The following is a 54,880-nucleotide window of genomic DNA, read 5'->3' as shown; positions in this document are numbered from 1 at the left end:
GGTGGCCGATCCCCCTGCGGCGAACTAACCTTCATCCGCAATCGCGACACGGCCTATCGGCGCGACCAGTTCGATTGCAAGAGAATTGCTGCACAATTTTGTCCTTCGACCGATACGGTCCCGGGAATTATGCAGTAAAAAATTCCGGTAGGCCGCAGGAGCGTCGAATATCGATTCGGTGGACTGATTCGGCGGCTTGCCGGCGGCATGTTTGAATGGCAGCGGATATGGACGAATTTTGGGTCTTTGGCTACGGCTCGTTGATGTGGAATCCGGGCTTTCGCTTCGAGGAGAAGCTGACGGCGCGCGCTTTCGGCTACCGCCGCTCGCTCTGCGTGCGTTCCTGGGTTCACCGCGGGACTGAACGGCACCCCGGCCTGGTACTCGGGCTCGACTATGGCGGCTCCTGCATCGGGACGGCATTCCGCGTGGCGCCTGCGCAAAAGGCGGAGGTGATCGACTATCTGCGCGAACGCGAGCTGGTCACCCACGTCTATAAGGAACGAACCATGCCGGTACAACTTTCCAGCGGACAGCGCGTGCCCGCGCTGACCTATGTGATCGATCGCTCACATGTCCAGTATGCCGGTGCGCTGAGCGCGGAGGAGGCGGCCGCGACGGTCGCCGTCGCCACCGGCAAGTCCGGGCCGAACAGCGAATACGTTCTCAATACGCTCGAACATCTTCGCGAAATGGGTATCCGCGACCATTGGCTGGAGGAGGTTGCCGCGAAGCTGACGGCCGGCGGAGCTGAGTCGCTCCGGGCCTGAAGGGGGAGGCTACCGAGCCCCGAGTTCGCGCAGCCGCTGTTCGGCGGTGGGCGGCAGCGGCAGGTGCGGATTTGCCCGCACGGTTTCGATGAGGAGGTCGTCGCTCGCAGCCTCCGTAACTTCCACCAGCTTCGCCAGAAATGCGTCCGGATCCAGCCCGGCCTCGATCGGCGGGAGGACACGCACCTTGAAGTGGCCAGGGAAACGGAGGAACTTGCGCCGCGGCCAAAACAGCCCCGGATGCATCGCGACGGGAACCACCGGCACCTGGAGATCCCGATAGAGCCGGGCGATGCCGTATTTGTACTCCGGCGGTGCGCCGGGCGGGCGGCGGGTCCCCTCGGGGTAGATGATCAACTGACGCCCCGTCGCCATCTCGTTTTTCGTGCGGTCCATGACCTCGGTCATCGCCTTACCGCGCGCGGCGCGGTTCACCGGAACCATGCGCTGCTTGACGATGTACCAGCCGAACAGCGGTATCCAGGTGAGCTCCCGTTTGAGGATATAGAAGGGATCGTCGAGCCAAGGCAGAAGCGCGTAGGCGTCCCAGAAAGACTGATGCTTCGGCGCGAAGATGTAGGCGCCCTTCGGAATGTTCTCGAGGCCCTCGATCTCGAAGGTCGTGCCGACGATCTTCGCGAGCAGCCAGTGGTTGCTGCGCGCCCAGTTCTTGGGCACGAACCAGGCCGTCTTGCGCGGCACAAGGAAATAGAACGGCGTCAGCACGATCATCTGCACGATCAGGTTGGCATAGAAGACCAGATTGAAGAGGATCGAACGCAGGGTGATCATCAGGCAGACTCTCGGGTGCGGGTGCGGTGCGCCACGCTGCCTACACGAATATGCGGCGGAGGAAAACAGCCTCGCGACGAGAGCACCTTTCTATGCCGGTCCTACTCCCCGGCCGGCGCAATATGAGAGGGGCCCGACCTGAGGCCGTTCGTCCAGCGGGCGCCCATCACATCGCGCAGCGTGGCGACCGAGTATTTGCCGTATTCGAGCAGAATGGCCTTCAGCACCAGCGGATTGCGCAGCCAGTTGGTCGTCTTGAGATCCGAATTGACGACCGGGTAGGCGATGAATTCGGTTTCGGGCCTGGCGCGGCGCAGTTCGAGCAGGCTGCGCGGCATGTGGTAATTGTTCGTCACCACGAGGATCGTCCGATAACCTCGGTTTCGGATCCACAGCGAGGTTTCGGTCGCATTGCCGATCGTATCGATCGCCGCATGACCGATATCGACGCAGCATTTGAACAGGTCGGCCGAGCTCTGGGTGTTGCGCCTGATCTGGCTTCGTGTCGTCGACGGATGAACACCGGAAATCAAGAGCCGCTTTCCGGCACCGAGTTTCAGGAGATCGACCGCCTGGTCTATTCGTTGGAAGCCGCCGGTCAGCACCACGATCGCATCCGCTTTCGGAGTGGCAGGCGGCTGCAGCGAGGCGACGGTATCGGCGAATTGCAGGAAGCCGGCGATGAATACGGTGAGAAAGGCGAGCAGCACGAAGAAGCCGCGGCGCAGCACTTTGCGCAGCAGGCTGCGGGACTGGCGACGGCGCGCGGCCCTCTCCAGCCATTTGCCCCTTTCGGCCATCCCGCTCCCGCGTAGTTCTCCCGCCTTCATGATTCTCATCACATAGCCGCAGATTGCGGCAGGGAATAGATCGATTGCGGGCAATTCATGGCCTTCCGGGCGATTTCAACCCTGAAAGGTGTCGGTCCGGCCCGGATCCGATCGGATAAGGTCGATCTCGTAGATCGTCCGCATGACGGTAAGGCGCGCCGTCAAGGTCGTCAGCAGGGCAATGACGACGATAATGCCGAAGATACCAAGATAGCCGGTGTAGCCGATGGCGAAGGTACCGAACAGAGCGGTCGCCTGATCCGTTTCAGGGGTTGCAAGCGTCTGCGACTGCCAGAAGCTCGCCAGCGCAAAGGACAGCGCAGCGAGAAGGCCGCCGGCGCCGGCGCCCTTCAGACTGATTCGGAGAAAGTGCTTCTGGAATTCGGCGGCGACGAAACTCGCTTCCGCTCCGACGAAATGAAGGACCTCGACGATGTGGCGATTGCCGGACAGCGCGCCGCGGGTGGCGAAAACCACCGTCAGCACCATCGCGGAGAAGACCAGTACCAAGACGCCGGTGCCGATCATCGTGGTCGTACTCGCCATTGCTACCAGGCGATCGACCCAGGTGCGATGATCATCGAGGAAGGCCTGCGGGATGGTTTCGGTGAGCGCCTTTCGCATCGCGGCGAAATCGGGGGGATTGCTCTCGTCGATCGTGACGACGACGAGCCGCGGCACGGGCAGTTCGTTCAGGTCGAGCCCGCCACCGAGCCACGGTTCCAGGAGGCGTGCCGTCGCCGCGCGGTCGATGATCGTGCCGCCCGTCGTGCCGCTGAAGGTCAGCGCCAGATCCCGGGCATCGGCGAGCGCCCTCTCCATGTCGAGGTTGTCGTCCGGCTTGATCTGGATGGTGATCTCACGGGAGATCTGCGATTGCCAGCTCTGGGCGGTCGCCCGCACCATGCTGACGCCGCCGAGGGTCAGGCAGGCGAGAAAGGACATGATGGCGATGACGCACATGAGCGCGTGGCCGGAAACGTTGGCCGAAGGCACGATCGGCCCCGTCGGGCGCACGCGCATCTCGCTGCGACGCTGCTGCTGTTGCGGCGGAGGGTTTGGCTCGCGGCGGGGAACGCGGTTCTCATTCATAGATGTCGAGCCGTCCCTGTGACAGGATCATCCTCCGGGCCTCGACCTGATCCATCAAGGACAGGTCGTGCGTGGCGATCACCACCGCGGTCCCGAGCCGATTGAGTTCCATGAAGAGATTGAGCAATCGCCGCGCCATCGGCGGATCGACGTTGCCGGTCGGCTCGTCGGCAAGCAGGATCTCCGGCCGGTCGATCAGCGCCCGCGCGATCGCGGCGCGCTGCTTCTCTCCGCCGGACAGCACCGGCGGCAGCACGTTGAGGCGCTCGCCGAGGCCCACCCATTTAAGGAGCTCGAGCACGTCGGAGCGATAGCTCGACTCTTCCTTTCCGCGGACCCTGAGGGGCAGGGCGACGTTTTCATAGGTCGTCAGGTGGTCGAGCAGCCGAAAGTCCTGGAAGACGATGCCGACCCGGCGGCGCAGCATCGGAAACTCCTCACGGGGGATGGAGGAGATGTTGCGGTCGAACATGCGGATGAGGCCGCGCGTCGGCTTGAGCGACAGGAAGAGGAGCCGGAGCAGCGTCGTCTTGCCGGCGCCCGACGGACCGGTCAGGAACTGGAAGGAACGGCGCGGAATATCGAATGTCAGGTCCCGGAGAATCTCTGGTCCCATGCCATAGCGCAATCCGACGTTTTCAAAGTGAATCAATGGGACAGCCCAGTCTCTCGTCACGACCCTCGCCAAATCCGCCGAAGGCCGGATTATCGCAGCTCCACCCGTCTATCAGATGCGCCACGGCCGGTGAAGCACTTCAAGCACCGCATGTCTGCTTGCACAGACTCCGAATTAAGGAACATGCAGTAGGACGGCACTGCTGCCAAGGCAAAACCGCGCGTGCCGCTATGGTTAAGCAAGGGTTAACGTTCCATGAAAAGACGCCGCTTTCGCGGCCTTCTTTCCAAAACATTAACCATTTCGGTTTACGTCTCGTCAGGATTCGAAGCAATGCCTTGCATCCATTGCAGATGGCATGTGCATCGAGCGAAGACGTACGGCGCTGCAGGCAAGACGATCGGCGCCGTCACCGGGGAGCGCCCATGCAGGCATTTCGCGCAAAGACCGCGGGCATCGACCTCATTCCACCGGAGCGCGCCTCGCGTTCGAGCGCCGCTCAGCCGAGGCGCCTCGACTATATCGATGTCGAATTCGAAACGGTTGCGCCGACCGCACGGCGCAGCCCCTATCCGGTGTTCAACGACAACCGCCGGGCCGGCGCCCGGCAAAAGGCCAACGCGGCGGCCGCCCCGGGATTGCGGAGTGCAGCACGGCGGATCCTGGTCGCGGCCGGGACCAGGCTCGATGCGATGTCGCCCCGGCGCTTTGCCGGCCTGGCCGCCTTTCTCGGACTTACGGTATTCCTGCTGATCGCCGGTTTCGGCGGCGACGGGCGGGCCGACATGCACCCGCTGCCGACGAAGGGCGGAAAAATGCCGGACCTGACGGTTTCCTTTGCCGAAGACGGTGCTTCCGATCGCTGATGTGTGCTCATAGCGGCGACTGACTTCAATAGAAGTCTGCACTGCTAGATTTGGAAAGCGGTTCGTAGGACAACCCCCAATCGTCACCGGAAAACCACTCATCTGATGTTTTTGCTTTGCCTAAACGCAAACTTCTGATTCTGTCCGCTTTCTTCGTTTCGATGCTATCTTGCAGCTGCTTTAGGTACTTCTTTCTATTGTAATGGATAGCGGTCCCATCATGAGAGCCCTCTCCCCAAACAAAGCAGGTGGGGCCCAGCGACGAGGCTTTGTAACCCGAAGGTTCTCGTTGCACGAACAGAAATATACCTTTAGCCGTCTTAGATCTTTTGTTTTGCGATTGCTCTATAGGTACGCCCAGCGGAAATATTAACTTGCCACCAACTCGAAGGTTCTCGATCCAGGATTTCGCAGGGCGAGAACTGGCGAAGTTCACGTAAATTCGATCGACAGGAACTTGAGGCCAGACACACCCATCTCCTTGGATCACTCTTATGTTGCCATTGTCGCGCAAGTTCCTTCCGGCGCTGTCAGCCAATACGGGATCAAACTCGATAGCCGTGACAAGACCGCTGTCTCCTGTCAATTTGGATAGGATAGACGTGTAGTAACCAGTGCCGCATCCAATATGTGCGACGCTGTTTCCGCGATTTATTTGCAAGGAATGCAGCGCCCAAGCGTGCAAAGCTGGACTTCCGTTATTGACGTTCCGTTCCTGTTGAATGGAAAGAACACAATCTTGATACAGCACGGCCGGATCCGACGAAGGAATCTCGTAGTAGCCGTCATACCTTGCGAGAAACCAAGGGGGAGGTCCAAGGTAGTGCTCACGGCGCTCCGCCGCAAATGCGTGTTCCAGGTCTTCATCGGCAATCCCCGCAGCTGCCAGGATTTGCTTGGCATAGGCGCGCCTAATGACTGCCAGTTCATCCTCTGAAAAACTCATTCAGACCTCACAGCGTAAACGGGTCCATCGGCCGATTCTCAGAGCATTTCCGTTAGGACCTCTGCGTTGTGCGATGCATGGTTGAGTTACCGAGTTCTAACTAAATTTTACCTTGAAATACCGATAGCTCGGTGAGTTTGCGCCAAGTTCGCAGGCAGTTTACAAAAAATCAAACTTCGGCGGGACGTATAGGGCCATACCCGCTGCCGACGAAGGGCGAAAAAATGCCGGACTTGCCGGTTTCCTTTGCCGAAGGCGGTGCTTCCGATCGCTGAATGTGCTAATCGCGGCTAAACAAGGGAAGGCTGGTGTTCTTCCTTACGAATGGAGAAACCCGCATGCCCGTCGTCCGCGGCAAGAATATCGAAGTCCTCTACAGCGCCGAAACCATTGCGGCGAGAAATCAGGAAATGGCCGCCGATATCGTTCGTGGGCCGCATAAGGATCTTCTGGTCATCTCGATCCTGAAGGGCTCCTTCATCTTCGCGGCCGATCTGATCCGCGCCATGCATGCGGCGGGCCTTGCTCCGGAGGTCGAGTTCATCACGCTTTCGAGCTACGGAACCGGGACCGAATCCAAGGGCGTCAGGATCACCAAGGATATCGACAGCGATGTGCGTGATCGCGACGTGCTCCTCATCGACGACATTCTGGAGTCCGGCCGCACCCTGCGCTTCGCCAAGGAACTGCTTCTGGAGCGCGGCGCACGAAACGTCACGATCGCGGTGCTGCTCGACAAGCGGGTGAAGCGCCGCGTCGACCTCGAAGCGGATTATGTCGGCTTCGAGTGCCCGGATCATTTCGTGGTCGGCTACGGAATGGATGTCGCCTACGCGTTCCGCGAACTGCCGTTCGTCGGAGTGGTGACGGGCGACGCAACCTAACTTGGCTCGTACCTTTTCTGCTGTGCGTCTGTCACGGGCACCGTCTCGGCGCCGCCGAATGATTAAAATGCCTCCTATCGTGTTTACCGGAATCAAACGAAAAGCTGTTTGTTTGGATGACGTATCGCGGTCGCATGAGGCGGCGGACGATACGGAGATCCAACGGAGCGTCCATGGCATCCAATCGCCGCGCCGCTCCCCGCAGAAAAAATACGGGAGGCCATGATGGCGAAAATCCTGATCACCGAGGACGAAGATGGCTTGCGCTCGTTCGTCGCGCGCGCTTTGCGGCTCGACGGGCACGAAACGGTTGAAGCCGGGGACGGAGCCGATGGGCTTGCCTGCCTTCGCGATCAGCCGTTCGACCTCTTGCTATCCGATATCCGGATGCCGGTCATGGACGGCATCGAGCTTGCGCATCAGGCGGCCGCCGCATTTCCGGCATTGAAGATCCTGTTGATGACCGGCTACGCCGAACAACGCGAGCGTGCCGACGACCTCTCCGGCAAGGTCGTCGACGTCATCGAGAAGCCATTTTCACTGCCCGACATTCGCAAGGCGGTAGCGCTCGCGCTGGCCGCCTGACGCCGCCGTCGAGAGGGACGCGGTTGATGTGTCCGCGCGGCCCCTCATCCGGCTGCCGCCACCTTCTCCCCGCAAGCGGGGAGAAGGGATATGCCGCGCCCGCTCGCTCCCTCGAACGGGCGGTGAATGCAGAGTTCAGTTGGCGCCGCTTGTCCCTTCGCCCCGCGTGCGGGGAGAAGGTGGCCGGCAGGCCGGATGAGGGGCTGAAACGCGCGTAAGCGCCGAAGGGCCCATCCGCCCTTGCCATCACCGCATGTCGAGCAGCCGCTCGAGATACTGCCGCTCCAGCTCGGGCGACAGGCTGTCACCCAACTTACGACGGATCTCTTCCAGAATCTGGCGGGCGCGTTGCGTGTCGATCTCGTCGGGCACCTTCACCTGATCGCCGAAATCGGGGCCGGCGTTCTGCTGCCGGCGTCCGAGCGGGTCACGTCCGTTCTGACCATATTGCGGAATGCCTTGTCCGGGACCTTGCCCCTGACCCTGGGCCTGCATCTGGTTCATCATGTCCTGCGCGCCCTCGCGCAGGGCCTGCAGGGCCCGGCCCTGGCTGCCGACCGCCTGCTCGCCCTGGCCCTTCCCGAGAGCGCCGGCGGCACCTTCCATCTCGCGCTGCGCCTGACCGAAGCCCTTGCCGGGCTTGATCCCCAAATTCTCGAGCCCCTTCTGCAGGTCGCCGAGTTGCTTGCCAAGCGATTCCTGCTGCTCTCTCAATTGCTTGAGAGCCTCCTTCAATTGCTCGGCGGTCATGTCGTCCATCGGGTTGGGTTGGCCATTGGGGTCACCCCGCTGCCCCGGCTCCTGGGGCATGTCCTGGCCGAAGAGTTCCTCGTCCTCGCCTTCGAGCGGATCGCCGCGCTGCATCCGGTCGCGCAGTGCCTGGTCCAGCTTGAAGGTTTCGTCCATCAGTTGCTGCTGCTGCTGCATCAGCTCGCCGAGCTTGTCCATCTGCTGCCGCATGGCGTTGTTCTGCTCGCCCATCTGCTGCTGCATGCGTCCGGCCTGGAGATTGTTCATCATCCTCTGCAGCTCGGAGAGCATCTGCCGCGCCTGATCGCGCGCGCCGGAACGGGCCAGATTTTCGATCTGGTCCATCATCTTCTGCAGGTCCTGCTGGCGCAGAACGTTGTTCATCTCGGGATTGGCGGCGACAGCCGGGTTCTTCGCGGCCTGCTCGGCGAGCGCCTGCATATATTCCTGCATCGCCTGGCGAAGCTCGTCCATCAGCCGGGCGATTTCCTCGTCCGAGGCATTGCGTTCGAGCGCGTCCGACAGGGCCTGCTGCGCGTCGCGCAGCCGCCGGTCAGCGAGCGACAGGTCACCGTCCTCGATGCCGAGAGCGATTTCCCACAGGTGGTCGGCGGCATCGCGCAGCATGTCGTCATTTCGGGCGAGCTGCATGCGCGTGCGTGCCGACTTCAAGAGCAGGAAGTGGGTGGCATTGGGGATCGTCTCCTCGGGGTAAAGCGTGAGCGCATCATTGAGATCGATCGCGCGCGGCAATTGGTTGGCGTCGAGCGCGAAGACCTGGCGCTGTTCTGCGACGGCAGCGGCGAGGGGTTCGAAGAACCGGCGCGCAGGCAGAACGATCTCCTGCGGCACACTTCGTCCCTCCTGGCCGGCTGCATCACGAGCGACGAGCGTGATGCTCACGCGCTTTCCGGCAAGCGGATGCTCACTCAGATTGCGGCTCGTCGTACCCTTTGCCTCACGGGCATTGCGGCGCGGCAGATCGAGGCGATATTCGGGAGGGGCGTAGAGCGGATGGGCATCCTTTGCGGGCTCCTCGAGGGGCTTGATTTCGGCCCAGGCCTGGGCGATGCCGTAGTCGTCATGGGCCAGGTAGCTGATATCGAGCGCTGCATTGACGGTTGGACGCGGTGCGCCGTCGAAAGCGATGCCGGGCACGCTGTCGGGCGTGATCTTGAAGCTCCAGCTCTGGCCGCCGACGGAGAGCGTTCCGTCCTTGGCGATCTTGTAAACATGATTGCGGACCGCATTCGGAGTTGCCTGGGGCGTTTCAGACCGGGGCGTTTCAGGTTCGGCTGTTCCCGGCCTGGATGTCGCCTCCGCCTTGGCGTCGGACGGCGGGATTGCCACCGGCTCGTTGCCCGCCTCGGCGTAGCTGACCGTTTCCTCCGTCCCGGCCCCGGTTATCCGCACCGTAAGATCGCTGAACTGCGGTATCGTTATCTGAGCCTTCTCCTGCGGATCCTTCTCCTGTGTTGGGTCCGTCGCGTCCTGACGGCCCGTAAGAAAGATCGGCGCGCGGCCGGTATAGGCGGGCGGCGTCACCCATGCATCGATACGGATGTCGGCAGCCGTTACCTCCTGCTCTGGCAGGCGGAAGGCGTCCGAAATCAGTCCGGCGCGGTTCGAATAGGAATAGGCGAAGGCGATGCAGGCAAGGAGGACGGGGATGGCCCGCAGCGCCCACGGGTCATGCCGTGCGATATCGGGGCGCGGCAGACCCGTATCGAGTTCCCTGACCATGCGCGCCATACGCGCCTGATGTTCGCGCCAGAGTGCGGCGCCGAACGCTCCTTCCGTCGCGGGCGCATCGTCCTGGACGCGGATCGCCTGATGGGGCAGCCGGTTGCGCTCTTCCAGCATCCGGTCCGCCTCGGGCGTTTCCGGCCAGCGAATGCGGGTCAGCGGCAACAGGGAGACGAACAGCCCTACGACGAAGAGAAAAAGAAGGGCGGCATGCAGCCAGAACGGCGCGGCCCGAAAGAGGCCGACCCAGCCGGCGGAGAGAAACAGAAGAACGAGCGAGGCCGGGACGAGCATGCGTGGCAGCAGCTCTTCGGCCAAAAGAACAGAACGGGCGAGGAATCGCTTCGCCGCCAGCATCCTGGCGAACGACTGCGGTTTTGGCGTTTCATCCTGCCGGAATTGCGTCATCCGCCGAAACTTCCTTTCGATCCTTCGACCGCGGGCGGTCGATGGTCAGGATAACATTCTTTGTGGCGAAGACGAGGGCGGCCCGTAAAACAATGCGTGATCGCCGCCGGCAACCCCGATCGTGAACGCGTCGCTGGAGCTCAGTCGAGCCAGTCCGGCACCGAGTCGAGGCCGATCAGCTCGTCGTAGTCCCGGCGCGGGCGGATCACGTGGAAACGATCGCCCTTGACGAGCACCTCGGGCACCAGCAGGCGGCTGTTATAGGTTCCCGCCTGTACGGCACCGTAGGCGCCGGCCGAGCCGATCGCGAAAAGATCGCCGGGCTTCGGCATCGCCATCTCCCGGTCGAGCGCCAGATAGTCGCCGGTCTCGCAGACCGGCCCGACGACATCGGCCTTGATGCGCGGCGCGCTTGCGGCGGAAATCTTCACCGGCCGTATCTCGTGATAGGCCTCGTAGAGCGTCGGTCGGATGAGATCGTTCATCGCTCCATCGACGATGACGAAGGTCTTGTCGCCGCCGTCCTTCACATAGACCACTTCGGTCACGAGAATGCCGGCATTGCCGACGATCAGCCGGCCCGGTTCGGTGACGATCTTGCAGTCGAGGCCCTTGAGCTGGTTCTTGACGATATCGGCATAGGCGTCCGGCAACGGCGGCGGATTGTTGTCTTCACGGTAGGGAATGCCGAGACCGCCGCCGATATCGACGTGCTCGATGACATGCCCGTCGGATCGCAGCGTATCGACCAGTTCGCGCAACAGCTTGAAGGCATCGTCGAAGGGCTGCAGCTCGGTGATCTGGCTGCCGATATGCATGTCGATCCCGGTCACTTCGATGCCGGGAAGCTCGGCGGCATGAGCGTAGACGCCACGTGCCCGCTCCCAGGAAATGCCGAACTTGTTTTCCTTCTTGCCGGTCGAGATCTTCGCATGGGTGCGGGCATCGACGTCGGGATTGATGCGGAAGGAAACCGGCGCTCGTCTGCCGGCGCGAACGGCCCTCTGGTTCAGGACCTCCAACTCCGGCTCGGATTCGACATTGAAGCAATAGATGCCTGCCTCGAGAGCAAAATCCATCTCGCGCGCTGTCTTGCCGACGCCCGAGAACATGATCCGGCTTGCCGGAATGCCCGCTGCAAGCGCGCGGCGCAGTTCGCCCTCGGACACGACGTCCAGGCCTGCGCCGAGACGGCCGAGGGTTTTCAGCACGGCCTGGTTCGAATTGGCCTTCATCGCATAGCACACCATGGCGTCCACATCGGCAAAGGCTTGCGAAAAGACCTTGTAATGGCGCTCCAGCGTGGCGGTGGAATAACAGTAGAACGGCGTGCCGACGGCGCGCGCGATCTCGGTCAGGGGCACGTCTTCGGCGTAAAGAATTCCGTCGCGGTATTGGAAATGGTTCACGGTCTTTCCTCGGCTCAGAGGAGGGGGTCAAGCAGGAATGGGCGGTCGTCGACGGTTTGCTTCGGCGCGACAGTACCGGCGGGCGTTTTCGTGTTGATCGGTGTGCTGGCTCCCGGCCGGTCGAGGTCGCCCTTACGCCCGCAGCCGGCGAGAACCAGCCCCGGGATTGCCAGAAGAAGCGCGATTCGGGCGGCCTTCCTGAATGTCATCGTCATTTCCCTTTGCCGAAGCTGAGAGCCGGTTGATCTTGGGAGCGCGGGGGCGGCAGGAACCTGTTCCCTGTACCGCTCCGGTGCGATGTCTTACCGATTTTTCAGCGCCTTGTGCACCCTGTTTCTGCGAAGGGCAGGGAGCCTTGGAGCCGACGCATTTTCCCACGGAAAACCGTTACACACTTTTCCTGAAGCGCTCTAGTTGCGCGCCCGCCACCAGGCGATCTGCTTGCGGACCTCGGAGGGCGCAGTGCCGCCGAAACTGGTGCGGCTTGCCACGGAGGCCTCGACCGTCAGGACGCCGTAGACCTTGTCCGTTATCGCGGAATTGATCGCCTGCAGCTCGGCAAGCGGGAGCTCGGCGAGATCGCATCCCTTCTGTTCCGCAAGCGCGACGACGCGGCCGGTCACATGGTGGGCGTCGCGGAACGGAAGGCCCGCCTCGCGCACCAGCCAGTCGGCGAGATCGGTGGCTGTCGAGTAGCCGGAGCCTGCTGCGGCCTTCATCCGGTCGGCGCGTATCGTCACGTCGCGGATCATGCCGGTCATGGCCGCGATTGCGAGTTCGAGGCTCTCGGCCGCATCGAAGACCTGTTCCTTGTCTTCCTGCATGTCCTTGGAATAGGCGAGGGGCAGACCCTTCATCACCGTCAGAAGTGCAACCAGCGAGCCGTTGACCCGGCCGGTCTTGGCGCGCACGAGCTCGGCCGCATCCGGGTTCTTCTTCTGCGGCATGATCGACGAACCGGTCGAAAAGGCGTCCGACAGGCGGATGAAGCCGAATTGCGGCGTCGACCAGATGACGATTTCTTCCGCGAGCCGCGACAGATGGGTCGCCGCGATCGCGGCGATCGACAGGAATTCAAGCGCGAAGTCGCGGTCGGAGACGGTGTCGATGGAATTGCGCGTCGGCTCGCGGAAGCCGAGCGCCTTGGCGGTCATGTGCCGGTCGATGGGGAAGCCGGTGCCGGCAAGCGCGGCTGCGCCGATCGGGCTTTCGTCCATGTGCTCGATCGCGTGGCGAACGCGCGCGCGGTCGCGGCCGAACATTTCCACATAGGCCATGCAGTGATGCCCGAAGGTGACCGGCTGCGCCGTTTGCAAATGGGTGAAGCCGGGCATCACCGTTTCGGCATGCTCCTCGGCGCGGTCGAGAAAGGCAGCGATGAGCCCGGTCAGCGCCTTCTCGGTCTTCTGCAGCTCCTCCTTGACCCACAGGCGGAAATCGAGCGCGACCTGGTCGTTGCGCGAGCGCGCCGTGTGGAGGCGCCCGGCGGCCGGGCCGATCAGGGCCGCCAGCCGCGCCTCGATGTTCATGTGGATGTCTTCCAGCCGCCGCGAGAATTCGAATGCGCCGCTGTCGATCTCTGACAGGATCGTGTCGAGGCCGTGAACGATCTTGTCTTTGTCTTCGGCGGAAATGATGCCTTGATGCGCCAGCATCGTCGCATGCGCTATTGAGCCGCGGATGTCCTGGGCATAGAGCTTCTTGTCGAAGCCGATCGAGGCATTTATCTCCTCCATGATCGCGTCCGGGCCCGAGGCGAAGCGACCGCCCCACATCTGGTTGGAGGATTTCGTCTCGGAACTGCCGTCAGCCATCAGGATGCCCGCCTTGGAGAATGAAATGCCAGACCAGAAGAAACGCCCTCCGGCCCTAAAATTGTTCGCGCTCGCCGCCCTTCTGGGCGTGATCGCCGGTGCGGCTGCGGTATACGTGAAGGAGACGGGGTCTGGCAATGGCGGCGTCACGCCGACGGCCGATGCGAGCTGCCCGCTTGCTGGGCAAAAGGTGGCTTCGCTCACCCCGCTGATGCGCGGCCAGGTGGCGGCGATGACGCCGGCGGACAAGGCGCGCCCGATCGGCGGCCTCGATTTCGCAGGTCCCGACGGCAAGCCGCTGACGCTTGCCGCCTTTGCCGGCAAGACCGTTCTGGTCAACCTCTGGGCCACCTGGTGCGTGCCTTGCCGGGAGGAGATGCCGGCGCTCAACGCCCTGCAACAGACGCTCGGGGGTGACCGTTTCGAGGTGGTCGCAATCAACATCGATACCGGCGCCGACGACAAGCCGAAGGCGTTCCTCGACGAGGTCGGCGTTCATGCACTCGGCTACTACCGCGATGCCTCGATGGGGGTTTTCAACACGCTCAAGAAGGAGGGGCTCGCCTTCGGCCTTCCCGCTACCTTGCTCCTCGACGAAAAGGGCTGCCTTCTGGGGTCGATGAACGGACCGGCCGTATGGGACAGCGATGATGCGAAGAACCTGATCGAGGCGGCGTTGGCTCCGCCTGCGGGGAGTTGAGGGATCGCCGCAGGAGCCTTCCGCCTTGCCTGAAAGGTCAGCGCGTCGGTACGGGCACCTCGCCCCGGTAGTCGTAGAAGCCGCGGCCGGACTTGCGGCCGAGCCAACCGGCCTCGACATATTTTACCAGCAGCGGACAGGGGCGATACTTTGAATCCGCCAGGCCGTCATGCAGCACCTGCATGATCGACAGGCAGGTGTCGAGACCGATGAAGTCGGCGAGCTGCAACGGGCCTATCGGATGATTGGCGCCGAGCTTCATGGCCGTGTCGATGGCATCGACGGTGCCGACGCCTTCATAGAGCGTGTAGATCGCCTCGTTGATCATCGGCAGCAGGATGCGGTTGACGATGAAGGCCGGAAAATCTTCGGCGACGGTGACGGTCTTGTCGAGATGCGCGACGAATTCCTTTGCCGCCTTGAAGGTCTCTTCCTCCGTGGCGATACCGCGTACGAGCTCCACCAGCTTCATCACCGGGACCGGGTTCATGAAGTGGATGCCCATGAACCGTTCGGGACGATCGGTCGCGGAGGCGAGCCGGGTGATGGACAGGGACGACGTGTTGGTCGCCAGGATAGCATCCGGCCTCATGACCGGGCAGACCTGCCCGTAGATCTTGCGCTTGACGGTTTCGTCTTCGGTGACCGCCTCGATGACGAGATCGGCCTGCGCGAGGTCGTTGATGTCGCCTGAGCCCTTGATCAGGGAAAGCGCCCGCTTGCGGTCCTCGTCGCTCATCTTGCCGGAGGAGACCTGCCGGGCCAGATTGCCGTTGATGGTGGCAAGTCCCGCCTCGATGCGGTCCGCAGCGATATCGTAGAGCTGAACCTTATATCCGGCGGCTGCCGAAACATGGGCAATGCCGCAGCCCATCTGTCCTGCGCCGATAATTCCCACCGTCTTGATCATTGAAGCGAACACCCATGTTCAACAGGTTGCGGCAATGACGCTGCCGCAGATGCAAAAATACCGGACCGGCAGGGCCGGCCCGGTATGATTGTTAATGCCATGCCGGCACTTTTTCCAGCTTTTTCGTGCCGGTAGCCGGTGCGTCAAAGCGCCTTTTCGAGTTCCGGCAGGACTTCGAAGAGATCGGCGACGAGGCCGTAGTCGGCGACCTGGAAGATCGGCGCTTCCTCGTCCTTGTTGATGGCGACGATCACCTTCGAATCCTTCATGCCGGCGAGGTGCTGGATCGCACCGGAAATGCCGCAGGCGATGTAGAGGTCCGGGGCGACCACCTTGCCGGTCTGGCCGACCTGCCAGTCGTTCGGCGCATAGCCGGCATCGACGGCGGCGCGGGAGGCGCCGACGGCGGCGCCTAGCTTGTCGGCAACCGGCAGGATGACTTCCTTGAACTTCTCCGAGGAGCCGAGCGCCCGACCGCCGGAGATGATGATCTTCGCCGAGGTCAGTTCCGGCCGGTCGGACGAAGACAGGGCATCGGAAACATGGGCGGAAAGGCCCGGATTCGCCGCGGCCGCAACCGTCTCGACCGGTGCCGAGCCGCCTTCTTGAGCGGCGGCAAAGGAGGCGGTGCGCACGGTGATCACCTTCTTCGGCTCGCTCGTCTGCACCGTCTGGATGGCGTTGCCGGCATAGATCGGCCGCCGGTACGTGTCAGCCGAGACGACCTCGATGATCTCCGAAACCTGGGCGACGTCGAGAAGGGCTGCGACCCGCGGCATGACGTTCTTGCCGACCGAGGTGGCGGCGGCAACGACGGTGTCGTAATTGCCGGCGAGCGAAACAATCAGGGCCGCCAGCGGCTCGGCGAGGTTGTTGGCGAGCGAGGCGTCCTCGGCGACCAGCACCTTGGCAACGCCCGAGAGCTTGGAGGCTTGTTCGGCGATGCCTTTGACGTTCTGACCGGCAACCAGCACATGCACGTCGCCGCCGATCTTCGCTGCCGCCGTCAGTGCCTTCGCCGTCTGGTCGGAAAGGTGGCTGTTGTCGTGGTCAGCCAGAAGCAGAATGGCCATGATGATATCTCCCTTTCCTGAACTTAAAGCACGCCGGCTTCGGTCTTGAGCTTCTCGACGAGCTCGGCGACCGTCTTCACCTTGACGCCGGCCTTGCGGCCGGACGGCTCTTCCGTCTTCAAGACTTTCAGCCGCGGGCTGGTGTCGACGCCGAAGTCGGCCGGGGTCTTCTTGTCGAGCGGCTTCTTCTTCGCCTTCATGATGTTCGGCAGCGAGGCATAGCGCGGTTCGTTGAGCCTGAGATCGGTGGTGACCACCGCCGGCAGCTTCAGTTCGACCGTCTGCAGGCCGCCGTCGACCTCGCGGGTGACGTTGACCTTGCCGTCGCCGATCTCGACCTTGGAGGCAAAGGTGCCCTGGGCCCAGCCGAGCAATGCCGACAGCATCTGGCCGGTCTGGTTGGAATCGTCGTCGATCGCCTGCTTGCCGACGATGATCAGCCCCGGCTGTTCGGCCTCGGCCACGCCCTTGACGATCTTGGCGACGGCGAGCGGCTCGACCTGGTCCTCCGTCTCGACCAGGATCGCCCGGTCGGCGCCCATGGCGAGCGCGGTCCTGAGCGTCTCTTCCGCCTTGGCCGGGCCGATCGACACGACCACCACTTCACTCGCCTTGCCGGCTTCCTTCAGCCGCAGCGCCTCTTCGACCGAGATCTCGTCGAACGGGTTCATCGACATCTTCACATTGGCAAGCTCGACGCCCGATCCATCCGCTTTGACCCGGATCTTGACGTTGTAGTCGACCACCCGTTTCACCGTCACAAGTATTTTCATGGATTCTTTCCCTCCAAGAACGTTCGCAGGAAAATGCGCCTTAACAAGGCGGCCTGATTGTCGGTTGGCGACATCGATACGCGTTTTTGCTCCATAGACAAGCCGTTCTTGACGCTAAATCGCGATGAACCAACGCCAATTCGATATGACCGCGCTTATTCGTACCTACGTTTACGTACAGGTAAAAAAATCCGCTGGCAAGCAGAGCCGCAAGGCCGGCTTCTCTCGGGCATCGCCGCCAACGAAGCGCGTGCAATCCATTGAAAACTTGACGTTAATTTCTCGACCTTGCCTTGAGTTCAAGTCGGTCGGCCCCAATGCGGAGCGGGCTTGGAAGCTCCGGCGGCCACAGGCGATGTCTCATCAGGCGTTCTCTCCCGGTGCTCGACGGCGCGTGGAGTGACGATTGTGCGATCGAACAGCGGCACACCGGGGCGTCGCAAAAGGACCACGAGCACAAGGCCCGCTACGATCCCGCCGACATGCGCGCTCCAGGAAACGCCGCCGCCGGGATCGGCCAGGAACATGAAAAACTGCTGGCCGATCCAGAAGGCGAGCGGAATGGCGGCGGGGAGCGGCAGGGGGATGCGGAAAAGCACGAGCACCCAGACCCGCACCTTCGGGTGCAGGAGGAAATAGGCGGCCACGACGCCGGATATGGCGCCGGAGGCGCCGATCAGCGGCGCCTCCGAGGCCGGATCGAGGAGCCCATGGGCCAGCGCTCCGGCGGCCGCGCACAGAAGATAGAACACGAGAAAACGGAAATGCCCGAGCGCGTCCTCGACATTGTCGCCGAAGACCCAGAGGAAAAGCATGTTCATGGCGAGATGCATGAAATCGCCATGCAGAAAGGAGTAGGTGACGAAGGTGAATTCGTCCGGAACGATCACCAGCGAGGGATCGAGGTCGGCATAATCGAAGATGATCGCGGGGATATAGCCTAGCCCGAGGATCGCAGCATTGGCGAAATCCTCGGTTGCGACGGGCCCGATAGCGAGCCAGGCAACGAAATCGATGACGATCAGCGTGATCGTCACATACTGCATCCTTATGTGCTTCAGCTCGTTCCTGTCATGCAGCGGTATGAACATGTGATCCCCGAGACGACACGCGCCGAAACAAAAATACGTTATCTGTTGTTGCCGGGGGCCCAAAGGACGTCGGCGCGCCCCTTGTCATTTGCCCAGCGGGCCGCGACGAACAGGAAATCCGAAAGGCGGTTGACATAGGCAATCGCCTCCGTGCTGACGGCCTCGCCTTCCATCGATGCGAGTGCGACCATTTGCCTTTCGGCGCGCCGCGCCACGGTACGCGCCACATGGAGGGCGGCCGAAGCGGCGCTGCCGGCCGGCAGGACGAAGGAGCGCAGCGGTTCGAGGTCGGCATTCAGCCGGTCGATCTCCCGTTCGAGGCGCTCGACCTGGGCAGCGACGATGCGAAGCGGCTCGTATTCGGGCTTCTCGCCCGTGTCCGGTGTGGCGAGATCGGCGCCGAGATCGAAGAGATCGTTCTGGACGCGCATGAGCATCGCGTCCAGATCCGGGATCGCATCCGTGTGCTGGCGGGCGAGGCCCACAAAGGCATTCGCCTCGTCTATCGCGCCGTAGGCCTCGACCCTGAGATCACTTTTCAGGCGCCGCGGGCCGGAGACGAGGCCGGTCGTGCCGTTGTCGCCGGTCCGGGTGTAGATCTTGTTCAATTTTACCATGATGCTGTCGCTTTACCTCAGCTCGGGCGGCCGCCGCCGGTCACCCAGAGCGTCAGCATGATCAGCACGATGGCGACGGCCTGGAACAGCACGCGGGCCTGCATGAGTTTGTTGGAGGTGTTGCCGCTGCCGCCCTTGGCCATGTTGAGCAGGCCGCGGATCAGCACGATCGCTACCAGGCCCATGACGAGCAGGGTCAGACCGGTAAGGAAGCTGTTCATGGCGTAAATCCTTGTGGGTTCGGTCAGCCGAGGCGACCGATGATGCGATAGAACAGTGCCGCCGGCAGGAGCTTTTTGAGAAGCGCTCCCTGCCTGGCCGGCCTTGTCACTATATAATGCGGCCTCGGACGGCGTGCCGTCAAAGCGTGTTTCAGTGCAGCGTAAACGGCGTCGGGGCCGAGCTTGCCGGGTGCCGGTTTGCTCTCGCCGCGCAGGCGCCGCATCTGCCGCTCGTATTCCGCACGATGGACGGAATTCTCAAGATCGATGAACCGCTCGATATAGGCGATCGCATTGGTCGTGAATTTCGAGGCGATCGGACCGGGCTCGATCAGGCTCACGCCGATGCCGCTGCCGGCGAGCTCCATCCTCAATGTGAGCGAGAGCGCCTCGAGCGCGAACTTCGAGGCATTGTAGGCACCGCGCCAGCGATAGGGCACGAGGCCGAGAATGGAGGAGCACTGGACGATGCGGCCATGCCCGCGGGCGCGCATCGCCGGGATGACGCGCCGCGTCAGGTCGTGCCAGCCGATGACGTTGGTTTCGAGCTGGAGCCGCAAGGCCTCCGTCGGCAGGTCCTCCACCGCGCCGGCCTGGCCGTAGGCGCCATTGTTGAAAAGCGCATCGATCCGTCCGCCGCTCAGCGCCATCACGGCTTCCACCAGCGCGGCAATCGTCTCCGGCCGGGTATAGTCCATGATGAAGGTCTCGATGCCTTCGGCCTCCAGCGGTGCCTGATCCTCCGGCCGGCGCACGGTCGCGAAGACCCGCCAGCCGTCCCGCTGCAGCGCCCGGGCGCAATAGGCCCCGATGCCTGAGGAGCAACCGGTGACGATGATGGTGGGGCGATCCGGCATCCACGCGATTCCTGTAGAAATCCAAGCCCCATTTCCCATATTCATCGTTGGGATACAATTGAATTGCAAAGGCGATGGCTGGGACCCGAACGTGACGTCAAGGCCGGTCGCAGGTGCCGCGCCGGCTGGTCCTCATCAGGAGCGGGATTGGTGAAAGAGTGGGAGACGGAATGCCGGCATTCGTTCGCATCATCTGGAAGGTCGTGTTCGATGCGCTCTGGCATTTCAGCGAGGACGATGGCTGGGCGATGGCCAGTCACGTAGCGCTTTCTTCCCTGATGGCCGTCTTTCCCTTTCTGATCTTCGGCACCGCGCTCGCCAGTTTCCTGGGCGCCGATCAGTTCGCGCAGACGGCAGTCCATCTGATCTTCGACACCTGGCCGGAATCGATCGCCAAGCCGGTCGCCGACGAAGTCGTGCGCGTATTGACCATCCCGCGCGGCAGCCTGCTTACGATCTCCGTTCTTGCTGCAGCCTATTTCGCCTCGAACGGTGTCGAAGCATTGAGGATCGCGCTCAATCGCGCCTACAGGGTTGCCGAAAGCCGCTACTGGTATGTGACGCGGCTCGCGAGCCTCGGCTTCGTGCTCGGCGCCGTGCTCATTCTGGCCGCCCTCAGCATTCTTCTAGTCGCGGTGCCTCTGGCGGTCCGCAATGCGGATCAGTGGTTCCCCTGGCTGGATGCGCTGATGGCGGCGGTGGACGATTGGGGCTTGCCGCTGACGCTGACCATGCTGACGGCAGGCTTGCTCGTCGCCCATCTGTGGCTGCCGGCCGGCCACCGCAACGTCGTAGACGTGCTGCCCGGCATCTTCCTCACGCTCGTGCTGTGGTCGGTGGGCGCCTACGCCTTCGCCTCCTATATCGCGAATTTTTCCAACTACGTGACGACCTATGCCGGGCTCGCTTCCATCATGATCGTCCTGGTCTTCCTCTACATGCTTGGCGCGATCTTCATCATCGGTGCGGAAATCAACGCCGCCATCCTGAAATACAAGGTGAAGCTCATGGTCAGGCGCAGTTTTCAGGGAGGCCGAGGAGAGTAAGGACGCGGATTCCTCTCCTCATCGCTCGCCAAGAACCATCGCCCTGACATCCGCAGGCCTGTGCCCGGCGGCTCGGAAGGCGGCAATGCCCGTGTCGCTGTCGCTCTTCGACAGTTTCCGGCCGTCCGGTCCGAGCACGAGCCGATGATGGTGATAGACCGGCTGCGGCAGATCGAGGAGCCTCTGCAGCAGGCGATGCACCGATGTCGCGTGGTAAAGGTCGCGGCCGCGCACGACGTGGGTGATGCCCTGCAGGGCATCGTCGACCACGACCGAGAGATGATAGCTCGACGGCGCATCCGAACGCGACAGGATGACATCTCCCCAGGCGGCCGGATCGGCGACGATCGACGCGGCTTCGCCCGATTGGCTCAACCCCGTTTCCCGCCACGTGAGTGGCCCGCCCGCGCACCGCACGGCCTCTCCCATGTCGAGACGCCAGGCATAAGACCGGCCGCTCGCCAGGAGAGCCGCCTGCTCGTCCGGCGTGAAGCCGCGCTCGCGGCCGGGATAGAGCGGTGTTCCGTCCGGATCGCGCGGCCACGCTTGCCCCTTTGCCTCCGCCGCGGCCACCGCCGCCCTTATTTCACCGCGCGTCATCACGGCGGGATAGACGAGACCCATCGCTTTCAAGCGCTCGAGCGCAGCGGCATAGACGCCGAGATGTTCGGATTGGCGCCGCACCGGCTCTTCCCAATCGAGGCCGAGCCAGGCGAGGTCCCCGAAGATCGCGGCCTCGAATTCCGGCCGGCAGCGCGTCCGGTCGATATCCTCGATCCTCAACAGGAAACGGCCGCCCATGGCTGCCGCCATGTCGTGATTGAGGATCGCCGACAGGGCGTGGCCGAGATGCAGGAGACCGTTCGGACTCGGCGCGAAACGAAAAACCGGTTGTTCTGGTCGTGAAATCGGCATTCTTTTCCTTTGCCATGGAAGCGTTGTAAAGATCACCCGCTTTCTACAGGGCCGTGTGCGTGTCAGACGCAAGGGACGCTGTAGCACTTTGGTTTTGCTGCAAGTGTCCTTCAATCGGCGGCGATTCAAGGACACTTTCAGTGGGAGGATGCATGCGGATTATCCGGACACACGAGGATATAGAGGCCGGTCTTGCCGGTCTGGTGATGCTCGATGCCCGGCTCGAACACGTCATCGACAAGGCGGGGCCGGTACCCTTGAGGCGCACCAACCCCGGTTATCGCGGCCTCGCCAACATAATCGTCTCCCAGATGGTTTCGAAGGCGAGCGCGGCGGCGATCTGGAACCGGATGGAGGCGTCGCTCGGCGAGATCACCGCAGACGCGGTGCTTGCGCTCGACGACGACGATTGCCGACGCTTCGGTTTGTCCCGGGCCAAGGCCGATACGCTGAGAAGGGTCGCCGCTGCCGCGACCGCGGGCGAGATCGATCTCGACGCCATCTGCAACGCGGAAGCGGTTAAGGCAATTCACGAACTGACGGCGATCAAGGGTATCGGCCGCTGGACCGCCGAAGTCTATCTGCTCTTCTGCGCCGGCCATCCGGATGTGTTCCCGGCCGGCGATGTCGCCCTGCAGAATGCCGTCGGCCATGCGCTCGGGCTCGAACTGCGACCGACGGCAAGCGAGGTCGATTCGCTCGCGGGCGGCTGGTCGCCATGGCGCAGTGTCGCCGCGCGGCTATTTTGGGCCTATTATGCGCAGGAAATGCGCCGCGATGCGCTTCCCGTGACGCCCTGAAGAAAAAAGCGGATCCTTTACTCCCTTTTCTTTGTGGCTTCACAATCCTGTCGCAACGCGCCTAATATAGAAGAGGCAGATGCCGAATCGCTCAGGAGAATACGCTTGACGATTGCAGTCTCACCTCAGGCCCTGCCGGCGCTCGTGTTGAACGCCGACTATAGGCCGCTGAGTTATTATCCCTTGTCGCTCTGGTCCTGGCAGGACGCGATCAAGGCGGTCTTTCTCGACCGTGTGACAATCCTCGCCGAATACGAACACTCCGTCTCGTCGCCGAGTTTCTCGATGCGGCTGCCGAGCGTCGTCTGTCTCAAGAGCTATGTCCAGCCGTCACGCCACCCGGCCTTTACCCGGTTCAACGTTTTCCTGCGGGATAAATTCGAGTGCCAGTACTGCGGCTCACCGGACGACCTGACCTTCGACCACGTGGTCCCGCGTGCCCATGGCGGCCAGACCACCTGGGAAAACGTCGTCGCCGCCTGTTCTCCGTGCAATCTGCGCAAGGGCAGCAAGCTGCCGAAGCAGGCAGGCATGTTCCCGCATCAGAAGCCCTATCATCCGACGGTCCAGGATCTGCACAATAACGGCCGGCTTTTTCCGCCGAACCATCTGCACGACAGCTGGATGGACTATCTCTACTGGGATGTCGAGCTGCAGCCGTAAGGGCGTCGGTGCCGCTGCCGGTGCTGCGGGCTTACGCCTTCAAGGCACCACGCAAAGCGATCGCTGCAAGAACGAGGCTCGCGATAACGTTCCAGCCTGCGAAAGAAAGCCCGAGCACGCGCATTGCCGCGTCGCTGCAGGAAGGCGCGTGTTTGGCGTCGAGATCGCCGAGCAGGTCGCCGACGTCGGGAGAGATGCCCTGCGCCGTGGTGGCGCAAGTCGAGGGTCCTTCCCAGAAATGCCACTCCGCGCCGGCATGATAGACGCCGAGGCCGGCGCCGACCAGCATCAGGATGCCGACGGCGAGCAGCAGCGTGCGCGTGGTCCAGGCGGGCAGCTTCAGGACACTGGCGAGGATGGCGAGAACACCGAGCGGTATGCCGTAATAATAGGGATCGCGCTGGAGCAGGCAGAGCGCGCAGGGTATGTAGCCACCGATGTGCTCGAAGCCGAGCGCCCCACCGACGGTCGCCACCATGCCGATGGTGACGAGCACGGCGCAAAGAAACTGCCGGCGCTGAGCAAACGAAGCCTCGATCATGCACACCTCTCGCCGCGCGCAGAGCGGCGAACATGTCGCCCGGGCGCCCGTTAAATCGAATTCCGGCTTCTTAGGCAGGATTGCTCCCTCTGTAAATCGCCTCGTGCGTTCAACCGCTTGCACGCTTTTGTGATCGGCCGGAGCGGGGCGGAGAAGAACGGAAGCGGGTTTGTGCGCTTGCGGTTCCCCGGGGCGACCGCTGCCGTTCGTGCCGCATCGGACCAAATTCATGCGATCGACGAAAATCGCAAACTTCGCGGTTGACCGGCGCGAAAACGATCGTGTAAATCCCAAGCGCTGATATCACGCAAGCCTCTAGCCCCATTGGCGGAATTGGTAGACGCGCTCGACTCAAAATCGAGTTCCGAAAGGAGTGCTGGTTCGACTCCGGCATGGGGCACCATCCTGCTACCGCGACCTTTGCGCGTCTGTACGGAGAACGGCACAGACTTCGTGGAAGTGCTCTAACGGCGCTTGCCCTTGAGCGACAACACCAGCGTCATGGGATGGTTGGGTGAGCACTGGAAGCCGTAATGTTCGTAAAAGGCTTTCGCCTCGCCCGAGATGGCATGCACGAGCAAGCCCCGTATTCCCATGATGTCGGCCGCCTGCGAGGACCGCAGGACGGCATCTTGCAATAGCGCCGCGCCCAACCCTTTGCCCTGCCAGTCGCGGTCGATAGCAAGGCGACCGAGCACCGCCATCGGGATGGGATCCGGCATGTTGCGCCGGACAGAGCTCGGCGCGTCGGCCAGATCGAGGGCACCGGATGCAAGGCAGTAATAGCCGACCACGCGCCATTCTTCAGCGATAACATAGGTGCGCGACGCGCCACTGGCCTGATTAGCGTGCGCACGGCGGCGCAGCCAGTCATCGAGCGTGTCGTTGCCGCTCTGGAAAAGATCGAAGTCGTGGGCTTCACCAAGAGGCGTCGGCGCCGACAGCATCAGGACTGCCAGGGTTTCGGCGCATTCATCAGGCGTTCGAAGCCGTCGCCACTTGGCGGCTGGTCAAGAATGTCTAGGTAGTGCCGATAGCTGTGCTCATCGACCCGCACCAGCGTCTGATCGAGCAGCGTGTCTTCGGCCGCGCGGTAGGCTGCGTCGATCATAAAATCGGAGCGGGTCTTGCCGCGAATGCTCGCGGCGCGATCGATCACCTTGCGTATATCCTCTCGGATTCGCAGGTTGACGGGCTTCGCGTGGGTGTCAGTCGACGATTTCGTGGCCATGAAGGACTCCTTCCACGGCGCATGATAGCATATCCAGATACACAATGTGTATCCGCCCCGGCGAATTTTCGTGCGGGACGCTTCTGAAGCGCAGTGGAATCGTGATGAGGCCTGCGTCTGCTCCGCTTCCCCGTCGGCTGCCCCATTGAATTCGCCCGCCCGCAAATGTTAGCTGCGTTGCAGCAATCTCAGTGCAGCAGGCCCATGCTCCCGAAGATCGAAGACTACGACGAACTCTATCGCGAATTCCGCTGGCGGATCCCTGAGAGGTTCAATATCGGCGTGGCCGTGAGCGACGCCTGGGCCGCGCGTGATCCGGAGCGCATCTGTCTTCAGCATTTCAGCCCGGACGGCGCGCATCTTGCGCTGACCTATCGCGACTTCGCCGCGCGTTCGTCCGCCTTTGCCGGCGGGCTTGCCGCGCATGACGTGGGCTCCGGCGAACGCGTCGCCATCCTGCTGCCGCAGGGTTTCGAGGCGGCGATCGCCCATGCGGCGATCTATAAACTGGGCGCCATCGCGCTGCCGCTGGCACTGCTCTTCGGCGTCGAGGCGCTTGCCTATCGGCTGAAGGATGCGGGCGCGGCAGCAGTCGTCACCAATCGCTTCGGCTATGAGCGGCTTGCGGCGATCCGCGGCGAGCTGCCGGAACTTCGTCTGGTCGTGCTGGCCGAGGAGGACGAGAAGCCCGGAACGGTTCGTTTCCGCGACCTTGCGGCAGGGCAGGGCCGCTTCGACCCCGCGGAGACGAAGCCGGACGATCCGGCGCTGATGATCTACACCTCGGGAACGACCGGACCGCCGAAGGGGGCCTTGCACGGCCACCGCGTGCTGCTCGGCCATCTGCCGGGATTTCAGTTCCATCATCATTTCCTGCCACAGCCGGGCGACCGCATGTGGACGCCCGCCGACTGGGCCTGGGCAGGCGGTCTCCTGAACGCTCTGCTGCCGTCGCTTTTCTTCGGTGTGCCCGTGGTTTCCTCGCCCGCGCAGAAATTCGATGCGCATATGGCGTTCCGGATCATCGAAGAGATGGAGGTGCGCAACGCCTTCATCCCGCCGACGGCGCTCAGGCTCCTCAAATCCGTCGAGCGGCCGCGCGATCGCTACGCGCTCAAGCTCCGCACCGTCGGTTCGGCGGGAGAGGCGCTCGGGCGGGAGACCTTCGAATGGGCCAGGGCGGCGCTCGGCGTCGAGGTGAGCGAATTCTACGGCCAGACGGAATGCAATATCGTCATCTCCTCTGCGACCGATCTCGGCGTGGCGAAGGCCGGCTCGATGGGCAAGGCGGCACCGGGTCATCAGGTCGCGATCATCGACGGCGAGGGGCGGGTGCTGCCGCCCGGCACGGTCGGGCAGGTGGCGATCAGGCGTCCCGATCCGGTGATGTTCCTCGGCTATTGGCGCAACGAAGAGGCGACCGAGGCCAAGTTTATCGGCGACTGGATGACCACCGGCGACCAGGGCGTCATGGACGAAGAGGGCTATTTCACCTTTTTCGGCCGTGACGACGACGTCATCACGTCGTCAGGCTATCGCATCGGTCCGAGCGAGATCGAGGATTGTCTCGCCGGGCACCCGGACGTCCAGCTCGCCGCGGCCGTCGGCAAACCGGACCCGCTCCGGACCGAGATCGTCAAGGCCTATGTCGTGCTGAAACCCGGCGTCGCTGCCGGCGACGAGACCGCGGCAGGGATCCGCGACTGGGTGAAGAACAGGCTGTCGATGCATGAATATCCGCGCGAGATCGCTTTCGTCGACAGCCTGCCTTTGACCACCTCGGGCAAGGTGATCCGCCGGCTTCTGCGGGAGAAGGCGGCGGCAGAGGCGCGCGCCGCGTCCGGCGGCTGACGGCCGGCTGCAAGATCAGCGGCCTGCCAGCGCCCGGATCTTTTCACGCAGCAGCCGGGCCATGTTTCGGGTATTGCGATAAAGATGGAGCTGCGCGGCGACCTGGCGCACGTCGCGGTCGCGGTTCTGTGCCAGCCCGATCACGAGCGTGCCCATTTCCTCCCGCTCCTGCCACAGGCGGCTCATCACCGGATGATCGGGCACCGCGCAGGAGTCGGAGCGGATGATATTGGCATCGTCGAGATGCCACTCCGTGAGCTCCGCGACAAGCAGCTTGCCCGGGGAGTATTTTGCGTAGCGCTCGTCATAGGCGGTCTTCCAGGCAAAGGCTTCGCCGGCCATCAGCAGAACGATGACGGTCGCGATCGCCTTGCCGTCCAGGTCGAGCGTGTGAATGCGCACGCTGTCAGCCTCGGCGAGATTGTTTACCGCTTCCCTCGCGAAAGCGGCGCGGAACCGGTCCATGATCATGGCGCTGCGTTCGCGGCCTTTCCAGCCGGACGCTTCGAGGACCAGGAACTCCTCCATGCGCAGGCGGATCTCATCGGGTTGGCGCGCGACATTGTAAACCAGCGCCCCCTGCTTCGCGAGATTGTTCCACTGCCGCTTCAGCTCCCTCAGGTGCTGGGAGCTCACGGCCTCGCGCAAATAGGTGGGGCCGTCCAGCAGGCTTTCGAGCATCGGCCGGCTGAATGTATCGGTCACCGTCAGCGGCAGGTTTTCGCCGATCGCAACGGCACGGGCAAGCTGCGCAAATTTGCCGTTCAACCTGATATCCGGAAGCACGAGCACCGGCGGCAGGCCGGCGGAAGGTGCGGCCAGCGCTTGATAAAGATTGCTGATCGTTTCGGCCGCGTCCTCCGCATCGAGGAGAGGCGTGCCGAGCGGCCCGAAGGGATTGGACCAGGCGCGAATAATGGTCGCGCCGATCGAAAAACCCGGCTTTTCTATCGAGAACGGCATCAGAAAGCGGAGGCGGCTTCTCTGCTCGCTTTGGTCGCGGATGACCGCAAGCCGGATCACCCGGTCCTCGAGGCGCGGCATGGCGGGCGCGAGAAAGCGCCCGGTAAAGAAGACGTTCTGCTCGATGGCGCGATTGGAGAGAAAGTCGAGCTCCCGCTGCAGGTCGTATCCGGCTCTCGCCGGATAGACCGCGAGGTGCCGTCCGGGCCTTCCGACCATCAATGTCCGTTCGGACTGCAACGTATCGGGTCCGGATTGCGCGAGGCCGCCAAGCAGGCGGTTGGCGCTGCCGTTCACGTCTGCGGGAAGGACATTGCCGATCATGGCTCAAATCGCCTCGTTCTTGTTGTTCATGCGCCCCGCGCCGGCAACGGCCCGCAGGGGAAAGCCGAAAGTGCGCCTGACGGCGAAATGCAGGATGGCTGCCTCCACGAACATCGCGCCGGCAGTGGCGGCAGCTGCGCCCGTCAGGCCGAAGACCGGGATGAGTGTCACGTTCAAGGCGATGTTGGCTCCGAGCGCAGCCGCATAGAGCAGGACGCAGAGCTTTTGCCGCCCCGCCATCGTGAGCAGCGTTTCGGCCGGCCCGACAAATGCCTTGGCGAGAATTCCCGTCAGCAGGATCGCCATCAAGGGGGCGCCGGTGGTGAAGGCCGGGCCAAACAGCGAAAGCAGCATGTTGCCGGCTGCGAGTACGCAGCCGCCGATCACCAGGGACGGCCAGAAGGACCAGCGCGCGCTTTCGACAGCGATTTCCGCCAGCTGCCGGCGGTCGCCTGCGGCCATTGCCGCGGAGAAACGCGGACCTGCCGCTGCCTTGACGGCGAACATGACGAAATGGACGAGTGCCATGGTCTTGGCCGCCGCAAAATAAACCGCCACATCGTCGGGTTTCAGATAGAGGCCCACGATGACGACGTCGGAATTGGTGAGCAGGAACCCGAAACCGTCGACCAGAAAAATGGGAAGGGAGACGCTGAGCCACCGCCCGAGCTCGATCTTCATCGGTCCGCGCACGTAATGGCGGCCGAGCCGCCATGCCATCGTCACGAATTGTCCGAGCGTGGTGACATAGGCCGCCGCCAGCGCAGCGCCCATGGCTGTCGTCGCGTCGCGCGGAAGCCCGGCGGCGATCGCGATGACCATGAAACCGAGAATCAGCAGCGGCCGCACGAGATAGGTCGGGCTCATCGCGACGATGGGCCAGCTATGCGCCCGCGCGGTGCCGTCCAGTACATCGCCGAGCGCGATCATCGGCAAGGTGAACAGGCCGAGATAGAGGGGAATCACATAGTAGCTTTCGATGGCGGAGCCGAAGAGCCAGAGGCCGGCTCCGCCGACGGCGGCGAGCACGGTCGCGGAAAGCATCGCAAAGACGCGCGCCGTCGTGGTCAGGCCGCGGATATTCGCAAGCGCGGCGGTCGTATGGTATTCCGGCAGAAAGCGGATCACGGTCGCATGGAAGCCGAGGCAGGACAGGTTTCCGAAGAGGACGACCAGCACCCAAACGAAAATGAAGATGCCGTATTCGAACTCGCCGACGAGGCGCGCAAGGACGATTTGCGAGACGAAGGCGATGGCTGCGCTGACGATGCGGATCAGAAAGGCGATGAGCGCCACGCGCTGTGCACGGTTCCTGGGATCGTCCCCCGCAAGAAGCGGCGCGAGGCCGTGCAGGAGACGAGGCAGGCGATATCTCAGCGCCGACGGCAGCATTCGTCCGGCCGATTGACATACCGCCATGAACACGAGGACACCCTGACATTACGCAATACTGGGCTTCACTTCTGTCAGATCAGCGTTAACAAAGGGTTCAGCACCCTCGCTTGAGAGCGGGGAAGCCGGGCTCTTGCCCGACTTCCTCTTCAATCATGCCTGCGCATGCCTTCTGGAATGCAACTGCCGGCGCGCGATCAGCACGACAACGGCCATAATCGAGGCATAGACGACAAGCGGCCACGCGCTGTCGCCGGGCAGTCCGATCACGAGCAGTGTCCCCGCCGTCCCGACGATGAGGCTTTGGACGCAGAAATAGACTGCGACCGCCGAACCCGCCATGTCTCCAAAATCCTCGAGAGCGCCGTTTGCGGTCACCGATACGGTGAAGACGATGCCGACCGCCATCACCCACATCGGCATGACGAAGGTCCAGGACGAAGGGACGCCGAACGTTTCCCCGGCAATCAGGAGCGCTGCCCCGAGAAGCAACATGCACATGCCCCGCAGGAGGCTGCCCGAAGTTCCCCATCGGGAGACGAACCGCTCGGCAAAGCGCGCCGTGATGATCATCACGATTGCTACAGTTGCAAAGGCGAGGCTGAACTGCAGCTCCGAATATCCTGCCTTGTCGATCAGCACGCGCGGCGAGGTGGAAAAGAACACGAAGAACGTGCCCATGGCGGCGCTGAAGCCGAGGGTATAGGTCCAGAAGGCGAGGCTGCGGAAAAGGGGGCCGAATGCGTGCCGCGACAGCGCTGCCGCCGAAGGGCGGGATTCATGCCAGCGAGGCAGTGCCTGCAGCAGCGCGATTATGGCTAATGCACCCAGCGTAACGAAGATCGAGCGCCATCCGAACCTCTCCGCCAGCATGGCACCGGCTATCGGCCCCAGAGCGGGAACGAATGCCAGAATGGAACTGAACAGGCTGTAGATGACCACGCTTTCCGGGCGGTCGGCATATACATCCCGGATCGTTGCAAAGGCGGCCACCAGGGCCGCAGATGCGCCAACCGCCTGCAGGAAGCGGAAGACGACGAAGGGGATGGCGCTGGAGGAAGCCGCGAGGCAGAACGATGCCGCGGCGAACAGCATCGCTCCGCCGATCAGGACTGGCCGTCGCCCGATGCGGTCGGAGACGGGCCCGAAGACGATCTGGCCGAGGCCGAGCATCACCATATAGAGGCTCAGCGTGAGCTGAACCACGGCGGGGCTGGTGCCGAGAATACCGGGCATCGCAGGAACGATCGGGAGATAAATATCCATGGCCAGAGAGGCGAGGATATCGAAGGGCGCCATCAGCAGCAGCGCTGCCGGCAGCGAATAGCGCCAGACATGGTTTTTTGTAGGCATGGAAAGACATCCGCTCAAATGAGGAACATTCGGCGGCGGTCTGCCTGCGGCACGGGGGGTCGGCTCGACAGACGCCGCAACAACAAGGAAAAGCGTTGTTGCGGCTTACTTGTCCGACGACTTTTGAGCTCCCATGCTACGGCTCCATGCACATCTTGAGGCGAAGTTGCCTGCCATGTCAGTGGCAGGCCGACAATCGTCCGCGCGCCCGACGGGACGCGCAGCGCCGTGCGGTCAGGCTTCGTAAATGCCGTGGCAATGCTTGTATTTCTTGCCCGAGCCGCAGGGGCAGGCTTCGTTGCGTGCGACCTTACCCCAGGTGGAAGGGTCGGCCGGATCGCGGTTCGCAGGGGCGACCGCCAGCAGCGTCTCGCCGGCCTGCGCGAAGTCGTCCTCGCCTGTCAGGGGATCGATATGATGCGCCTGCATCGGCGGCAGCGGCTGCGGTTCCTCCGGCGCCTCGCGGACCAGTTCGACCCGCATCAGCTGCGCCGTGACCGCCTGGCGCAGATTGCCGAGGAGGGCCTGGAAGAGCTCGAAAGCCTCGGACTTGTATTCCTGCAGCGGATCGCGCTGGGCGTAGCCGCGGAAGCCGATGACCGACCGCAGGTGGTCGAGGTTGACGATATGCTCGCGCCAGAGATGGTCGAGCGTCTGGAGAACGACCGAGCGCTCGACATATTGCATGATTTCGGGGCCGAAACGCTCTGCGCGCTCGGCAGCCGCCTTGTCCACCGCGGCAGTGATGCGCTCGCGGATATCGTCCTCGGCGATGCCTTCTTCGGCGACCCATTCGGCGATTGGCAGGTCGAGATTGAAATACTGCTGGACGTCGGCCTTCAGCCCCTCGGCATCCCATTTTTCGGCATAGGCCCGCTCCGGGATGCGCTTGGCGACGATTTCCTCGATCACTTCGTTGCGCATGTCGGTCACCGTATCGGTGACGCTCTCCGCGTCCATCAGTTCGATGCGCTGCTCGAAGATGACCTTGCGCTGGTCGTTGAGCACATCGTCGTACTTGAGGAGATTCTTGCGGATGTCGAAGTTGCGCGCCTCGACCTTCTTCTGGGCGCGTTCGAGCGCCTTGTTGATCCAGGGATGGACGATCGCCTCGCCTTCCTTCAGGCCGAGCTTCTGCAGCATTCCGTCCATGCGGTCGGAGCCGAAGATGCGCATCAGATCGTCCTGAAGCGACAGGTAGAACTTCGAGCGGCCCGGGTCGCCTTGGCGGCCCGAGCGGCCACGCAGCTGGTTGTCGATGCGGCGGCTTTCGTGCCGTTCGGTGGCAAGGACGTAGAGCCCGCCGGCGGCGAGCGCCTTTTCCTTGAGTTTCTGGACCTCTTCGCGGATCGCCTTTTCGCGCGCCTCGCGCTCCGGCCCGGGCTCGACATCGGCCAGCTCCTGCTGGATCCGCATGTCGGGGTTGCCGCCGAGCTGGATGTCGGTGCCGCGGCCGGCCATGTTAGTGGCGATCGTGACCGCGCCGGGGACACCGGCCTGCGCGACGATATAGGCTTCCTGTTCGTGATAGCGGGCGTTCAGCACCTGGAACTTGGAGAAGCCGCTCTTCTTCAGCATATCGGCGAGAAGTTCTGACTTCTCGATGGAGGTGGTGCCGACGAGCATCGGCTGGCCGCGCTCATGTGCGGATTTGATCTCGTCGATGATCGCCTTGAATTTTTCGCCGACGGTGCGATAGACCTCGTCGTCCTCGTCGATGCGCTTGATCGGCAGGTTGGTCGGCACCTCGAGAACTTCGAGGCCGTAGATGTTGCCGAATTCCTCCGCTTCCGTCGCTGCCGTACCGGTCATGCCCGCAAGTTTGTCGTACATGCGGAAATAGTTCTGGAAGGTGATCGAGGCGAGCGTCTGGTTCTCGGGCTGGATCTGCACCTTTTCCTTGGCTTCGAGCGCCTGGTGCTGGCCTTCGGAATAGCGGCGGCCGGGCATCATGCGTCCCGTAAACTCGTCGATGATGACGATCTCGCCGTTGCGTACGATATAGTCCTTGTCGCGGGTGAAGAGTTTGTGGGCCTTCAAGGCGTTGTTGACGTGGTGAACGATCGCCACGTTCTCGATGTCGTAGAGCGATTCGCCCTTCAACAGGCCGGCCTCGCGCAGCATGTTCTCGAGCTTCTCGGTGCCTTCTTCCGAGAAGTTGGCCGAGCGCTGCTTCTCGTCGATTTCATAGTCTTCCGGCGACAGGAGCGGAATGAATTCGTTGATGGTGTTGTAGAGATCGGAGCGGTCGTCGAGCGGGCCGGAGATGATGAGCGGCGTGCGCGCCTCGTCCACCAGGATCGAGTCGACTTCGTCGACGATGGCGAAGAAGTGGCCGCGCTGGACCATCTGCCCGCGCTCGTACTTCATGTTGTCGCGGAGATAGTCGAAGCCGAGCTCGTTGTTCGTCGCATAGGTAACGTCGCAGGCATAGGCGTCGCGGCGTTGCTCGTCGGAAAGACCGTGGACGATGACGCCGGTGGTCATGCCCAGGAAGCCGTAGATGCGGCCCATCATGCCGGCGTCGCGCTGGGCGAGATAGTCGTTGACGGTGACGACATGCACGCCCTTGCCGGCGAGCGCATTGAGATAGACGGGAAGGGTTGCGACGAGCGTCTTGCCTTCACCGGTCTTCATTTCCGCGATGGCGCGCTCGTGCAGGATCATGCCGCCGATCAGCTGGACGTCGAAAGGGCGCAGCCCGAGGACGCGAAGCGCAGCCTCGCGAACGACCGCAAAGGCCGGCACGAGAATATCGTCCAGGGTCTTGCCATCGGCGAGCTCACGGCGAAATTCCGCCGTCTTCGCCGCCAAGGCCTCGTCGCTCAGCGCCTTCATTTCCGCTTCGAGAGCATTGATGGCGTCCACCCGTCCCTTGTAGCCGCGGACGCGGCGATCGTTGGCGGAACCAAACAACTTGCGGGCAAAGCCGCCGAGACTGACCATGCAAATGGTCCTTTCCTTATTTGTCGCCTGGGGTTTCAGGCGCGCGGTCGAAAAACCGCGTCACGCCGCGAAACGCCCGGAAACTGTTCTGGACGCGAGGTTGCGTGACAGATAAGAGGGGGGTCGGATTATGTCAACGCACTTGCACGGCCGGACGGCTACAGAACCGCCACATTCTGGTTGTTGTGCAGCCCCTCGGGGCCGGAGGCAATCGCGCTGGCGGCCAATGGTGAAAGGTTAGAAACATGTCTAGATACAAGACCCTTGCGGCCGCGGCACTGGTCGCGATGATGGCGGCGGGTGTCGCCCGCGCCGAAGGGACCGATCCGGTCATCGCGAAAGTCGGCGACCAGGAAATCCGCCAGTCGGAACTTGATCTCGCAATCACGAGCCTCGATCCGCAGCTCCAGCGGATGCCCGACGAACAGAAGCGCGCGGCAGCACTTTCGGCCGTCATCGACGTCAAGCTTCTTTTGAAGCACGCCGAGAAGGAAGGACTTCAGAACGACGAGGCGTTCAAGCAGCGCGTCGCCTTCCTGACCGAACGCGAATTGCACAACGCCTTCTTCAAGAAGCACGTGGTCGATGCCGTAACTTCGGAAGAAGTGAAGGCGCGCTACGACAAGGAAGTCGCAGCGATTCCGCCGCAGGAAGAGGTCAAGGCCCGCCATATCCTCGTCAAGACCGAAGACGAGGCGAAGGACGTCATCAAGGAACTCGACGCGGGCAAGAACTTCGCCGATCTTGCGAAGGCCAAGTCCACCGACCCGAACAAGGAAGAGGGCGGCGATCTCGGCTACTTCACCAAGGGCCGCATGGTACCTGAATTCGAGACGGCCGCCTTCGCGCTCGAAAAGGGCGCCTATACGAAGACGCCGGTCAAGACGCAGTTCGGCTTCCATGTGATCCTCATCGAGGACAAGCGTCCCCAGGCTCCGCCGACGCTCGAACAGGTCGAGCCGCAGGTTCGCCAGCTCGTCATGCGTGACAAGTACCTCGAGCTTCTGAATTCCGCGAAGGAGAGCACTGCGGTCGAAATCTCCGATCCGGCGCTCAAGAAGGCCTATGACGAGGCCGGCAAGCCGCAGGAAACCAAGTAATTACGGCCGGGCGGCCCCTTCGTGAGGCGCGCCCCGAGCGGAGGCTGAGGTCGCTCGCATCTGCTCCGCTCTGCCTTCAAAGATCCGGATGCCCGACGGCTGAATGCCGTTCGGGCATTTCGCACAACATCCGAGGCTTCTGAAAAGCAGGTTCAATCCCATGTCCGGTTCCGTCTCTCCGCTTGCTCCGAAAACCTTTGCCGAAATGCCGGCCCTTCGCGGCGTACGCATGGCGACCGCTGCCGCAGGGATCAAGTATAAGAACCGGACCGACGTGCTGATGATGCTCTTCGACCGGCCGGCATCCGTGGCCGGCGTGTTCACGCGGTCGAAGTGCCCCTCCGCTCCGGTCGATCATTGCCGGCAGAACCTGCCGGGCGGCATTGCGCGCGCCGTCGTCGTCAACTCGGGCAATGCCAACGCGTTCACCGGCAAGAAGGGCAGGGAGGCGACCAGGCTCACGGCCGAGGCCGCGGCAAAGGCCGTCGGTTGCAGCGAGGCGGAGGTCTTCCTGGCGTCGACGGGCGTCATCGGCGAGCCGCTCGACGCCACCAAGTTCGCCGGTGTTCTCGATGAGCTCGCCGCGTCCGCCACCCAGGACTTCTGGTTCGAAGCGGCCAAAGCGATCATGACGACCGATACCTATCCGAAGGTTGCCACCCGCAGCGCCGAGATCGGCGGTGTCAAGGTCGCGATCAACGGGATCGCCAAGGGCGCCGGGATGATCGCGCCCGACATGGCGACCATGCTCTCCTTCGTCGTCACCGATGCGGACATTGCCCCGGCGGCGCTTCAGGCACTGCTTCAGGCAGGCGTCGAACCCACCTTCAATTCGGTGACGGTCGACAGCGACACGTCCACCTCCGACACGCTGATGCTGTTTGCGACCGGTGCGGCGGCAGGCGATGGCCAGGCGAAGGTCGAGGACGCGGCCGACCCGCGTCTCGACGGGTTCCGCGCCGCGCTCGACGATCTGCTGCGTGATCTGGCGTTGCAGGTCGTGCGCGACGGCGAGGGCGCGCGCAAGATGGTCGAGGTGACGGTCGAGGGCGCGGAAAACGATGCCGCCGCCAAACGTATCGCACTTTCGATAGCCAATTCGCCGCTCGTCAAAACGGCGGTTGCGGGCGAGGACGCCAATTGGGGGCGCGTCGTCATGGCCGTCGGCAAGTCGGGAGAGATGGCCGAGCGCGACCGGCTGGCGATCTGGTTCGGCGATATCCGCGTCGCAGTCGAGGGCGAGCGCGATCCGGCCTATTCGGAAGCGGCCGCGACTGCGGTCATGCAGGGCGAGACCATTCCGATCCGCGTCGATATCGGTCTGGGTTCGGGCCGCGCCACGGTCTATACCTGCGACCTGACCAAGGAATATGTCGAAATCAACGGCGATTACAGAAGCTGATACGGTCGAGGAGTTGAGAGAGCGGGTTGCGGCCGGAAAGCCGCGCGCTCTTTCCGGCCCCGCAGCATTCAAGGCTATGGACATGACATCGAACGGCAGAGAGCCGCCCGGCGACGGGGCGGGGAACGGGGAAACGGTCGCGGTCGACCTACCGAGCGTGCGGCGGCTGGAAGCAGTGGGTTTTCGCGCCTGGCCGGCCTCGTCGGTGCAATATGATGGCAGCTGGCTTATCCGTCTGACGGCGGGGCACCCTTCCAAGCGCCTGAATTCCGTCAACCCGCTCGATCCGTCCGACTATCGCGACATAGCCATCCGGTTGGAGAAGGCGCGCAGGCTTTTTGCCGAATCGGGCCGCTCGCTCACGGTTCGCCAGACGCCGCTGACGCCGCCGAAGATGATCGACCATATGGATGGCGAGGGCTGGACGTCGTTCGCGCACAGCCTGGTTCTGGCGCTCGACCTGGCGGAGCGCGATTTCAGCGAAGGCATCGACCATCTGCCGATCAAGGATGTCGGCCGTTTCGTGGATGCCCGCATCCTGATCGGCAGGGATCCTCCGGAAGCCAAGCAGGCGCTGACCGGGATCATCAACGCCATCAAGCCCGAATGCGGCCTGTTCCTGTTCGAGGACCGAAAGATCGGGCCGACGGCGGTGTCGCTCGTCGTGCACGACAATGATCTTGCCGGCATCATGCAGTTCGCGGTTGCCGAAGCGGTTCGCCGGCGAGGGGTCGGCAGTGCTCTCCTCGACGCCTCGCTCCGTTGGGCACGTCTCAAGGGCGCGAAGAAGGCCTGGTTGCAGGTGGAGGCCGACAACGGGGCTGCGATCGAGCTTTATCGCAAGGCCGGTTTCACCGAGGTCTACCGCTATCTCTATCGAACGCCGAAGGTTTGACAGACATGCAGGGTAAGAAGATCGTGCTCGTTGCCGCCTGCGCGCTCGTCGATGCCGATGGACGCGTTCTGCTGGCGCAACGCCCGGAAGGCAAGCCTCTCGCGGGCCTGTGGGAGTTCCCGGGCGGCAAGGTCGAGAGCGGCGAGACCCCGGAGGAGACGTTAATCCGCGAGCTCGAAGAGGAGCTCGGCATCCGCACCAAAGTCGCCTGCCTCGCGCCGCTGACATTCGCGAGCCACGGCTACGACGACTTTCACCTCCTGATGCCGCTTTACATCTGCCGTCGCTACGAGGGGTTTGCCGAAGGCCGCGAAGGCCAGGCTATCAAGTGGGTGCGCCCGAAGGCGTTGCGCGACTACGCCATGCCGCCCGCCGACGAGCCGCTGATCCCGTTCCTGATGGATTTGCTTTAGAAGCACTTCCAGGAAAAGCGTGTAACGTTTTTCCGTGCGGAAGGGCTGTTTCAATGAATCAGTGAAACGCCCTGACAGAGCCGTGAAGAACTTCGCCCTGGGCGCGCAATCCCGCTAAATTCGATAATTCGTTAATCGAACGTTTATCACCCTCGGGCAAGATGGGGTCAGTTCCGGCGCGCGTCACCTCGACGGCGCCGTTTTCGGGCAGTTGTGGTCAGGACGAGGCTTTGGGAAGGGTGCTTCGCCCGCCGCTCTTTACGTGTTTCATGAGGCTGGGATGGTGGACGAGGATTTCTGGAGGACGGTTCAGGACAAGGATCTGGTGACGAGCCAGTCCCGCCGGACAGGCGTGCTCAATCTGTCGCTGCTGTTCGGCACGGCGGTCATTGCGCTGACGCTCATCCTTACGCCGATGCTGTCGTCCAAAAGCGACAAGCGAATGCTTGCGAACACGCCGATCGACTATGACAACATCTCGACGGGCTCCATACCCTCGGGCGGTACGGCCAAGCGCTACACCGTTCGGCGCAGCGTGCTTCAGGAGATGCCGGGTGCCGTCTGCATCATCGATGCCGATGGCAGCAGGAGTGGATGCTGAGCGCAGCGGAGCGCCGAAAGGCGACGCTGAGCTTCAATCTTTTGAAACTACGCACTTCCTGAGCGGCTGGAGGACCAATGGAGACGCTGAGACGCCTGCTTCGAGACCAAGACGGCGCTACGGCGGTGGAATACGGACTCCTGGCCGCGCTGATCTCGGTCGGCGTTCTCATCGGCCTGCAGAATTTCTCCGGCGCACTGCTCGGCATGCTGACCTTCGTCACCAACACGATCGAGGCAGCCTGGATCTAAGAGCCTAGATCACGGCTCGCCTTCATCCTTGAGCTTGTGCTCGCTCGCGCCAAGCGCGTCGGACAGTCTCTGCTTTGCCGAGCCGGGTTTGAGCGGCTTCTGCTGACTCTCGTGCGGCGCCCAGCCCGAAAGATAAATGATCGAGAAGGTCGCGCGGATGCGCCCGTCCGGATCGGAGAAGCGCTGCGCGTAGATTTCTGCGGCTCTGAGAAAGAAGCCCCGCGGCATCGGCTTGCGATTGCGCGAAGCGAGCGGGTTCGTCATGCCCATTGCGCGCAAGTCGCGGATGAGGCCGAAAAGCGAATCGTAGCGGACGGTGTAGGTCTCGGTATCCGCCACCGGCAGGGCAAAGCCCGCCCGCTGCAGAAGGGCTCCCATGTCGCGCACGTCGGCGAAGGGGATCACCCGGGGGCTCGCCCCGCCCGTCAGTTCCGCCTCGGCTGCGAGAAGCGCCTCGCGCAGCTCCTGCAGCGTGCCGCTGCCGGGTATTGCGGCAAGGAACAATCCGTCGGGCTTCAGCACGCGGCGCGCCTGGATGAAGACGCCGGGCGTATCGTTGGTGAGATGGAGCGACAGTGGCGACACAAGGAGATTGAGCGACGCCGGTTCGGCCGGGATGCGCTCCAGAGGCGCCTCCGTCACCGGCTCGCCGGCCGAACCGAAGGCGCTGTCGGTTTCCACCCGCTCGATCGCGCCGACCTTGCCGGTCGTGGCAAGGCTGCGCGCGGCGGCACCCGTATAGCCGTGCAGCTCCATGGCCGTTTCGAACTGCCGTTCGACGACGCTTACGCGCTCGGCAAGTTCCTGTGCGACGATGTCGAGCAGGAAGCCTGCCTTCTCGTCGCCCTGGCGCAGCGCGCGCCGGCGGTGCGCCTCGACGAGGCTCTGGTCAAAGATGATTTCCACGACAGTCTCTCCGAAATCGCGGGGTGCGACAGAAACCCTGCAGCGCCGCGCGTCTTATCGGACGCGCAGAGGACGCTGCAGCGCTTTAAAACTTGCTGCACCCTCTGTCCTCTGCTCAGTTAGGGTCTAACGCGACAGACAGCAACACGAATTAAGTCAAGCGCATGAAACGGGGCGGGCAGGAAAACTGGGCAATGGATTGGGCGGGCATCCTCCGCCGGATTTCGGCCCAGGCGGTCGATCTCGTCTTTCCGCCAGTCTGCTCGGGATGCGGCGGGCTGACCGGATATGCCCATGCCGTCTGCGCTTCCTGCTGGGCAGGCATGCCGTTCATCGAGCGGCCCTATTGCGAGGTCCTGGGCTTGCCCTTCGCCTACGATCCGGGCGAGAGCGCGGTTTCGCCGGAGGCCATTGCCAATCCTCCGGTCTTCGACAGGCTGCGATCGGTGGCCGTTCACGAAGGGATCGTCCGCGACCTCGTGCATGGCCTGAAATACCGTGATCGCACCGACCTTGCACCCATGATGGCCGAGTGGATGATCCGCGCCGGCGACGGTGCCGTGGCAGCGGCGGACATGATCGTGCCGGTTCCGCTCCATACGCTCCGCCTCTGGAGACGCAAGTTCAATCAGGCGGCGGAGCTTGCACGCGTCATTGCCGAACGTTCCGCAAGAGCCTATCGGCCGGATGTCCTTCGCCGCATCAAGCGCACGAGCCGGCAGGTCGGACTCGGGGCCAGGGCACGCGAGGACAATGTCCGCGGCGCCTTCGCAGTACCCGAAGGCGCGAAGCGGGAACTCGCGGGCAAGCGCATCGTTCTCGTCGACGACGTCTACACGACCGGCGCGACCGTCGCCGCCGCGACCCGGGCGCTGAAGCGTGCGGGCGCCGGAGACGTCACGGTTTTGACCTTTGCAAGGGCCATGTCCGGTCCTATATGACAAGAAGATGTCCGGCGATCGATGCCGGTGAAGGAGCAGTTGGAGACCATGGCTTCGGTCGTCATTTATACGCGTCAGTTCTGCGGCTATTGCACGAGGGCGAAGAAACTTCTGGAAAGCAAGGGCGTCGACTTCACCGAGTATGACGCCACTTATGCACCTGAACTTCGCCAGGAGATGATCGAAAAATCCAGGGGCGGCAGGACCTTCCCGCAAATCATCATCAACGATGTTCCGGTCGGCGGCTGCGACGATCTGCATGCGCTCGATCGTGCCGGCAAGCTTGACGATCTGCTCGCGGCCTGAAGTGAAATGCCACGACTGGCCTTTCCATCCGAAAGAGATGAATGCTGCGATGCCGGATCGGTCTGATCCAAAGTTCCGCTTGGGAGAAAGAAAGCGATGACGTTCAAGGCTGCCGCCGTCCAGATGTGCTCCGGTGTCGATCCCGCAAGAAATGCGGAGACGATGGCGAAGCTGGTGCGCGAAGCGGCTTCGCGGGGCGCAACCTATGTCCAGACGCCGGAGATGACCGGAGCGGTCCAGCGTGACCGGACGGGTTTGCGGTCGGTGTTGAAGGATGGGGAGAACGACGTCGTCGTTCGCGAGGCATCCCGACTTGCCCGCGAGCTCGGGCTCCACCTGCATGTCGGCTCGACACCGATCGCGCGCGCGGATGGAAAGATTGCCAATCGCGGTTTCCTGTTCGGGCCTGACGGCGCGAAGATCTGTGATTACGACAAGATCCACATGTTCGACGTGGATCTGGAGAATGGCGAAAGCTGGCGCGAGAGCGCCGCTTATCATCCGGGTAATACCGCCCGTACTGCCGATCTTCCCTTCGGCAAGCTCGGTTTTTCGATCTGCTACGATGTGCGCTTCCCCGAGCTTTTCCGCCAGCAGGCCGTGGCGGGAGCCGAGATCATGTCGGTGCCGGCGGCGTTCACGCGCCAGACCGGCGAGGCGCATTGGGAAATCCTGCTGCGCGCCCGGGCCATCGAAAACGGGCTCTTCGTTATTGCCGCCGCCCAAGCGGGCACGCATGAGGATGGCCGGGAGACCTTCGGCCACTCGATGATCGTCGATCCCTGGGGCAGGGTGCTGGCCGAAGCCGGACCGACCGGCGAGGAGATCATCGTCGCCGAGATCGATGTGGCGGCGGTGCACGCGGCGCGCGCCAAGATTCCCAACCTCAGGAACGCGCGCAGCTTCGTGTTGGATGAGGTGGTTCCGGTGGGAAAAGGAGGCGCTGCAGCTTGATCCACTACAATCTTGCCTGTGACAAGGGCCACGCCTTCGAAGGCTGGTTCTCCTCTAGCGACGATTTCGACCGCCAGGTCGCCCGGCGCCTGGTCACCTGTCCCAGTTGCGGTTCCGTTTCCGTCAGCAAGCAACTGATGGCACCTGCCGTCTCCACGGCGCGCAAGAAGGAAGCACGCCGCGAACTGGTAATGGACCAGGCCCAGAAGGAAACGGTTGCCAAGCTCAAGGAGCTGGTGAAGTCGATTCGCGAAAACGCGGAAGACGTCGGCGAGCGCTTCCCGGACGAGGCGCGCAAGATTCATTACGGCGAAGCCGACCAGCGCGGGCTGATCGGCAAGGCGACCGCGGAAGAGGCGATTGCCCTCATCGAAGAGGGAATCGAGATCGCCCCGCTGCCGGTGCTGCCGGACGACACGAACTGACGACGACAGGGCTCAGATCGGCCGTTTCGCCACGATCATGTAATTGACGTCCATATCCCTCGACAGGTTCCACTGGTTGGCCAGCGGATTGAAGAAGACGCCGGTGCGGTCGGCAATCTCCATGCCGCTCGCCTCGAGCGGTCTTTCCAACTCGTCCGGCCGAACCAGTTTGTCGTATTGGTGGGTGCCGCGGGGCAGCCAGCGCAGCACGTTTTCGGCCGCGAAGATCGCGAGTGCTGCGGCTTTCAGTGTGCGGTTGATTGTGGCGACGAACATCAGGCCGCCCGGGCGCACCATATGCGCACAGGTCGTCATGAAGAATTCGACGTCTGCGACATGCTCGACCACTTCCATGTTCAAAACGACGTCGAAGCTCTCGCCGGCTTCGGCAAGGGCCTCCGCCGTGACGGCGCGATAATCGACGCTGACGCCGCTGCCGGCCGCATGCGTTTTGGCGATGCCGATGTTCTTTTCCGAGGCGTCGGCCCCGACGACGTCCGCTCCCATCCGGGCCATCGGCTCGGAAAGGAGTCCGCCGCCGCAGCCGATATCAAGGACTCGCAGCCCCTCAAGCGGCTGCCGGCTCTTCGGATCGCGGCCGAAATGCTCCGAGACCTTATCGCGGATATAGGTGAGGCGCACAGGATTGAATTTATGCAGCGGGCGGAACTTGCCGGTCGGATCCCACCATTCGGCCGCCATGGCAGAAAAGCGGTCCACCTCGCTCTGGTCGATCGTCGTGCGCGCCGTCTCGCTCATCAGAGCCTCCTTGCCTCATCCTTCAGCGCCGCGCGTCTCGATCAGGCGCGCAAAGATCGCTGTAGCCCTTCATTCCGATGTTGAAGTCGGACGATCGAAGGGGGATGTCAAGGGCCTGAGGCTCGTCTGGCGGTCGATGGGGCTCGGTCGCTCACGCCGATTCCGGCCGGTAATGCAGGATGACGACACCGGACTTGAGAGGGCGGACATGGGTCAGCTCGAGCTTCGTCCGACCTGGAACGTTCTGAAAGAGGGGCGTGCCCTTGCCGAGCAGCACCGGATTGATGCCGAGACGGTATTCATCGACGAGTCCTTGAGCGATCAGCGTGGAAGCGAAATCGGCGCTGCCGAAGATGAAGATCGCGCCGCCTTCGCGGTCTTTCAGGCGCCTGACCTCGTCGGCGGCATCGCCGGAAACAAGGGTCGTGTTGTTCCAGTCGGCGCTCCGTAGCGTCCTGGAGAAGACGTATTTCTCGACCCCGTTCATGAAGGCGGCGATATGATCCCGGGACGAGGGCCAATAGGCGGCCATGAGTTCGTAGGTGGTGCGGCCGAAGAGCAGTGTGCCGGTCTCGAACTGCGTCTCGCGGATATAGGCGTCGAGTTCCTCTTCAAAAACGAACCAGCCGATGTCATGCCCCGGAGCTTCGAAAAACCCGTCGACACTGACCATGTCCCACATGATGACTTTGCGCATTGTCCTTCCTCCCGTTGGGCGGCCGCCGCCCTGCGTCTGGAGTGAGATTGGCAGAACTGATATTGTTACGCAAGTGGTTTTTAATTGAGAGCAGTGTCATGTCTAGCGCGATTGAGCCGCCGCTCTGACGGCCATTGCACGCAGCCCCCTGATCCGCTAAGAGACGCCGCGACTTTCCGCTCCCCGAGGCGGCGACTTGCTGATGTCCGAGAAGTCTCCTCAAGCTTTTTGATCGTCAGGCGCCGGCGGGGGCGTTTTCCTGTCGCGTCTACGGCGCTGCGCGTCTTTTTGGACGCTCCAAGGTCGCTGTGGCAGGCGCGCAAACATGTTGTTACGGTAGAGGCGAAATGGCACGCATCGTGATGAAATTCGGCGGGACCTCCGTCGCAGATTTGAACCGCATCCACAATGTCGCCCGCCATGTGAAACGCGAAGTCGATGCCGGCCATGAGGTTGCTGTCGTCGTTTCCGCCATGTCCGGCAAGACCAACGAGCTGGTCGGCTGGGTCGAAAACATGCCGAAGGTCGCGGGCTCGAACGCCCCCTTCTACGATGCGCGCGAATATGACGCGGTCGTCGCCTCAGGCGAACAGGTGACCTCCGGCCTGCTTGCGATCGCGCTGCAGTCGATGGGCATCAACGCCCGCTCGTGGCAGGGCTGGCAGTTGCCGATCAAGACCGACAACGCCCATGGTGCGGCCCGCATTCTCGAAATCGACGGCGCCGATGTCATCCGACGCATGGGCGAGGGTCAGGTGGCGGTCGTCGCCGGCTTCCAAGGTCTCGGTCCGGACAACCGCCTGGCGACGCTCGGCCGCGGCGGCTCGGACACCTCCGCCGTCGCAATCGCAGCCGCCGTCAAGGCCGATCGCTGCGACATCTACACCGACGTCGACGGCGTCTACACGACCGACCCGCGCATTGAGCCGAAGGCCCGGCGATTGAAGAAGATCGCCTTCGAGGAAATGCTGGAAATGGCGTCTCTCGGCGCCAAGGTGCTGCAGGTACGCTCGGTCGAGCTCGCCATGGTGCACAAGGTACGCACATTCGTGCGTTCTTCTTTCGAGGATCCCGATGCGCCGGGCATGGGTGATCTCATGAACCCGCCCGGAACGCTGATTTGTGATGAGGATGAGATCGTGGAACAGGAAGTCGTAACCGGCATCGCCTATGCCAAGGATGAAGCACAGATCTCGCTGCGCCGCCTGGCCGACCGGCCGGGCGTTTCCGCCGCGATCTTCGGGCCGCTTGCGGAAGCCCACATCAATGTCGACATGATCGTCCAGAACATTTCGGAAGACGGCTCGAAGACCGATATGACCTTCACCGTGCCGTCCGGCGACGTCGACAAGGCCCTCAGGGTTCTGGGCGATAACAAGGAAAAGATCGGCTATGACGTCATTCAGTCGGAGTCGGGCCTCGTCAAGGTCTCGGTGATCGGCATCGGAATGCGCAGCCATGCGGGCGTCGCCGCTTCCGCGTTCCGGGCACTTGCCGACAAGGGGATCAACATCAAGGCGATCACCACCTCCGAAATCAAGATCTCCATCCTGATCGACGGACCTTACGCCGAATTGGCCGTTCGCACTTTGCATTCCGTCTACGGTCTGGATAAGAGTTAAACGGCAGGCATTTGATTTGGGATTCGCGACCCGGCGCCGCGCGTCTGAAAAGACACGGAAGACGTCGCTGTAGTGATTGGAACTGCTGCATGATCTTGTCCTCGGATCGATTTCGCTTCGAGGATGCATGCAGAGGCCGCGGCGTCCCGCATGGGCCCGACGTTTATTCTTATTCAGGAGACCCCACGCGATGAGAGACCTTTCCGCAGGTCCGCGCGTTCTCCTCAAGCGGTTGCGCGAGCTCATGGCGGAACCGCTCGAGCCGCAGGAGCGCCTTGACCGGATCGTTCGCCAGATTGCGCAGAACATGGTTGCGGAAGTGTGCTCGGTTTACGTGCTGCGCTCCGATGGCGTGCTCGAACTTTACGCGACCGAAGGTCTGAACAAGACGGCGGTGCATCTGGCGCAATTGAAGATGGGACAGGGTCTCGTCGGTACGATCGCCGCTTCGGCACGGCCGCTCAATCTCTCCGATGCCCAGTCGCACCCCGCCTTCACCTACCTGCCGGAGACGGGCGAAGAGATCTATCACTCTTTCCTTGGCGTTCCGATCCTGCGCACGGGACGCGCGCTCGGCGTCCTCGTCGTGCAGAACAAGGCGCAGCGCAACTATCGCGAGGACGAGGTCGAGGCGCTGGAAACGACCGCTATGGTGCTCGCCGAGATGGTCGCGACCGGCGAGCTCAAGAAGATCACCAAACCCGGGCTCGAGCTCGATCTGTCCCGCCCGGTGACGATCGAGGGCAACAGCTACGGCGAAGGCATCGGGCTCGGTTACGTCGTCCTGCATGAGCCGCGCATCGTCGTCACCAATCTGCTCAACGAGGACACGGAGCACGAACTGCAGCGGCTTGCGGAGGCGCTCGGCTCGCTGCGCATCTCCATCGACGACATGCTGTCGCGCCGCGACGTTTCGATGGAAGGCGAACACCGCGCGGTGCTCGAGACCTACCGCATGTTCGCCCATGACCGCGGCTGGGTGAGAAAGCTCGAGGAGGCGATCCGCAACGGCCTGACGGCGGAAGCGGCGGTGGAGCGGGTGCAGAGCGAGACCAAGGCGCGGATGATCCGGCTGACCGATCCGTATCTTCGCGAGCGGATGCACGATTTCGACGATCTTGCGAACCGGCTGTTGCGCCAGCTTTCGGGTTATGGCGCCAAGCTTTCGGCTGCCGATTTCCCGAATGACGCGATCGTCGTCGCGCGCGCCATGGGTGCCGCGGAGTTGCTCGACTATCCGCGCGAGAACGTGCGCGGCCTCGTGCTGGAGGAGGGGGCGGTCACCAGCCACGTGGTCATCGTCGCCCGCGCCATGGGCATCCCGGTGGTCGGCCAGGCGGCGGGGGCAGTGGCGCTCGCCGAAAACCGCGATGCGATCATCGTCGACGGCGACGATGCGAAGGTGCATCTGCGGCCGATGGCCGATCTGCAGCGCGCTTACGAGGAGAAAGTGCGCTTCCGTGCGCGCAGGCAGGCGCAGTTCCGCGCTCTCCGGGATGTCGAGCCGCTGACGAAGGACGGCAAGCGCATTACGTTGCAGATGAATGCCGGGCTGCTGGTCGACTTGCCCCATCTGAACGAGGCGGGTGCCGAAGGTATCGGTCTCTTCCGGACCGAACTGCAGTTCATGATCGCTTCAACCATGCCCAAGGCCGAGGAGCAGGAAGCCTTCTATCGCAACGTCATGAAGCAGACGGCGGGGAAGCCGGTCACCTTCCGGACGCTGGATATCGGCGGCGACAAGGTCGTACCCTATTTCCGTGCCGCGGAAGAGGAGAACCCCGCCCTCGGCTGGCGCGCCATCAGGCTGTCGCTCGATCGGCCGGGTCTGCTGCGTACCCAGTTCCGGGCAATGCTGAGGGCGACGGCCGGCGCCGAACTCAAGATGATGCTGCCGATGGTGACGGAAGTCGCGGAGCTGAAGAGCGCGCGAGAACTCCTGCAGAAGGAGATCGAGCGCCAATCGAAGCTCGGCGAACAATTGCCGCGCAAGCTGCAGTTCGGGGCGATGCTGGAAGTGCCGGCGCTGCTTTGGCAGCTCGACGAACTGATGGCCGAAGTCGATTTCGTTTCGGTCGGCTCGAACGATCTCTTCCAGTTCGCCATGGCGGTCGACCGCGGCAATGCCCGTGTTTCCGAACGATTCGACATTCTCGGCCGGCCATTCCTGCGGATTCTCCGGGAGATCGTGCGGGCCGGCGAGCGCAACAATACGCCGGTGACGCTTTGCGGCGAGATGGCAAGCAAACCGCTTTCGGCCATGGCGTTGCTCGGGCTCGGCTTCCGGTCGGTTTCGATGTCGCCGACGGCTGTCGGACCGGTCAAGGCAATGCTCCTGGCGCTCGATGCCGGCAGGCTCAACGAACTCCTCGAGGCAGCGCTCGACGACGTCAAATCCGACACGTCGATCCGCCAGCTCCTGGTCGATTTCGCTGCGGCGAACGGCATACCGGTTTAGATTGAACAAGAGGGCTCTCGTCTCCGTCCGGACGCGATCCGGGCGAGGCGAGTGCATTTGGAGTGAGATTTGGCAAAGCTTCCCGTTGAAAAGATGCGCGAACTGGAGCGGCGGTTCGGCGAAATCGAGGCGCGCATGTCCGCCGGCCCGTCGGCCGACGTTTACGTGAAGCTGGCCTCGGAATATTCCGAGCTGCAGCCGGTCGTCTCGAAGATTCGCGCCTATGCGAAGGCGACTGCCGAGCTCGCCGACATCGCAGCAATGCTTGCCGACCGGGCGACCGACAAGGACATGCGCGACCTCGCGGAGATGGAAAAGCCGGAGGTCGAAGAAAAGATCGAAGCGCTCGAGCAGGAAATCCAGATCCTGCTTCTGCCGAAGGATGCGGCCGACGAAAAGAGCGCGATTCTCGAAATCCGCGCCGGTACGGGTGGCTCGGAAGCAGCCCTCTTTGCCGGCGATCTCTTCCGCATGTACGAGAGATACGCCGCGAGCAAGGGCTGGCGCGTCGAAGTGCTGTCGGCGAGCGAGGGCGAGGCCGGCGGCTACAAGGAAATCATCGCAACGGTATCGGGCCGCGGTGTCTTCTCGCGACTGAAATTCGAGTCCGGCGTCCACCGGGTGCAGCGCGTGCCGGAGACGGAAGCGAGCGGCCGGATCCATACCTCGGCGGCGACGGTCGCGGTGTTGCCGGAGGCCGAAGAGATCGACATCGACGTCCGCCCGGAGGACATCCGCGTCGACACGATGCGTTCCTCGGGAGCAGGCGGGCAGCACGTCAACACGACCGATTCGGCCGTGCGCATAACCCATATTCCGACCGGCATCGTCGTCACCAGTTCGGAGAAGTCGCAGCATCAGAACCGTGCCAAGGCGATGCAGGTGCTGCGCTCCCGGCTTTATGACATGGAACGGCAGCGCGCCGACAGCGAGCGTTCGGCCGACCGCAGGAGCCAGGTAGGTTCCGGCGATCGTTCCGAGCGCATACGCACCTACAATTTCCCGCAGGGACGCTTGACCGACCACCGTATCAATCTCACGCTCTACAAGCTCGACCGAATGATGGAAGGTGAGATCGACGACGTGGTGGATGCGCTGCTCGCCGACTATCAGGCAAGCCAGCTCGCGCTGCTCGGCGAAAGGCAGAACTGAGTTTCAATGGCCCAAACCCTCGACAGCCTCCTAGCCGAGAGCCGCGACAGGCTCAAGGCCGCCGGCCTCGAATCGGCGGGGCTCGATGCACGGCACCTGATCTCCGGCCTGCTCTACCTTGCGCTTGCCGCGCTCCTGACACGCGGAAGGGAATCCATCAGCGACGAGGATGCCGCTCGCATTCGTGCCGCGGTCGAGCGCCGCGCGGCGCACGAGCCGGTCTACCGGATTCTCGGCGAGCGGGAATTCTTCGGCCTGAAGCTCAAGCTCTCCAAAGAGACGCTGGAACCGCGTCCGGACACCGAGACCCTGGTCGACTGCCTGATTCCCCATGCGCGGCGGATCGCCTCAAGCAAAGGGAGTTGTCGCATCGTCGACCTCGGAACGGGCACGGGTGCGATTTGTCTCGCTCTTCTCGCAGCGGTACTTGACGCGCGCGGTCTCGGTACCGATATATCCGAAGACGCCCTGGCGACGGCACTTGAAAATGCTCGCAGGAATGGCTTGGCGGAGCGCTTCGGAACCGTTCGAAGCAAGTGGTTCGAGGCGGTGGATGGACGGTTCGATATCATCGTCTCAAATCCGCCTTATATCCGGTCCAATGTAATACCGGAGCTTGAACCGGAAGTGAGATACCACGATCCGGTCGCCGCACTTGATGGCGGAGAGGATGGGCTTGATGCCTATCGTGCCATTGCTTCTCACGCTGGTCGCCATCTTGAAACAGACGGCGTAATAGGCTTGGAAATCGGTTTCGATCAAAAACGAGCGGTAACGGCGCTATTCGAAGCGCAGGGCTTTCGTTTGCTCTCTGCCGCAAAGGACCTCGGCGGCAACGATCGGGTCCTGATGTTCCAGCAGGATATTGAGCGCAGCAATAACCGTTGAAAAAATGCTGCACTCGCACTTCTCTTTCCGGAAGAGCAAAGAAAGGGCTTGGAATCCCGAAGGAAGCGGGCTAGTTTCACCCCGCGCACTGGGCAGAAGGTCTTGGACCAAAGATTCGTTCCAGTATGACCTGGCCACGGGGATTGCTCTCAAGAAAGAGTTGCTAGGGTTCGACAGTGCCTTGTGCGGGTACCTGTTAATTTAACGTCGACCGGCGCCGAGATCGCGAAGAGGCGATCTGCCATGGCGCATGTTTTCTCGGGTGCGGACTTCCGCACCGAGAGCGGAACCACATGATCATCATTATCAAGAAAATTCAGGTGAATGGACTATGAGGCCAGGACAGCAAAACAAGCGCGGCCGTGGGCGGAATAACAACAACAGCGGAAACAACAACAACAACAATCGCAAGGGATCCAATCCCTTGACGCGGACCTACGATAGCTCCGGCCCGGATGTGAAGATTCGTGGTACCGCACAGCACATCGCCGAGAAATATGCGGCCCTTGCTCGCGACGCGCAGAGCTCCGGCGACCGCGTGATCGCTGAGAACTATCTGCAGCACGCCGAGCATTACAACCGCATCATCGCGGCTGCGCAGGCTCAGATGCAGGACCGGTTCCAGCGCGACGAACGCCAGGACTATCAGGATCGTGACTCTGCCGATCGCGATCAGGACGATCTGGATCAGGGCTATTCAGAGGAAATGCCGGTCGCTCCGTCGGCCGCAGCGGCTCCGGCCAACGAGCCTCAGCCGGTCATCGACGGTTCGGGTCCTCAGCCCGTGATCGAGGGCATGCCTGCCGAAGTCGCCATGGAAGAGGAGGCGCAGGGCTCGGCCGGTCGTTCGGCCTCCCGTCGCCGCAGCACGAGCCGGCCTCGCCGGCAGCCGCGCCGTGGCGCGCAGGAAGAGGCAGGGGGCGACGCGCAGCCCGAAACCGATGGCAATACCCCGGCGCTCGCCACCTCGGAATAAACCTTCCGCAGCAATTCTTCTAAAGGCCCAGCCCGTAACGGCTGGGCTTTTTGCTTTCGCGGAAGATCTCGACGCGTGCCGCATCCACCGCGCGAGCGCATTCGCACGCGATTGTCTCTGCCGCCTCCATTTGCCGCTCTTTAATTCAGAAGTGCGCTGCCCCATATTTCGCTTCGAAGACCTGATCTCGCAATGCGAGGACGGGACAGGAACTCAAATTGTCAGCGCCTCCAAAGAGGCGCGCGGCGATGAATTAAACGGGCTTGCCGAATGCGGGAGCCCGATCCTGAAACACCGGCCAGTGCCACGTTGATGGGCTCGCCGGGCTATGGAGGTAAAGAATGGATATCGAAAAATATTCGGAACGCGTCCGCGGTTTCCTGCAGTCGGCCCAGACCTATGCGCTGGCCGAAGGGCACCAGCAATTCACGCCGGAGCACGTTCTCAAGGTATTGCTCGACGACGATCAGGGCATGGCGGCTTCGCTTATCGAGCGCGCCGGCGGCAATGCGCGGGAAGCCAAGGTCGGTACGGCCGCAGCTTTGGCGAAGCTTCCGAAGGTGACCGGCGGCAACGGCTCGGTCTATCTGTCGCAGCCGCTCGCCAAGGTTTTCACCGCAGCCGAAGATGCGGCCAAGAAGGCCGGCGACAGCTTCGTAACCGTCGAACGCCTGCTCCTGGCGCTGGCGATCGAAAGCTCGGCCGCGACGGCGTCGATCCTCTCCAAGGCCGGCGTCACGCCGACGAAGCTCAACCAGGTCATCAACGAAATCCGCAAGGGCCGCACCGCCGACAGCGCCAATGCCGAACAAGGCTTCGATTCGCTCAAGAAATATGCGCGCGATCTGACCGCCGAGGCGAGGGAAGGCAAGCTCGATCCGGTGATCGGCCGCGACGACGAGATTCGCCGAACGATCCAGGTGCTCTCGCGCCGGACGAAGAACAATCCCGTGCTGATCGGCGAGCCGGGCGTCGGCAAGACCGCCATCGCGGAAGGCCTGGCGCTCAGGATCGTCAACGGCGATGTGCCTGAAAGCCTGAAGGACAAGCGCCTGATGGCGCTCGACATGGGCGCGCTGATCGCCGGTGCGAAGTTCCGCGGTGAATTCGAAGAGCGGCTCAAGGCCGTGCTGAACGAAGTGCGCTCGGAAGGTGGCGAGATCATCCTCTTCATCGATGAAATGCACACACTGGTCGGTGCAGGCAAGGCGGACGGGGCTATGGATGCCTCGAACCTCCTGAAGCCCGCGCTTGCCCGCGGCGAACTGCACTGCGTCGGCGCGACGACGCTCGACGAATACCGCAAGCATGTCGAGAAGGACGCAGCCCTTGCCCGCCGGTTCCAGCCGGTGATGGTCGAGGAACCGACGGTCGAGGATACGATCTCGATCCTGCGCGGCCTGAAGGAAAAATACGAGCAGCACCACAAGGTGCGGATCTCCGATTCCGCGCTGGTTGCGGCTGCGGCACTTTCCAACCGCTACATCACCGATCGTTTCCTTCCGGACAAGGCAATCGACCTCATGGACGAGGCAGCCTCGCGCCTCAGGATGCAGGTCGATTCGAAGCCGGAAGAACTCGACGAACTCGACAGGCGCGTCATTCAGCTGAAGATCGAACGTGAGGCCTTGAAAAAGGAGACCGACGTTTCCTCCAAGGATCGCCTTGCCAAGCTCGAACTCGATCTGTCTTCGCTCGAAGAGGAGGCAGCCGCATTGACGGCGCGCTGGCAGGCCGAGAAGCAGAAGCTCGGGCAGGCCGCCGATCTCAAGAAACAGCTCGACGAAGCGCGCAACGAGCTGCAGATCGCACAGCGCAAGGGCGAATTCCAGCGGGCAGGGGAGCTTGCCTACGGGGTGATCCCGAATCTCGAAAAGGAACTGGCCGAAGCGGAAAGCCAGGATGGTGCCAGCGCCAACCCGATGGTGCAGGAGGTCGTGACCCCTGACAACATCGCCCATATCGTGTCACGCTGGACCGGCATTCCGGTCGACAAGATGCTGGAAGGCGAGCGCGACAAGCTGCTCAGGATGGAAGACGAGCTGGCGAAATGGGTCGTCGGTCAGGGTGATGCCGTGCAGGCCGTCTCGCGGGCGGTTCGCCGTTCGCGCGCAGGGCTTCAGGATCCGAACCGGCCGATCGGCTCCTTCATCTTCCTGGGTCCGACCGGCGTCGGCAAGACGGAGCTCACCAAGGCGCTTGCCCGCTTCCTCTTCGACGACGAAACCGCGCTGATGCGGATCGACATGTCCGAGTACATGGAGAAGCATTCGGTCGCGCGCCTGATCGGCGCGCCTCCCGGCTATGTCGGTTACGAGGAGGGTGGGGCGCTGACGGAATCGGTCCGCCGCCGGCCCTATCAGGTCGTGCTGTTCGACGAGATCGAGAAGGCGCATCCGGATGTCTTCAACGTGCTTCTGCAGGTGCTTGACGATGGGCGTCTGACCGATGGTCAGGGGCGCACGGTCGACTTCAAGAACACGATGATCATCATGACCTCCAACCTCGGTGCGGAATACCTGACCGCACTCGGCGAAAACGAGGACAGCGATGCGGTTCGCGATCAGGTCATGGAAGTGGTGAGAGCCGCTTTCCGTCCGGAATTTCTGAACCGCGTCGACGAGATCATCCTCTTCCACCGGCTGCGCCGCTCGGAAATGGGCGCGATCGTCGACATTCAGCTCGAAAGGCTGCGCAAGCTCCTCTCGGATCGCAAGATCACGCTCGAGCTCGAGGACGATGCCCGCGTTTTCCTGGCGGACAGGGGCTACGATCCGGCCTACGGCGCTCGCCCCCTGAAGCGGGCGATCCAGAAATACGTTCAGGACCCGCTGGCCGAAAGAGTGCTGCAGGGCGAGTTCCCGGATGGCTCGGTGATCAAGGTCGTTGCCGGTTCCGACCGTCTGAACTTCAAGCGCGGGGCAGGGGCGAACAAGGAAGCCGCGTAAGCCTCGCATTCCGACAGCCACGAAGGCCGCCCTCAGGGCGGCCTTTTTGTTACGAGTTCGCGATACCGTTGCTGTGTGGCTACTTGCTTGCGACCTCGTTCGCATCGTCGCCGAGAAGCTCGTCGATGCGTTCGCGTTCCTTCTCGAACTTCGCCAGCGCCTCGCCGCCGAGCGATTTTCCTCCCGGCAGCCGGATACGCAAGGGATCCACCTTGTTGCCGTTGACGATCAACTCGTAGTGGAGGTGCGGGCCGGTCGAAAGGCCGGTCGTTCCGACCCAGCCGATCACCTGACCCTGGACGACCTTCGTTCCCGGCTTGACGCTTTTGGCGATCGCGCTTTGGTGGTTGTAGGACGACACATAGCCGTTGGCGTGGCGGATCAGCGTCTGGTTGCCGTAGCCGCCGGAGTCCCAGCCGGCCTTCTGCACGACGCCGTTTCCGGCCGCGATGATCGGCGTGCCGCGCGGAGCGGACCAGTCGACGCCGGTGTGCATGCGCGAGAAGCCGAGGATAGGGTGGCGGCGCATGCCGAAGCCGGAGCGGAAATGGCCGTTCGGAACGGGATTGCGCAAAAGGAACTGGCGGATGCTCTTGCCGTCCTTGTCGAAATAATCGATCGAATTGTCGTCCGGATCCTGGAAGCGATAGAACCGCGTCTCGGCGTCGCCGAATTTGGCGTTGACGTAGAGCAGTTCCGAATCTTCCGTTGCCCGGCCGCTTTCATCGGTGACCGAGAAAAAGGCTTCGAGAGAGTCCGTCGGCTTCAGCTGAGCCTGGAAGTCGACATTGCTTGCCAAAAGCTTGACGACGAGCGCGATCATGTCGGCGTTCATGCCGTAGGAAAGGGCCGCACGGTAGATGCCGTCGTAAACCCTCGGCAGGTCGTGGCCGCTGGAGATCACCGGCCTGCCGGTATCGTCGAAGGCAGCCGCCACCGCTTCGAGCTTCGCCGGCTCGGCGCCCGGAATGAAACGGCCGCGGTCGTCCACTGCCATGGTCAGCACGTGCCGGCTATGGGAATAGATCGTCGCGCGGACGATCTTTGCCTCTTCGCCCTTCTGAATGATGCCGATGCGCAGCACGTCGCCGGGGCCGAGTTCCTTGGCGCCGAGCGCTTCTTCGAGATAGCCGGCCGCGTCCTCCGCCTGAGCCTTGGCATATCCCGCATTGATCATCGCCGTCGCGATGGCCGTGGCGCGGCGCACCGGTATGATGTCGTCGGCGTATTCGATGCTCTGCTTCGTGATGTTCTCGTAGGAGGAAACGCTCATGTTCTCCTCGACGACGCGCGCGGCAAGGCCCTGCATCAGGTCGAGGTTGTCGGCGTCGGAAGCGAAGCGTTGCGGATCGACATAGAAGAGCGAGGCGACCTGGGTATTGCCTTCGGTCAGCACCGAGCCGTTGGTGCG

The 54,880-nt window shown here is 62.8% G+C and carries 54 protein-coding genes and 1 tRNA gene (1 of these 55 cut by a window edge); 27 read left to right on the top strand and 28 right to left on the bottom strand.

From position 1 onward, the window contains the following. Window positions 1-215: 215 nt before the first annotated feature. Window positions 216-770 (top strand): gamma-glutamylcyclotransferase, encoded by a 555-nt coding sequence (locus PZL22_RS14790; RefSeq protein ID WP_003527435.1) that lies wholly within the window; start codon window positions 216-218, stop codon window positions 768-770. A 9-nt stretch (window positions 771-779) separates the two neighbouring features. Here the strand turns inward: PZL22_RS14790 and PZL22_RS14785 are convergent, their stop codons facing one another. From PZL22_RS14785 to ftsE, 4 genes are all read right to left on the bottom strand, one after another. Next, window positions 780-1,562, bottom strand: coding sequence for a lysophospholipid acyltransferase family protein (locus tag PZL22_RS14785; protein WP_003527434.1), 783 nt, complete (start codon window positions 1,560-1,562; stop codon window positions 780-782). A 101-nt stretch (window positions 1,563-1,663) separates the two neighbouring features. Further along, a complete protein-coding gene (locus PZL22_RS14780) occupies window positions 1,664-2,362 on the bottom strand; it encodes a YdcF family protein (protein WP_003527433.1) in 699 nt (232 codons plus the stop codon). Window positions 2,363-2,467: 105 nt separating this feature from the next. Beyond that, on the bottom strand, window positions 2,468-3,484 hold the full coding sequence (locus tag PZL22_RS14775; RefSeq protein WP_033048501.1) for a cell division protein FtsX: 1,017 nt from the start codon (window positions 3,482-3,484) through the stop codon (window positions 2,468-2,470). Then, window positions 3,477-4,100 carry a cell division ATP-binding protein FtsE gene (gene ftsE / locus PZL22_RS14770; protein ID WP_015007944.1) on the bottom strand — a complete coding sequence of 208 codons (624 nt, stop codon included), beginning with the start codon at window positions 4,098-4,100 and terminating at the stop codon, window positions 3,477-3,479. Before ftsE ends, PZL22_RS14775 begins: the two co-directional genes overlap by 8 nt. A 425-nt stretch (window positions 4,101-4,525) precedes the next feature. Here ftsE and PZL22_RS14765 point away from each other — a divergent pair, with 425 nt between their 5' ends. Then, complete coding sequence (locus tag PZL22_RS14765; protein ID WP_003527427.1) at window positions 4,526-4,966, top strand: hypothetical protein; 441 nt, start codon at window positions 4,526-4,528, stop codon at window positions 4,964-4,966. Between the two features lie 25 nt (window positions 4,967-4,991). On the opposite strand, the gene PZL22_RS14760 is transcribed toward PZL22_RS14765, so the two are convergent. Further along, on the bottom strand, window positions 4,992-5,912 hold the full coding sequence (locus tag PZL22_RS14760) for a protein-L-isoaspartate O-methyltransferase family protein (protein ID WP_003527425.1): 921 nt from the start codon (window positions 5,910-5,912) through the stop codon (window positions 4,992-4,994). A gap of 338 nt (window positions 5,913-6,250) precedes the next feature. Between PZL22_RS14760 and hpt the strand changes: the two genes are divergently transcribed. Together hpt and PZL22_RS14750 are read left to right on the top strand one after the other, a co-directional pair. Beyond that, window positions 6,251-6,796 carry a hypoxanthine phosphoribosyltransferase gene (gene hpt, locus PZL22_RS14755; protein ID WP_003527423.1) on the top strand — a complete coding sequence of 182 codons (546 nt, stop codon included), beginning with the start codon at window positions 6,251-6,253 and terminating at the stop codon, window positions 6,794-6,796. A 225-nt stretch (window positions 6,797-7,021) separates the two neighbouring features. Beyond that, on the top strand, window positions 7,022-7,381 hold the full coding sequence (locus tag PZL22_RS14750; RefSeq protein WP_003527419.1) for a response regulator: 360 nt from the start codon (window positions 7,022-7,024) through the stop codon (window positions 7,379-7,381). A gap of 246 nt (window positions 7,382-7,627) precedes the next feature. Here the strand turns inward: PZL22_RS14750 and PZL22_RS14745 are convergent, their stop codons facing one another. The 4 genes from PZL22_RS14745 to argH form a co-directional block, all read right to left on the bottom strand. Further along, a complete protein-coding gene (locus tag PZL22_RS14745) occupies window positions 7,628-10,285 on the bottom strand; it encodes a TIGR02302 family protein (RefSeq protein WP_003527417.1) in 2,658 nt (885 codons plus the stop codon). 140 nt (window positions 10,286-10,425) lie between these two features. Continuing rightward, window positions 10,426-11,694, bottom strand: a complete 1,269-nt coding sequence (gene lysA, locus PZL22_RS14740; protein ID WP_003527416.1) for a diaminopimelate decarboxylase — start codon at window positions 11,692-11,694, stop codon at window positions 10,426-10,428. 14 nt (window positions 11,695-11,708) lie between these two features. Beyond that, window positions 11,709-11,909 (bottom strand): LPS translocon maturation chaperone LptM, encoded by a 201-nt coding sequence (gene lptM, locus PZL22_RS14735; RefSeq protein ID WP_003527415.1) that lies wholly within the window; start codon window positions 11,907-11,909, stop codon window positions 11,709-11,711. Window positions 11,910-12,104: 195 nt separating this feature from the next. After that, the gene (gene argH, locus PZL22_RS14730) at window positions 12,105-13,508 is read right to left on the bottom strand and encodes an argininosuccinate lyase (RefSeq protein WP_003527414.1); all 1,404 of its coding nucleotides are present in this window, start codon (window positions 13,506-13,508) and stop codon (window positions 12,105-12,107) included. Between the two features lie 25 nt (window positions 13,509-13,533). Here argH and tlpA point away from each other — a divergent pair, with 25 nt between their 5' ends. Next, window positions 13,534-14,208, top strand: coding sequence for a thiol:disulfide interchange protein TlpA (gene tlpA / locus PZL22_RS14725; RefSeq protein WP_033048499.1), 675 nt, complete (start codon window positions 13,534-13,536; stop codon window positions 14,206-14,208). 37 nt (window positions 14,209-14,245) lie between these two features. Here tlpA and PZL22_RS14720 read toward each other — a convergent pair whose 3' ends face one another. The 3 genes from PZL22_RS14720 to PZL22_RS14710 form a co-directional block, all read right to left on the bottom strand. Then, window positions 14,246-15,118 (bottom strand): 3-hydroxybutyryl-CoA dehydrogenase, encoded by an 873-nt coding sequence (locus PZL22_RS14720; RefSeq protein ID WP_284718700.1) that lies wholly within the window; start codon window positions 15,116-15,118, stop codon window positions 14,246-14,248. Between the two features lie 143 nt (window positions 15,119-15,261). Beyond that, window positions 15,262-16,191, bottom strand: coding sequence for an electron transfer flavoprotein subunit alpha/FixB family protein (locus tag PZL22_RS14715; RefSeq protein ID WP_028010989.1), 930 nt, complete (start codon window positions 16,189-16,191; stop codon window positions 15,262-15,264). 23 nt (window positions 16,192-16,214) lie between these two features. Beyond that, window positions 16,215-16,964, bottom strand: coding sequence for an electron transfer flavoprotein subunit beta/FixA family protein (locus tag PZL22_RS14710; RefSeq protein ID WP_010970096.1), 750 nt, complete (start codon window positions 16,962-16,964; stop codon window positions 16,215-16,217). 57 nt (window positions 16,965-17,021) lie between these two features. Between PZL22_RS14710 and PZL22_RS14705 the strand changes: the two genes are divergently transcribed. Next, the gene (locus PZL22_RS14705) at window positions 17,022-17,228 is read left to right on the top strand and encodes a hypothetical protein (protein WP_127517538.1); all 207 of its coding nucleotides are present in this window, start codon (window positions 17,022-17,024) and stop codon (window positions 17,226-17,228) included. Between the two features lie 35 nt (window positions 17,229-17,263). On the opposite strand, the gene PZL22_RS14700 is transcribed toward PZL22_RS14705, so the two are convergent. From PZL22_RS14700 to PZL22_RS14685, 4 genes are read right to left on the bottom strand one after another with little or no spacing between them, the layout of a single operon-like run. Beyond that, window positions 17,264-18,055 (bottom strand): rhomboid family intramembrane serine protease, encoded by a 792-nt coding sequence (locus tag PZL22_RS14700; protein WP_003533474.1) that lies wholly within the window; start codon window positions 18,053-18,055, stop codon window positions 17,264-17,266. Window positions 18,056-18,093: 38 nt separating this feature from the next. Continuing rightward, window positions 18,094-18,672 (bottom strand): cob(I)yrinic acid a,c-diamide adenosyltransferase, encoded by a 579-nt coding sequence (locus PZL22_RS14695; protein WP_003533476.1) that lies wholly within the window; start codon window positions 18,670-18,672, stop codon window positions 18,094-18,096. 17 nt (window positions 18,673-18,689) lie between these two features. After that, the gene (locus tag PZL22_RS14690; protein ID WP_003533478.1) at window positions 18,690-18,893 is read right to left on the bottom strand and encodes a twin transmembrane helix small protein; all 204 of its coding nucleotides are present in this window, start codon (window positions 18,891-18,893) and stop codon (window positions 18,690-18,692) included. Between the two features lie 23 nt (window positions 18,894-18,916). Then, complete coding sequence (locus PZL22_RS14685; RefSeq protein WP_003533481.1) at window positions 18,917-19,750, bottom strand: SDR family oxidoreductase; 834 nt, start codon at window positions 19,748-19,750, stop codon at window positions 18,917-18,919. Between the two features lie 170 nt (window positions 19,751-19,920). Between PZL22_RS14685 and PZL22_RS14680 the strand changes: the two genes are divergently transcribed. Continuing rightward, window positions 19,921-20,796 (top strand): YihY/virulence factor BrkB family protein, encoded by an 876-nt coding sequence (locus PZL22_RS14680; RefSeq protein WP_010970093.1) that lies wholly within the window; start codon window positions 19,921-19,923, stop codon window positions 20,794-20,796. Window positions 20,797-20,814: 18 nt separating this feature from the next. On the opposite strand, the gene gluQRS is transcribed toward PZL22_RS14680, so the two are convergent. Next, window positions 20,815-21,711, bottom strand: a complete 897-nt coding sequence (gene gluQRS / locus PZL22_RS14675; protein ID WP_003533484.1) for a tRNA glutamyl-Q(34) synthetase GluQRS — start codon at window positions 21,709-21,711, stop codon at window positions 20,815-20,817. 152 nt (window positions 21,712-21,863) lie between these two features. On the opposite strand from gluQRS, the gene PZL22_RS14670 reads away from it, so the two are divergent. Continuing rightward, on the top strand, window positions 21,864-22,511 hold the full coding sequence (locus PZL22_RS14670) for a DNA-3-methyladenine glycosylase family protein (protein WP_003533485.1): 648 nt from the start codon (window positions 21,864-21,866) through the stop codon (window positions 22,509-22,511). Window positions 22,512-22,616: 105 nt separating this feature from the next. After that, on the top strand, window positions 22,617-23,174 hold the full coding sequence (locus tag PZL22_RS14665) for an HNH endonuclease (protein WP_003533486.1): 558 nt from the start codon (window positions 22,617-22,619) through the stop codon (window positions 23,172-23,174). 31 nt (window positions 23,175-23,205) lie between these two features. On the opposite strand, the gene PZL22_RS14660 is transcribed toward PZL22_RS14665, so the two are convergent. Continuing rightward, window positions 23,206-23,715 carry a disulfide bond formation protein B gene (locus PZL22_RS14660; protein ID WP_003533487.1) on the bottom strand — a complete coding sequence of 170 codons (510 nt, stop codon included), beginning with the start codon at window positions 23,713-23,715 and terminating at the stop codon, window positions 23,206-23,208. 318 nt (window positions 23,716-24,033) lie between these two features. Here PZL22_RS14660 and PZL22_RS14655 point away from each other — a divergent pair. Continuing rightward, window positions 24,034-24,118: transfer RNA gene (locus PZL22_RS14655), tRNA-Leu, on the top strand. A 61-nt stretch (window positions 24,119-24,179) separates the two neighbouring features. Here the strand turns inward: PZL22_RS14655 and PZL22_RS14650 are convergent. Together PZL22_RS14650 and PZL22_RS14645 are read right to left on the bottom strand one after the other, a co-directional pair. After that, entirely contained in the window at window positions 24,180-24,662 is a 483-nt protein-coding gene (locus tag PZL22_RS14650; RefSeq protein ID WP_003533488.1) for a GNAT family N-acetyltransferase, read from the bottom strand. After that, window positions 24,662-24,946 (bottom strand): type II toxin-antitoxin system TacA family antitoxin, encoded by a 285-nt coding sequence (locus PZL22_RS14645; protein ID WP_003533490.1) that lies wholly within the window; start codon window positions 24,944-24,946, stop codon window positions 24,662-24,664. The genes PZL22_RS14650 and PZL22_RS14645 overlap by 1 nt, the downstream gene beginning before the upstream one ends. A gap of 204 nt (window positions 24,947-25,150) precedes the next feature. On the opposite strand from PZL22_RS14645, the gene PZL22_RS14640 reads away from it, so the two are divergent. Then, on the top strand, window positions 25,151-26,797 hold the full coding sequence (locus tag PZL22_RS14640) for an AMP-binding protein (protein WP_003533493.1): 1,647 nt from the start codon (window positions 25,151-25,153) through the stop codon (window positions 26,795-26,797). Window positions 26,798-26,812: 15 nt separating this feature from the next. Here the strand turns inward: PZL22_RS14640 and PZL22_RS14635 are convergent, their stop codons facing one another. From PZL22_RS14635 to secA, 4 genes are all read right to left on the bottom strand, one after another. Further along, window positions 26,813-28,084, bottom strand: a complete 1,272-nt coding sequence (locus tag PZL22_RS14635) for a GNAT family N-acetyltransferase (RefSeq protein ID WP_003533495.1) — start codon at window positions 28,082-28,084, stop codon at window positions 26,813-26,815. A 3-nt stretch (window positions 28,085-28,087) separates the two neighbouring features. Continuing rightward, window positions 28,088-29,476: a lipopolysaccharide biosynthesis protein gene (locus PZL22_RS14630; RefSeq protein ID WP_003533497.1), complete on the bottom strand. Its 1,389-nt coding sequence runs from the start codon at window positions 29,474-29,476 to the stop codon at window positions 28,088-28,090. Window positions 29,477-29,629: 153 nt separating this feature from the next. Next, entirely contained in the window at window positions 29,630-30,829 is a 1,200-nt protein-coding gene (gene cml, locus PZL22_RS14625; protein WP_003533498.1) for a CmlA/FloR family chloramphenicol efflux MFS transporter, read from the bottom strand. A 234-nt stretch (window positions 30,830-31,063) separates the two neighbouring features. Continuing rightward, a complete protein-coding gene (gene secA / locus PZL22_RS14620; RefSeq protein ID WP_003533499.1) occupies window positions 31,064-33,775 on the bottom strand; it encodes a preprotein translocase subunit SecA in 2,712 nt (903 codons plus the stop codon). 245 nt (window positions 33,776-34,020) lie between these two features. On the opposite strand from secA, the gene PZL22_RS14615 reads away from it, so the two are divergent. From PZL22_RS14615 to PZL22_RS14590, 6 genes are all read left to right on the top strand, one after another. Continuing rightward, window positions 34,021-34,875 (top strand): peptidylprolyl isomerase, encoded by an 855-nt coding sequence (locus PZL22_RS14615; RefSeq protein ID WP_003533500.1) that lies wholly within the window; start codon window positions 34,021-34,023, stop codon window positions 34,873-34,875. Between the two features lie 160 nt (window positions 34,876-35,035). Beyond that, window positions 35,036-36,277: a bifunctional glutamate N-acetyltransferase/amino-acid acetyltransferase ArgJ gene (gene argJ, locus PZL22_RS14610; protein ID WP_003533501.1), complete on the top strand. Its 1,242-nt coding sequence runs from the start codon at window positions 35,036-35,038 to the stop codon at window positions 36,275-36,277. Between the two features lie 76 nt (window positions 36,278-36,353). Continuing rightward, window positions 36,354-37,172, top strand: coding sequence for a GNAT family N-acetyltransferase (locus PZL22_RS14605; RefSeq protein ID WP_003533502.1), 819 nt, complete (start codon window positions 36,354-36,356; stop codon window positions 37,170-37,172). A gap of 5 nt (window positions 37,173-37,177) precedes the next feature. Beyond that, complete coding sequence (mutT, locus tag PZL22_RS14600) at window positions 37,178-37,585, top strand: 8-oxo-dGTP diphosphatase MutT (protein WP_003533503.1); 408 nt, start codon at window positions 37,178-37,180, stop codon at window positions 37,583-37,585. 280 nt (window positions 37,586-37,865) lie between these two features. Beyond that, window positions 37,866-38,186, top strand: coding sequence for a hypothetical protein (locus tag PZL22_RS14595; RefSeq protein WP_003533504.1), 321 nt, complete (start codon window positions 37,866-37,868; stop codon window positions 38,184-38,186). A 77-nt stretch (window positions 38,187-38,263) separates the two neighbouring features. After that, the gene (locus tag PZL22_RS14590; RefSeq protein ID WP_003533505.1) at window positions 38,264-38,437 is read left to right on the top strand and encodes a Flp family type IVb pilin; all 174 of its coding nucleotides are present in this window, start codon (window positions 38,264-38,266) and stop codon (window positions 38,435-38,437) included. A 9-nt stretch (window positions 38,438-38,446) separates the two neighbouring features. Here the strand turns inward: PZL22_RS14590 and PZL22_RS14585 are convergent, their stop codons facing one another. Then, entirely contained in the window at window positions 38,447-39,343 is an 897-nt protein-coding gene (locus PZL22_RS14585) for a methyltransferase domain-containing protein (RefSeq protein ID WP_003533506.1), read from the bottom strand. 194 nt (window positions 39,344-39,537) lie between these two features. Here PZL22_RS14585 and PZL22_RS14580 point away from each other — a divergent pair, with 194 nt between their 5' ends. From PZL22_RS14580 to PZL22_RS14565, 4 genes are all read left to right on the top strand, one after another. After that, window positions 39,538-40,284 (top strand): ComF family protein, encoded by a 747-nt coding sequence (locus PZL22_RS14580; protein WP_284718699.1) that lies wholly within the window; start codon window positions 39,538-39,540, stop codon window positions 40,282-40,284. A gap of 48 nt (window positions 40,285-40,332) precedes the next feature. Beyond that, window positions 40,333-40,590, top strand: coding sequence for a glutaredoxin 3 (gene grxC / locus PZL22_RS14575; protein WP_003533511.1), 258 nt, complete (start codon window positions 40,333-40,335; stop codon window positions 40,588-40,590). Between the two features lie 96 nt (window positions 40,591-40,686). Beyond that, entirely contained in the window at window positions 40,687-41,544 is an 858-nt protein-coding gene (locus tag PZL22_RS14570) for a carbon-nitrogen hydrolase family protein (RefSeq protein ID WP_003533513.1), read from the top strand. Beyond that, window positions 41,541-41,969: a DUF1178 family protein gene (locus tag PZL22_RS14565; RefSeq protein WP_003533515.1), complete on the top strand. Its 429-nt coding sequence runs from the start codon at window positions 41,541-41,543 to the stop codon at window positions 41,967-41,969. The genes PZL22_RS14570 and PZL22_RS14565 overlap by 4 nt, the downstream gene beginning before the upstream one ends. Window positions 41,970-41,981: 12 nt before the next feature. Here PZL22_RS14565 and ubiG read toward each other — a convergent pair whose 3' ends face one another. Beyond that, window positions 41,982-42,728: a bifunctional 2-polyprenyl-6-hydroxyphenol methylase/3-demethylubiquinol 3-O-methyltransferase UbiG gene (ubiG, locus tag PZL22_RS14560; RefSeq protein WP_003533516.1), complete on the bottom strand. Its 747-nt coding sequence runs from the start codon at window positions 42,726-42,728 to the stop codon at window positions 41,982-41,984. A 151-nt stretch (window positions 42,729-42,879) separates the two neighbouring features. Next, on the bottom strand, window positions 42,880-43,425 hold the full coding sequence (locus tag PZL22_RS14555; protein ID WP_003533518.1) for a dihydrofolate reductase family protein: 546 nt from the start codon (window positions 43,423-43,425) through the stop codon (window positions 42,880-42,882). A gap of 347 nt (window positions 43,426-43,772) precedes the next feature. Here PZL22_RS14555 and PZL22_RS14550 point away from each other — a divergent pair, with 347 nt between their 5' ends. From PZL22_RS14550 to clpB, 6 genes are all read left to right on the top strand, one after another. Then, on the top strand, window positions 43,773-45,047 hold the full coding sequence (locus tag PZL22_RS14550) for an aspartate kinase (protein WP_003533520.1): 1,275 nt from the start codon (window positions 43,773-43,775) through the stop codon (window positions 45,045-45,047). Window positions 45,048-45,237: 190 nt separating this feature from the next. Continuing rightward, window positions 45,238-47,505, top strand: coding sequence for a phosphoenolpyruvate--protein phosphotransferase (gene ptsP, locus PZL22_RS14545; protein ID WP_003533522.1), 2,268 nt, complete (start codon window positions 45,238-45,240; stop codon window positions 47,503-47,505). Window positions 47,506-47,574: 69 nt separating this feature from the next. Continuing rightward, window positions 47,575-48,657 carry a peptide chain release factor 1 gene (gene prfA / locus PZL22_RS14540; protein ID WP_003533524.1) on the top strand — a complete coding sequence of 361 codons (1,083 nt, stop codon included), beginning with the start codon at window positions 47,575-47,577 and terminating at the stop codon, window positions 48,655-48,657. A 6-nt stretch (window positions 48,658-48,663) separates the two neighbouring features. Then, a complete protein-coding gene (gene prmC, locus PZL22_RS14535) occupies window positions 48,664-49,545 on the top strand; it encodes a peptide chain release factor N(5)-glutamine methyltransferase (RefSeq protein ID WP_003533526.1) in 882 nt (293 codons plus the stop codon). Window positions 49,546-49,876: 331 nt separating this feature from the next. Then, complete coding sequence (locus PZL22_RS14530) at window positions 49,877-50,521, top strand: DUF4167 domain-containing protein (RefSeq protein WP_003533528.1); 645 nt, start codon at window positions 49,877-49,879, stop codon at window positions 50,519-50,521. A gap of 341 nt (window positions 50,522-50,862) precedes the next feature. Further along, on the top strand, window positions 50,863-53,469 hold the full coding sequence (gene clpB / locus PZL22_RS14525; RefSeq protein WP_003533532.1) for an ATP-dependent chaperone ClpB: 2,607 nt from the start codon (window positions 50,863-50,865) through the stop codon (window positions 53,467-53,469). 79 nt (window positions 53,470-53,548) lie between these two features. Here clpB and PZL22_RS14520 read toward each other — a convergent pair whose 3' ends face one another. Continuing rightward, on the bottom strand, window positions 53,549-54,880 hold the 3' portion of the coding sequence (locus PZL22_RS14520; RefSeq protein ID WP_003533534.1) for a M23 family metallopeptidase. Its footprint extends 609 nt past the window's final position; only the last 1,332 of its 1,941 coding nucleotides appear in the window; its start codon lies off the right edge, out of view; the stop codon is at window positions 53,549-53,551.

It is taken from the genome of Ensifer meliloti (assembly GCF_030064585.1).
GTDB lineage: Bacteria > Pseudomonadota > Alphaproteobacteria > Rhizobiales > Rhizobiaceae > Sinorhizobium > Sinorhizobium meliloti.
Note: the sequence above shows the minus strand (reverse complement) of the source record. Positions and strands in the feature narration are given on the sequence as shown.

Excerpts from the sequence above, each read along its gene's own strand:
- PZL22_RS14595 (WP_003533504.1), top strand. The coding sequence starts at position 37,866 with ATGGTGGACGAGGATTTCTGGAGGACGGTTCAGGACAAGGATCTGGTG.
- PZL22_RS14635 (WP_003533495.1), bottom strand. The coding sequence starts at position 28,084 with ATGATCGGCAATGTCCTTCCCGCAGACGTGAACGGCAGCGCCAACCGC.
- PZL22_RS14760 (WP_003527425.1), bottom strand. The coding sequence starts at position 5,912 with ATGAGTTTTTCAGAGGATGAACTGGCAGTCATTAGGCGCGCCTATGCC.
- PZL22_RS14700 (WP_003533474.1), bottom strand. The coding sequence starts at position 18,055 with ATGTTCATACCGCTGCATGACAGGAACGAGCTGAAGCACATAAGGATG.
- PZL22_RS14785 (WP_003527434.1), bottom strand. The coding sequence starts at position 1,562 with ATGATCACCCTGCGTTCGATCCTCTTCAATCTGGTCTTCTATGCCAAC.
- PZL22_RS14640 (WP_003533493.1), top strand. The coding sequence starts at position 25,151 with ATGCTCCCGAAGATCGAAGACTACGACGAACTCTATCGCGAATTCCGC.
- argJ (WP_003533501.1), top strand. The coding sequence starts at position 35,036 with ATGTCCGGTTCCGTCTCTCCGCTTGCTCCGAAAACCTTTGCCGAAATG.
- PZL22_RS14765 (WP_003527427.1), top strand. The coding sequence starts at position 4,526 with ATGCAGGCATTTCGCGCAAAGACCGCGGGCATCGACCTCATTCCACCG.
- tlpA (WP_033048499.1), top strand. The coding sequence starts at position 13,534 with ATGCCAGACCAGAAGAAACGCCCTCCGGCCCTAAAATTGTTCGCGCTC.
- secA (WP_003533499.1), bottom strand. The coding sequence starts at position 33,775 with ATGGTCAGTCTCGGCGGCTTTGCCCGCAAGTTGTTTGGTTCCGCCAAC.
- PZL22_RS14550 (WP_003533520.1), top strand. The coding sequence starts at position 43,773 with ATGGCACGCATCGTGATGAAATTCGGCGGGACCTCCGTCGCAGATTTG.
- PZL22_RS14580 (WP_284718699.1), top strand. The coding sequence starts at position 39,538 with ATGGATTGGGCGGGCATCCTCCGCCGGATTTCGGCCCAGGCGGTCGAT.
- PZL22_RS14685 (WP_003533481.1), bottom strand. The coding sequence starts at position 19,750 with ATGCCGGATCGCCCCACCATCATCGTCACCGGTTGCTCCTCAGGCATC.
- gluQRS (WP_003533484.1), bottom strand. The coding sequence starts at position 21,711 with ATGCCGATTTCACGACCAGAACAACCGGTTTTTCGTTTCGCGCCGAGT.
- argH (WP_003527414.1), bottom strand. The coding sequence starts at position 13,508 with ATGGCTGACGGCAGTTCCGAGACGAAATCCTCCAACCAGATGTGGGGC.
- PZL22_RS14590 (WP_003533505.1), top strand. The coding sequence starts at position 38,264 with ATGGAGACGCTGAGACGCCTGCTTCGAGACCAAGACGGCGCTACGGCG.
- PZL22_RS14605 (WP_003533502.1), top strand. The coding sequence starts at position 36,354 with ATGGACATGACATCGAACGGCAGAGAGCCGCCCGGCGACGGGGCGGGG.
- PZL22_RS14660 (WP_003533487.1), bottom strand. The coding sequence starts at position 23,715 with ATGATCGAGGCTTCGTTTGCTCAGCGCCGGCAGTTTCTTTGCGCCGTG.
- PZL22_RS14715 (WP_028010989.1), bottom strand. The coding sequence starts at position 16,191 with ATGGCCATTCTGCTTCTGGCTGACCACGACAACAGCCACCTTTCCGAC.
- PZL22_RS14710 (WP_010970096.1), bottom strand. The coding sequence starts at position 16,964 with ATGAAAATACTTGTGACGGTGAAACGGGTGGTCGACTACAACGTCAAG.
- PZL22_RS14720 (WP_284718700.1), bottom strand. The coding sequence starts at position 15,118 with ATGATCAAGACGGTGGGAATTATCGGCGCAGGACAGATGGGCTGCGGC.
- hpt (WP_003527423.1), top strand. The coding sequence starts at position 6,251 with ATGCCCGTCGTCCGCGGCAAGAATATCGAAGTCCTCTACAGCGCCGAA.
- prmC (WP_003533526.1), top strand. The coding sequence starts at position 48,664 with ATGGCCCAAACCCTCGACAGCCTCCTAGCCGAGAGCCGCGACAGGCTC.
- PZL22_RS14670 (WP_003533485.1), top strand. The coding sequence starts at position 21,864 with ATGCGGATTATCCGGACACACGAGGATATAGAGGCCGGTCTTGCCGGT.
- PZL22_RS14775 (WP_033048501.1), bottom strand. The coding sequence starts at position 3,484 with ATGAATGAGAACCGCGTTCCCCGCCGCGAGCCAAACCCTCCGCCGCAA.
- PZL22_RS14780 (WP_003527433.1), bottom strand. The coding sequence starts at position 2,362 with ATGGCCGAAAGGGGCAAATGGCTGGAGAGGGCCGCGCGCCGTCGCCAG.
- PZL22_RS14555 (WP_003533518.1), bottom strand. The coding sequence starts at position 43,425 with ATGCGCAAAGTCATCATGTGGGACATGGTCAGTGTCGACGGGTTTTTC.
- PZL22_RS14790 (WP_003527435.1), top strand. The coding sequence starts at position 216 with ATGGCAGCGGATATGGACGAATTTTGGGTCTTTGGCTACGGCTCGTTG.
- PZL22_RS14745 (WP_003527417.1), bottom strand. The coding sequence starts at position 10,285 with ATGACGCAATTCCGGCAGGATGAAACGCCAAAACCGCAGTCGTTCGCC.
- PZL22_RS14690 (WP_003533478.1), bottom strand. The coding sequence starts at position 18,893 with ATGAACAGCTTCCTTACCGGTCTGACCCTGCTCGTCATGGGCCTGGTA.
- PZL22_RS14680 (WP_010970093.1), top strand. The coding sequence starts at position 19,921 with ATGCCGGCATTCGTTCGCATCATCTGGAAGGTCGTGTTCGATGCGCTC.
- PZL22_RS14645 (WP_003533490.1), bottom strand. The coding sequence starts at position 24,946 with ATGGCCACGAAATCGTCGACTGACACCCACGCGAAGCCCGTCAACCTG.
- grxC (WP_003533511.1), top strand. The coding sequence starts at position 40,333 with ATGGCTTCGGTCGTCATTTATACGCGTCAGTTCTGCGGCTATTGCACG.
- PZL22_RS14570 (WP_003533513.1), top strand. The coding sequence starts at position 40,687 with ATGACGTTCAAGGCTGCCGCCGTCCAGATGTGCTCCGGTGTCGATCCC.
- PZL22_RS14530 (WP_003533528.1), top strand. The coding sequence starts at position 49,877 with ATGAGGCCAGGACAGCAAAACAAGCGCGGCCGTGGGCGGAATAACAAC.
- cml (WP_003533498.1), bottom strand. The coding sequence starts at position 30,829 with ATGCCTACAAAAAACCATGTCTGGCGCTATTCGCTGCCGGCAGCGCTG.
- ptsP (WP_003533522.1), top strand. The coding sequence starts at position 45,238 with ATGAGAGACCTTTCCGCAGGTCCGCGCGTTCTCCTCAAGCGGTTGCGC.
- mutT (WP_003533503.1), top strand. The coding sequence starts at position 37,178 with ATGCAGGGTAAGAAGATCGTGCTCGTTGCCGCCTGCGCGCTCGTCGAT.
- clpB (WP_003533532.1), top strand. The coding sequence starts at position 50,863 with ATGGATATCGAAAAATATTCGGAACGCGTCCGCGGTTTCCTGCAGTCG.
- ftsE (WP_015007944.1), bottom strand. The coding sequence starts at position 4,100 with ATGGGACCAGAGATTCTCCGGGACCTGACATTCGATATTCCGCGCCGT.
- PZL22_RS14650 (WP_003533488.1), bottom strand. The coding sequence starts at position 24,662 with ATGCTGTCGGCGCCGACGCCTCTTGGTGAAGCCCACGACTTCGATCTT.
- ubiG (WP_003533516.1), bottom strand. The coding sequence starts at position 42,728 with ATGAGCGAGACGGCGCGCACGACGATCGACCAGAGCGAGGTGGACCGC.
- lptM (WP_003527415.1), bottom strand. The coding sequence starts at position 11,909 with ATGACGATGACATTCAGGAAGGCCGCCCGAATCGCGCTTCTTCTGGCA.
- PZL22_RS14615 (WP_003533500.1), top strand. The coding sequence starts at position 34,021 with ATGTCTAGATACAAGACCCTTGCGGCCGCGGCACTGGTCGCGATGATG.
- PZL22_RS14750 (WP_003527419.1), top strand. The coding sequence starts at position 7,022 with ATGGCGAAAATCCTGATCACCGAGGACGAAGATGGCTTGCGCTCGTTC.
- PZL22_RS14630 (WP_003533497.1), bottom strand. The coding sequence starts at position 29,476 with ATGCTGCCGTCGGCGCTGAGATATCGCCTGCCTCGTCTCCTGCACGGC.
- PZL22_RS14695 (WP_003533476.1), bottom strand. The coding sequence starts at position 18,672 with ATGGTAAAATTGAACAAGATCTACACCCGGACCGGCGACAACGGCACG.